Consider the following 54,232-nt stretch of genomic DNA (forward strand, 5'->3'; position numbering starts at 1 on the left):
AAGGCCAGCCGCGCGCACCGCAGCAGCCCCATCACCACGCACCGCACGAAGAGCGCCAACCGCGCCATCACGGCAACAGCCACAGCCCGACGCAGGCCAACCAGGTCGCGCACCTGCGCGCCGAAGCCGTTGCAGGCGGCGGCGCCGGCCAGCCGGACCCGTTGCGCACGAGCGTCGACCACATGGGTGGTCGCGGTCGCGGCGGCCGTCCGGGCGGCGGTGGCGGCTACGGCGGCAACCGTTCGGGTGGCGGTGGCCGCTCGGGTGGTGGCGGTGGTGGCTACGGCGGTGGCGGTGGTGGCCGCTCCGGCGGCGGCGGTGGCCGTTCGTTCGGTCGCTGACAAGACACCGCGGGTGGCACGCCACCCGGAAATTTAAGAAAGGGCACCTCGGTGCCCTTTTCTTTTGAGCTCCCGCAGGAGCAGCCGTCAGCGCGGCGGCGCCGCCTGCATCCGGGCCACGGGAACCAGCGCGCCTGCGCAGGCCACGGCCAGACCAAGGCTGTGCAGCAGCGTGCGCCGATGCGCCGCGGCTGCGCGTTCACTGTTCGACTGCAGTGATCTTCCTGATGCCTTCTGAAGGCGGCTTGGCTGCGGCCTCCCGAAGCTGCAGGGCGTAGCCGTAGTCGTTCAGATAGACGTAGGTGTCGGTCCGTTCGAGCGAATCGGGCTGCATGCGGCACTCCAGGCGCCTGGCGTCGCCACTCAGGGCAGGATGAAGCTCGGCAGCCGCGCTCACGCCGACGACCTTGCAGACCGTCGTGTAGTCGTAGGTCACTCCGCCGATCATGCTGAACAAGCTCAGTTTCTTCGTCTCATAGCGCAACTCCGAGCCCACGGCCATGCGTTGCCAGTCGCCCGTCAACGTGAGATCGGTCATGGCCTGGCTGATCGTGTCGGAGCCAGGAAGAAAGTTGACGAAGCTGCTCAAGTCGACCAGGCCCAGAAATGAAGCGGTCTGCGACCGCGTGCCGTCCGCGGGGCCTGTGCCGGTCTTCGTCCGGGTTCGGAACATGGAAGCTGTCGCGTCCGGCGCAATCTGGAGCTCATTGCGGGTCGGCGTCGTCTTCCCGTCGCGGGTCCATGTGCCTTCGAGCACGACGCGCTTCAGGCGCTTGGGCGCCGGTGGAAGCCCCAGCTGGGAAACAGCCTTCATCACCGCCGGGCTCGGCGGCGTCAGGCCTGCGGGATCAGGCAGCGCCTTGGCGCGAGAAGTGAAGGCAGGCAACGCCTGCCCTGCCGAAGCACCGCTGCAGGCCGCTTTGAAGAGCGCCTTGTAATCCGCATTCGTGTCGCCGCCGACCGTGTACGACTTCGCCCTGTCGCCTTCAACCCGGCCGTCCGTGACGCGGCCGCGCTCGTCGATGTCGAATCCGCTCACCTGGGCATAGGATTGCGATGGGCACGCGAGCCTGAAGCGCTCGCGCTTCTGCCCAAAGGGTGCCCGGTAAGGCAGGTCGAAGTCCATGCGCGGATAGTCGAACGCGCCCCAGAAGAGCAAGGCGCCCTCGGAGGTCTCGACGCTTGCGATGTCGATGAGCGTGAATGTGCCGTCTGCGCGGCGTTGCACCTCGCGCCAATCGGGCGGGGTCGCGCGGCATGCGCGTTCGACCGCCGGCTGCGCTTTCAGGGCCAATGCCTGGCGCTCGTCCAGTTCCTTGCGCACTCCATACCGCCGGCCGGTCACCGGATAGCTGCGGCCGGTGCGCAGATCGGAGTAGAGCAACCACGCCTGGGGCGCATTGCACGCGACAGTGAAGTTGCGCGTCTCGGGCCCATCTTCCAGGGCAAAGGACACATGGTCCTCGACGCGCAGCAGGCTGTGTTCGACAAGGCTGCCGCCGAAGGACATCGACGGATGGCTCCTGGACGCGCAGCCCGCAACGAGCAGCGCCGCCACAGCGCAGGTGGTGATATGGATGAGCTTCATGCATTCCGCGCTGGGCGGCTCCCCGGTTTCGTTGTTGTTTCTTGCGGCCGGCCTCGCCATCGAATGACATGGACGACATGGCGGGCGCACCTCAGCTTGAAATCCTAACCCGGGACACAATCGCGTTTCCATGCCATACATCCCGCCCAACTACGCCACGCTCTTCGTCGCCACCTGCAACCTTCTCAACCTCGCGAACCCCAACCGCGTGTACTACGAGAACCAGGACGCCTACAACGAGCGCGAATACGAACGCAAGATCGACTGGATCGGCGAGCGCATCCACGCGCTCAATGCCGACGTGCTCGCGGTGCAGGAGGTGTGGGACGAGGCCGCGCTGAAGGCCGCCATCGGCCGCAGCGGGCTGCGCTACGACTTCGTCTCGGTGCCGGGCGCCGAGAACTCGCCACCGCCCGCGAGCCCGCCGGGCACGCCCGGGCGGCCGGGCGCACAGGGCACGCCGCGCGTCGGCATCGTCACGCGGCTGCAGGTGGACAGCGTGCAGTCCTTCGTCGACTTTCCCGCGGGCTTCGGTGTCGAGGTGCCGGGCATCGGCCCGCACACACGCTTCGAGCGTCCGCCCCTGCTGGCCACCGTGCGCATGAAGCACGGCCAACAGGTGCATGTGCTGACGGTGCACCTGAAGTCCAAGCGCCCCAAGTTCCTGCAGGACGCGCAAGGCAACCACCTGGAAGACCGCGACGACCGCAAGATCGGCGCCATGGCCTCGCTGCGCTCCTTGCTGATGCGCGGCGCCGAGGCCGCGGCCCTGCGCTGCATCGTGATCGACCTGCTGCAGGGCACCAACGTGCCGCTGGTGGTGATGGGCGACTTCAACGACAACCCGCACAGCGTGACCACGCAGCTGGTGGCCGCCACCTCCGAGGTGGCCTACGACAAGGCCGCGCGCGACGTGGCGCTGTTCAACGCTTACGAGATGCAAGGCGAGTCGGCACTCAAGAAGGACGTGGCCTATTCGCACATCCACCAGGGTTTTCCGGACGTGCTCGACCAGATCCTGGTGAGCGAAGAGTTCGTTGCCAGCAGCCGCCACAGCCTGGGCGACGTGCGCCGCGTCGACTACTTCAACGACCACCTGCACGAAGGGCGCGACCGCTCGCGCTCGGACCACGGCTTCGTGCGCGCCCTGCTGCGGCTGCGCACCGACGACAACCGCTGACGAACGGCGCTACGCCGCCTTCGACACCCGCACGATCGCGTCGGCGCGCTTGTGCAGGTCGGGCAGCAGCTCCAGGCCCAGGCCAGGCTTGTCGTTGAGGCTGATCATCCCGTTCTCGACCTTCGGCAACTCGGTGACGAGCTCCTTGTACCAGCCGGTGAAGAAGGCGCGCACGCTCTCCTGGATGAGCGCATTGGGCGCATGCAGGCTCAGGTGCGTGGACGCGGCCCAGACCACCGGCCCGGTGCAGTCGTGCGGTGCCACGGGCAGTTGCCAGGCGTCGGCCATGGCGGCGATCTTGCGCGCCTCGGTGAGGCCGCCGCACCAGCTCAGGTCGAGCATCGCGACCCCGGCGACGCCGGTCTGCAGGTAGTCCTTGAAGCCCCACTTGTAGCTCAGCGTCTCGCTGGCGCAGACGAGCGCCTGGCAGTCCTTCGCGTACTGCTTGAGCAGGTCGAGGCTGTCCATGCGGATCGCGTCTTCGTGCCAGAAGGTGTCGAACTCCTGCAGCGCGCGCGCGATCTTCTGCGCCATCGGCAAGCGCCACAGGCTGTGGAACTCGACCATGATGTCCATCTTGCCGCCCACCGCCTTGCGGATCTTGCGGAAGGGCTCGAGCGCGGTGTCGAGATCGGCGTTGCTGATGTACTGCCCGTGACTCTTCTCCGCCGCCGGGTCGAAGGGCCAGATCTTCATGGCCGTGATGCCTTCGGACAGCAGCGACTCGGCCAGCTCGTCGGCGTGGTGCAGGAAGCCCTGCAGGTCTTCGTACGGCCCGTTGTTGTTGGCCAGGCCCCAGTTCGAGCTGGTCTGGTTGGTGGCGCTGCGGATGTACTGGTAGCCCGCGCAGGTGTTGTAGATGCGGATCGCATCGCGGCTCTTGCCGCCCAGCGCCGTGTGCACCGGCATGTTGGCGGCCTTGCCGAACAGGTCCCACAGCGCGATGTCGACGGCCGAGTTGCCGCGCGTTTCCACGCCCGATCCGCGCCAGCCCAGGTAGCCCGTGATGTCGCGGTTGCGCGCCTCGATCTGCAGCGGGTCGGTGCCGAGGAGCTTGAACGCTGCCCACTCGTGCAGGTAGGCCTCGACCGCTTCGGCGCCCATGAAGGTTTCGCCGAGGCCGACCAGGCCCTCGTCGGTGTGCAGGCGCACCCACAGGATGTTGGGAAATTCGCCAAGGCGGATGGTTTCGAGCTGCGTGATTTTCATGACAAGGATTCCGCAAAAAGAAAAAGCCGCGGCGGCGGGTGCCGCGCGGCTCTTGCACACATTCAGCGCATGGCCGAACGCCTCGATCAGCCCCCGCGCGCCTTCTTCAGCGCGTCGGTGACCACGCCCACGGCTTCCGTGCCGATGTTGGGCACGTTCTTGTCGTACACGGGCTTGACCTTCTCCAACATGCGCTTCTGTTCGGCCGCCGAGACTTCGTTCACCGTCATGGTCTTGCGCAGGCTGGCGAGCGACTTCTCGTTGAGCGCCCGGTTGGCTTCGCGCTGGACCTTCTGGCCTTCCTTCGCGGCCTCGCGCAGCACCGCCTGCTCCTGCGGGTTGAGCTGGTCCCAGAGCTTCTTGCTGTAGAGGATGAGGAAGGGCGTGTAGGCGTGGCGCGTCACGCTCAGGTACTTCTGGACCTCGCTGAACTTGGAGGTCTCGATGGTCACGAAGGGGTTCTCCTGGCCGTCGATGGTGCGGGTCTCCAGTGCGGTGAACACCTCGCCGAAGGCCATGGGCACGGCGTTGGCGCCCAGGGTCTTGAACGAGTCGAGGAAGATGTTGTTCTGCATCACGCGCAGCTTCACGCCTTCGAAGTCCTCGGCCTTGGCCACGGGCTTCTTGCTGTTGGTGAGGTTGCGGAAGCCGTTCTCCCAGTAGGCCAGGTTCACGAGACCGGCGGCTTCGAGCTTCTTGTTGAAGTACTCGCCCGCGGGGCCGTCGAGCACCGCGTCGGCCTCCTTCTCATTGGCGAACAGGAACGGCAGGTCGAAGGCGCCGAGTTCCTTCACGATGCCCACCAGCGGCGAGCTCGAGGTGCACACCATTTCCTGCGTGCCGGCGCGCAGCGCCTGCGTGGCCGGCAGGTCGCCGCCCGCGGCGCCGCCCCAGAAGGCCGTGATCTTCATCTTGCCGCCGGTCTTGGCCGCCAGCACTTCCTGCATCTTCTTCACGCCCACGCCCACGGGGTGGTCTTCGTTCACGCCGTTGGTGAACTTGATCGTGCGTTCGGCAAATTGCGCGAGGGCGCCGGTCGACGCCAGCAGGCCGCCGGCCACGAGGGCGGCGGTCATCAGGGTTCTGCGAAACAACATGCTTGTCTCCTTCGATTCGAGGGGTTGGTTGAACGAACTGACTGACAGGAAAAAAGAAGAACTAGCGCCCCATCCACCACTGGAGCGGCACGGTCACGAGCTGCGGGAAGAACACCAGCGTGAACAGCACCACCAGGTGGGCGATGAAGAAGGGCATCACGCCCTTGAAGGCATCGTCCATCGAGATGCGCGCCACGCCGCTCACCACGTTGAGCACCGTGCCCACGGGCGGCGTGATCAGGCCGATGGCGTTGTTCATGATGAACAGCACGCCGAAGTACACCGGGTCGATGCCGGCCTTGAGCACCACGGGCATCAGCACCGGCGTGAGGATGAGCACGGTGGGCGTGAAGTCGAGCGCGGTGCCCACGATGACGATCAGCACCATCATCACGAACATCAGCAGCGTCTTGTTGTCCAGGAAGGGCTCCAGCAGCGACACCACCTCGGTCGGGATGTTGGCCACCGTGATGAGCCAGGCGCTCACCATCGCGGCAGCCACGAGGAACATCACCACCGCGGTGGTCTTGCCGGCCGCCAGCGTGAGGCGGTACAGGTCTTTGACCTTGAGTTCGCCATAGATGAAGAGACCCACCACGAGCGAATAGACGGCCGCGACCACGGCGGCTTCGGTCGGCGTGAAGACGCCGAACTTCATGCCGCCGATGATGATGATCGGCAGCGCCAGCGCCAGGCTGCCCTGCGCCGTGACCTTCAGCCGCTCGCCCCAGGGCACGCGTGGCGAGGACTTCACGTTGTCCTTCCGGGCCACGATCCACCAGGCCACGCCCACTGCGAGCCCCATCAGGATGCCGGGCACGATGCCCGCGAGGAACAGCTTGGTGATCGACACGTTGCCTGCCACGCCGAACACGATGAGCCCGATCGACGGCGGGATCACCGGCGCGATGATGCCGCCCGCGGCAATGAGGCCGGCCGAGCGGTTCATCTGGTAGCCGGCGGCCTTCATCATCGGGATGAGGAGCGCGGCGAGCGCGGCCGTGTCGGCCACGGCCGAGCCCGACAGCGAGGCCATGATGATCGCGGCCAGCACCGCCACATAGCCCATGCCGCCGCGGTAGTGGCCGACCCAGGCCATCGCCAGGTTCACGATGCGCCGGCTGAGCCCGCCCGCGTTCATGAACTCGCCGGCCAGCAGGAAGAACGGCACCGCGAGCAGCGGGAAGTTGTCGGCACCATCGACGAAGCGCTGCGCAATGATCTGGCTGTCGAAGGCCGGCAGGCCGCCGGTGTAGGCCAGCCAGCCCATCAGCGAGACACCGCACACCAGCAGCGAGTACGAAATCGGAATGCCCAGTGCCATGGCGCCGAGCAGGGAGACGATGAAGATCGTGACAGTCATTGCGCCACCTTCCCGTGTGCGGCGGCGTCGAGCACCTGTTCTTCGGATTCCATGATCTGGATCAGCTCCTGGTCGGGCACCCGGCCCCTGAACAATCGCCAGAGCTTGTCGATGTTGAAGAGGGCCATCACCACCGACACCACGTAGCCGATGCCGTAGACCCAGATCATCGAGATGCCGACCACGGGCGAGATGTTGGTCACCTGCAGCTCGTGCATCTCGTAGGTGCCCATGAAGAAGAGCACGTTGCAGAACAGCATGAGCGACTGGCTCAGGAAGAAGCAGACCTTCTTGCCCATGAGCGGCAGGTGCTTGATGAGCGTGTCGACGCCCAGGTGCGCGCCGTCGCGCATGGCCACCATGGCGCCGATGTAGGTGAGCCAGATGAAGCAGTAGCGCGACATCTCGTCCGACACCGAAATGCCCGAATTGAAACCGTAGCGCAGCACCACGTTGCCGAACACCATGACGACCATCGCCACCATGCACACGACGACGAGGAACTCCAGCAGGCGAAAAAATCCGTCGATAGCCCTTTGCATCAGCATCTGCGTCTCCTGACTTTCCAGTGTTGTTATGGGATGTCTGCGCGGCCGCCGCGTCTAGAGCGGGAAGGCCTTCAGCTGCGTGGCCGGGCGGCTGATGCGCGGAATCTTCTTGCGCGAGGCCAGCACCGTCTCGATGTCGTGGCGCGCACCGTCGATGAGCACCAGCACGGCTTTCTCGGCCGCGGCCGGATCGCGTGCGATGACGGCGTCGAGCACCGCGCGGTGCAGCGGCAGCGAACTCGCGGGCCCGTTCTTGCGGGTGGTCGAAATCTCGAAGCTGGTGCGCAGCAACGCGCCCAGCGCACGGCTCATCTGCACCAGCATGCGGTTGTGGCTGGAGCGGATGAGGCCCTGGTGAAAGCGCAGGTCGGGCGTGATGTAGTCGCCGCCGAATTCGATGGCGCGCTTCATGCCCGCGTAGGCGTCCTCCATGTCGGCGATGTCTTCGGCGGTGGCGCGCTGGGCGGCCAGCGCCACCGCGGCGGGCTCGACCACGCGGCGCAGGTCCTGCAGGTCGCGCAGGAACTCGGCCGACAGGCCCGCCTGCGTCTGCCACACGATGACGTCGGCGTCGAACCAGTTCCACTGGTCGGGCGGCTGCACGCGCGTGCCCACCTTCGGGCCGCTGGTCACCAGGCCCTTGGCGATCAGCGACTTGATCGATTCGCGCACCACGGTCCGGCTCACGCCGAGCTCTTCGCACAAGAGCGGCTCCGGCGGAATCGACGCGCCGGGCGCATAGCGGCCCGCGACGATGTCGCTGCCGATGCGGTCGACCGTGTTGCCGTGAACGTTCTTGATCATGCCTGCCTGTGGGTGTGTGGTTCTGGTGGTGTCCGGTGCCTGTTTGCCTGCCCGTATCGGGGCCGGATTCAGGCAGCTCCTGCCTGTGCCGGCCACTCGAAAACCCTGAATGCGCGACAGCTCGTCACGCTTATCATATGATGATTGAAACGGGCGTCCCGCAGGAAAAACCCTGAGGATTTCCGCAAAGCATCAACGACGAAGAGACACATCCCATGAGCAACGCCCCGAAGAAAAAGCCCGCCAGCGAACTGCGCAGCCAGCAGTGGTTCGGACGCCATGACCGCGACGGTTTCATCTACCGCAGCTGGATGAAGGGCAAGGGCGTGCCGCACGACCAGTTCGACGGTCGCCCGGTCATCGGCATCTGCAACACCTTCAGCGAACTCACGCCCTGCAACTCGCACTTCCGCACGCTCGCCGAGCAGGTGAAGATCGGCGTGTACGAAGCGGGCGGCTTCCCGCTCGAGTTCCCCGTGATGTCGCTCGGAGAAACGCTGCTGCGCCCCACCGCCATGCTGTATCGCAATCTCGCGAGCATGGACGTCGAAGAAAGCATTCGCGGCAACCCGCTCGACGGCGTGGTGCTGCTCATGGGCTGCGACAAGACCACGCCCGCGCTGATGATGGGCGCGGCCAGCGTCGACCTGCCGACCATCGGCGTCTCGGGCGGCCCGATGCTCTCGGGCAAGTGGCGCGGCCAGGAGCTGGGCTCGGGCACCGGCGTGTGGCAGATGAGCGAGCAGGTGCGCGCCGGCACGCTCAAGCTGCAGGACTTCTTCGAGGCCGAGAGCTGCATGCACCGCAGCCACGGCCACTGCATGACGATGGGCACGGCCAGCACCATGGCCAGCATGGTCGAGTCGCTGGGCATCGGCCTGCCGGGCAACGCCGCCTACCCTGCCGTCGACGGCCGCCGCAACGTGCTGGCGCGCCAGGCGGGCCGGCGCATCGTCGACATGGTGCATGAAGACATGAACATGTCGAAGATCCTCACGCGCCAGGCGATCGAGAACGCGATCAAGGTCAACGCGGCCATCGGCGGTTCGACCAACTTCGTGATCCACCTGCTGGCCATTGCGGGCCGCATGGGTGTCGAGCTCACGCTCGACGACTTCGACCGCCTCGCCGCCGACCTGCCCTGCCTCGTGAACCTGCAACCCTCGGGCCAGTTCCTGATGGAAGACTTCTGCTACGCGGGCGGCCTGCCCGTGGTCATCAAGGAAATCGCCGACCACCTGCACAAAGACATCCTCACCGTCACCGGCCAGAGCGTGTGGGAGAACGTGAAGGACGCCGAGAACTACAACCCGCAGGTCATCCGCACCCAGGCCGAGCCCTTCAAGGACAAGGCCGGCATCTGCGTGCTGCGCGGCAACCTCGCGCCCAACGGCGCCATCATCAAGCCCAGCGCGGCCACGCCCGAGCTGCTGGTGCACAAGGGCCGCGCGGTGGTGTTCGAAAGCGCCGACGACCTGCACAAGCGCATCGACGACGAGAACCTGGACATCGACGAGCACTGCATCATGGTGCTCAAGAACTGCGGCCCCAAAGGCTACCCCGGCATGGCCGAGGCGGGCAACATGCCGCTGCCGCCGAAGGTGCTGCGCAAGGGCATCACCGACATGGTCCGCATCAGCGATGCGCGCATGAGCGGCACGGCCTACGGCACCGTCGTCCTGCACACCGCACCAGAAGCGGCTGCGGGCGGCCCGCTGGCACTGGTGCAGGACGGCGACATCGTCGAGCTCGACGTGCCGAACCGCAAACTGCACCTGCATGTGAGCGACGAGGAACTGGCGAAGCGCCGCGCGAAGTGGGTGGCGCCCAAGGCCCCGCTCGATTCGGGGTACTGGAAGCTGTACGTCGACACGGTGCTGCAGGCCGACCAGGGAGCGGACCTGGCCTTTCTGCGTGGTCGCCGTGGGGCCTTTGTGCCGCGAGACAATCACTGATTTGGAGAGATCCAGGGCGCGCTCCCGCCGACGGGGTACCTTGCTCCGCGAATGTCCCCCGCCTTCGGCTCCTCCTTGATTTCGCTGCGCAAGGCACCCCATCGACGTGAGCGTTGTTCACTGCAGTCGTTGATCGGCACGCACAACAACCGCGCCTCCAGTGCCCAGGGCACTGGGTGCTTCCCGCAGCGAAATCAAGGAGGAGCCGAAGGCGGGGGACATTCGCGGAGGGAAGTACCCGGTGGCCTGGGCACGCGCCCCGAACCGACTCTCGAAACGCAACAGACGACAGACATGAAAAGACTCATCGCCATCGACTGGGGCACAAGCTCGCTACGCGGTGCATTGCTCGACCCGAGCGGACAGGTCATCGAAGAACGCAGCGACGCCCGCGGCATCCTCACCGTGCCCGAGGGCGGCTTTCCTGCCGTGTTCGAGTCGCTGTTCGGCGACTGGATGCGCCTGGCAGACACGCGCTGCCTGATCTCTGGCATGGCCGGCAGCAAACAGGGCTGGGTCGAAGCGCCCTACTGCCCCTGCCCCGCAGGCCGCGTCGAAGTAGGCCGCAGCATCATCGCCACAGACGCCATCCCCGGCGCGCGCATCGCCATCGTTCCCGGCCTCAGCGACGAGCACGCCGGCGTGCCCGACGTGATGCGCGGCGAAGAGGTGCAGATCCTCGGCGCCATGACGATCACCGGCCTGGACGACGGCGTCTTCGTGCTGCCCGGCACCCACAACAAATGGGCCACGGTCAAGAAGGGCCGCGTCGCGGGCTTTCGCACCTACATGACGGGCGAGTTCTACGCGCTGCTGAGCCAGCACTCGATCCTGGGGCGCACGCTCGATGCCGCTGCGCCGCTCGACGAAGCCGCGTTCCTCGAAGGCGTGACGCGCTCCGAGAACGGCCATGGCCTGCTGCACAACGCCTTCGGCACGCGCACGCTCGCGCTGTTCGAGCGCATGCCCAAGGAAGAACTGTCGAGCTACCTGTCGGGCCTGCTCATCGGCGAAGAGCTGCGCACGCAATCGGTACAGGCTGTCGGCGAGGTCGTGCTGATCGGCTCTTCCACCCTCACCCAACGCTACACCCTGGCCCTGCGCGCCACCGGCGTCGCCACGCGCACGCTCGGCGCCGAAGCCACCTGGGCCGGACTGCACACGCTGTCCGGCTTCCTCGACACCGACAGGACACCCGCCCCATGACCACGCCCCTCGATAAGTTCAACGCCGCGATGCAGGCCCTGCCGCTGGTGGCCATCCTGCGCGGCCTCTCGCCCGCCGAAGCCGCCGATGTGGGCGACGCCATCGTCGAGCCCGGCTTCCGGCTGCTCGAAGTGCCGCTCAATTCGCCGCAGCCGCTGGAGAGCATCGCGCTGATGCGCCAGCGCTTTCCGAACGCGCTGGTCGGCGCGGGCACCGTGCTCGACGCGAAGCAGGTGCGCGAGGTGCATGCGGCCGGCGGCGAGCTGATCGTGTCGCCCAACTTCAACGCCGACGTCATCGCCGAGGCCGCGCGACTGGGCATGGTCTGCCTGCCCGGCGTGATGACGCCGACCGAGGCCTTCGGCGCGCTCGCGGCCGGCGCCACGGGCCTCAAGCTGTTCCCGGCCGAGCTGGCCTCGCCCGCCGTGGTCAAGGCCCTGCTCGCGGTGCTCCCCGCCGGCACGCCCGTGATGCCCGTGGGCGGCATCGCGCCCGACAACATGGGCGCGTGGCGCGCGGCCGGCGCGGCCGGCTTCGGCATCGGCTCGTCGCTCTACAAGCCCGGCAAGACCGCCGCCGCCGTGCGCGAGGACGCGCAGCGCTTCGTGGCCGCCTGGGCCGGGCTGGTCCGCGCCTGATCCGACAAGACCCACTCACCACAAGAAAGAAGGAGACCCCCGCGATGTCCGCCGATTCCGAATACGCCAGCCCCGCCGTGCGCCAGTTGCGCGAAGACCTCGCGCTCGCGCTGCGCGCCGCGGCCCACCACGGGCTGTCCGAAGGTGTGTGCAACCATTTCAGCGTGTTGCTGCCGGGCGCGCAGGACCGCTACCTCATCAACCCCCGCGGGTTGCACTGGAGCGAGATCGGTCCCGACGACATCGTGCTGATCGACGTGCACGGCGAAGTGCTGGCGGGCCGTCACCGCGTGGAGCCCACCGCCCTCTTCATCCACGGCGCGGTGCACCGGCTCACGGGCCACGCCGTGGTGCTGCATTGCCACATGCCCTACGCGACGGCGCTGACGCTCACGGTCGACCGCGCGCTCGACCCCACCGCCAGCCAGAACGCCATGCGCTACATGAACCGCATCGCCATCGACGCCGAGTACAACGGCCTGGCATTGGACGACGCCGAGGGCGAGCGCATCGCGCGCGCCATGGCCGGCAAGGACGTGGCCTTTCTCGCGAACCACGGCGTGATCGTGGCGGGCGGCACGATCGCCCACGCCTACGACGACCTGTACTACCTGGAGCGCGCCTGCCTGCACCAGGTGATCGCGCAATCGACCGGGCGCCCGCTGGTACCGGTCAACGCCAAGCTGGCCGCGCATGTGGCGGCGCAGATCCAGGGCGAACGTGAACAGTCCGACCTGTTCTTCGAAGCCCTGCGACGCATGCTGCCGGCCCCGAAACGCTGAAAAAGCGTGAGCGCAGCGGCTTACAGCTCTTCATGCGATTTCGCTTCCGGCTTACAAGAACTTCACATAATGGCGCGACGATGAGGCATCGCAATCACTCCCCAGGAGTCGCCATGAAAAAGCTGACATTCGCCTTCGGTGCTGCCGCCCTGCTGTCGCTGGCCGCCCTCACCGCGCCGGCCCATGCCCAGGCCGGCGGCCCGTTCATCCAGGCCCAGGTGTACGTGACACCAGCGCCACCGCCGCGCCATCACTACTACGCCCCGCCGCCGCCCCCGCGCCACTACCACCCGGGCTACTACGACGGTCCGCGTCGCCACGGTTACTACGACCACGGCCGCCGCGATTGGGAAGGCCGTCGCCACGGCCGCCGGGACAACGACGGCGACGGTGTGCCCAACCGTTACGACCGCCGCCCGAACAACCCCTACCGCTATTGACGCACTTCAGACCGGCGGGCTCGCATACGCGGGCCGCTCGGTCGACAGGCTCTGCTTGAGCTGGCGCGTGACCTCGTCGGCCAGCACCTCGGGCAGCCCCGCTTCCACGCCCGCCAGCGCCTGGCGCGCAGCGTCGTCGGGCGAGGTCTTGGGGCCGGGCAGGCGCGCCGCCATGTCGGTGTCCATGAGCGCCACGTGCAAGCTCGTGACCTGCGTGCCCTGTCCCGCCAGTTCGTTGCGCAATCCGTTGCTCAGCGACCAGGCCGCCGACTTGGTGGCGCTGTAGGTCGCCACGCCGGGAAACGTCGTCCAGGCCAGGGCCGACAGCACGTTGAGGACCGCACCGCCGCCGTTCGACGCGAGCACCGGCGCAAAGGCCTGCGTGAGCGCCCAGGGGCCGAAGAAGTTGGTCTCGAACTCGGCGCGCGCCGCGGCCACCGCGTCGGGCGAACCCAGGAAGCTCGATCCGCGCGAGATGCCCGCGTTGTTGACCAGCAGCGTCACGTCGCCGCAGGCGCGCACCGCGGCCTCGATCTGCGCGGGCTGCGTGACATCGAGCGCCACGGGCACGACGCCCGCGAGCGTGATGCTCTTGGGGTCGCGCGCGGCCCCGTAGACCTTGCGCGCACCGGCCGCGAGTGCCGCCTTGGCGAACGCCAGGCCGAGCCCCCGGTTGGCGCCGGTGATGAAGACGACGGAATCCTTGATCTGCATGGCGAACCTTTCGTTGATGAAAAGAAAAAGTGAGCGCTTCAGGCCTGCGCCACGCGGCGCAGCAGCCCCTGGGTCGTGCGCGGCCAGCCGACACGGCCGAACCACGCACCGCCCGCGATGGCCGAGGCAATGACGATGCCGTACACCACCAGCGCCACACCCTGCGCCGCGAACACGCCGGTGAGCCCGCCGCCCCAGCGCAGCGCCAGCCAGCCGCCCGTGCCCGCCACGGCGAGCCGCGCGATGTTGCCGAGCATCGGCCACAGCAGCCGGCCCGCACCCTGCGAGGCGAAGTACAGCACCAGCCCGACGCCGAAGAAACCGTACAGCGGCCCCACCACGCGCAGGTAGTGTGCGCCGGTCTCGAGCATCACGGGGTCGTGGCCGAACAGCATCAGCCACGGACGCGGGAACAGCGCGGCGGCCAGCCCGATGACCTCGGCCATGCCGAAGGCCAGCGCCGCGCCAGCCCAGGTGGCACGCAGCGCACGCTCGCGCAGCCCTGCGCCCATGCAGGTGCCGACCATCGCGACCAGCGGCGCGCCGAGGCCGAACACCAGCGGCACCAGCAGGTACTCGAGCCGCGACGCGGTGCCGTAGCCGGCCAGTGCGCCCGCGCCAAAGTGGCCGGTGAGCGCGGTGGCGATGCCGATCGACAGGTTGGTCGCCACCGTCGACACCGTGCCCACCAGCCCGATGCGCAGGATGTCGCGGAACAGCGGCCAGCGCATCTGGAACGCCGCCAGCGTGGGCCGCAGCAGGCTGCGCGGCGAACGCAGGTAGGCGATGAGCGCGAGCGAGCCCAGCAGGTAGTACAGCAGGAGCGCCAGCGCGCCGCCCGCAATGCCCATGCCGCCCCACGGCCCGATGCCGAAGATCAGGAGCGGCGATGCGGGAATGAGGAACACCACGCCCACCACCGTCACGTTGGCCGGCACCGCCATGTTGCCGGTGCCGCGGATGATCGCGGACAGCGAGTTGAACAGCCACACCAGCACCGCGCCCGCGAACACCCAGTTCGAGTACGTGAGCGCGGCTTCCAGCGCGGCGCCGGTGCCGCCCATCACGCCGTACAGCCAGCGCCCGCCCAGCAGCAGCGCGAGCGTGAAGCACAGGCCGAAGCCGATCGCGATGACCACCGCGTGCCACACCAGCGCGTCGGCGTCGCCGCGGCGGCGCGCGCCCAGCGCACGCGCGATCGACGACGCGATGCCGCCGCCCATCGCGCCGCTGGAGGTCATCTGCATCAGCATGACGATGGGGAACACCAGCGCCATGCCGGCGAGCGCGTCGGTGCCGAGCTTGCCGACGAAGTAGGTTTCGATGAGCCCGACGGAGGCCTGCGCCAGCATCACGAGCACATTGGGCGCGGCCAGCCGCAGCAGCGTGGGAATGATGGGCGCCTCGAGCAGGCGGCGCGTGCGCGGGTCGAGGTCGCCGTTCGCTTGTTGGGGGGTGGTCATGCGGGTCTCCGGCAGTCAGGCGCGCGCGGCGGCGTTGGTGGTGGCCGCGGCCGGTGCGGTGGCGGTCTTGGCGGGACGGCGGATCGCCATCACGATCACCGCCGCGAACAGGCAGGCCGCGCCGGCCGTGTACAGCGCGGGCGTGTAGGTCAGCAGCAGCGTGCGCGCAAAGCCCGCGCCGTAGGCCGCGGTGGCTGCGCCCAGCTGGTGGGCCGCGAAGATCCAGCCGAACACCAGCCCGACCTTCGCGGGACCGAAGGCGGCGCCCGCGAGCTTGACGGTCGGCGGCACGGTGGCGATCCAGTCCAGCCCGTAGAACATCGCGAACAGGCCCAGGCCGTAGATCGTGAATTCGGAGTGCGGCAGCCAGAACAGCGACAGCCCGCGCAGGCCGTAGTACCAGAAGAGCAGCTTGCGGTTGTCGTAGCGGTCGGACAGCCAGCCCGACAGGATGGTGCCGACGAAGTCGAAGGCGCCCATCATCGCGAGCACCGAGGCGGCGGGCACGGCGCTCATGCCGTAGTCGCCGCACAGCGAGATGAAGTGCGTCTGCACCAGGCCGTTGGTGCTCAGGCCGCAGATGAAGAAGGTGCCGGCCAGGATCAGGAAGGTGCGGTTGGTCGCCACCTCGCGCAGCACGCGAAAGGGCGTGGCGAAGTTCATCGTGAAGGCGGGTGCCGGCGCCGGCTGCGTGCCGGGCGCTTCACCATAAGGCAGCAGGCCGATGTCCGACGGCCGGTTGCGCACCAGGCACAGCGCGAGCAGCGCGATCACCACGCTGCCCACCACGATCGGCACGATGGCCGAGCGCCAGCCCCAGTGCTCGATCATCCAGGCCGCCAGCGGCAGGAAGGCCAGCTGGCCGGTGGCCGCGCTGGCCGTGAGCATGCCCACGACCAGGCCGCGCCGCGCGACGAACCAGCGGTTGGCCACCACGGCGCCCAGCACCAGCGCCGTCATGCCCGTGCCCAGGCCGAGCATCAGACTCCACAGCACGAACAGCTGCCACAGCTGCGAGGCCGTGGTGACCAGCGCCATGCCCAGCCCGACCAGCGTGAGGCCGGCGCACATCACCGCGCGCAGGCCGTAGCGTTCCATCAGCACCGCGGCGAACGGGCCCATGAGGCCAAACAGCGCAAAGCGCAGCGCAAGCGCGGACGAGATCTGCTCGGTGCTCCAGCCGAACTCCTCGCCGAGCGGCTTCATCATCGCGCCCGGCAGGCCGAGCGCGGCCGACATGGTGAGCATGGTCAGGAAGGTGACGGCGGCGACGATCCAGCCGTAGTGGATGCCGCGGCGCTGCAGCCATGCGGAGACGTGGGTGGCGAACATGGGACCTCTGGAACTGTTGGAATGGGTCGGGGGAGAAACGAAGAGACAGGAAATCCGGCCGCGCGACTGCGTAGACGCGGAAAGTGCTCGTTGTGGGGGTGGCGGGAAGCGTCAGTCCTGCACGTCGACCGGCTCGCCCGTGCCCAGCAGCGCGAGCGATTCGTCGATGAGCGTATGCAGCGCCAGCACGCGCTCCACGCCCAGCAGCGCATTGAGCTTGAGCTGTGCCGTCTTCCAGTGCTGCTGCGCTTCGCGCCACTTGGCGTCGCCGGCGTCGGTGAGCGACACCAGCCGGCTGCGCGCATCGGCGCCCGCCACTTGCGCCACCCAGCCCGCGGTGATCAGCGGCTGCAGGTTGCGGCTCAGCGTGGACGCGGTCATCTTCAGTTCGCCCGCCAGGTCGACCGGGCGCATCGGGCCCAGGCGCTTGAGGTGCGACAGCAGCGAGTACTGCGTGGTCTTGAGGCCGCTGCGCGACACCTCGGCGTCGTAGTGCTGCGTCAGGCGGCGCATCAGCTGGCGCGTCTTGAAGCTGGTGCAGCCGCGGGGTTGGGTGGGTGTGTCCATGGGGTATTATTGTATGTGCAACTATTGCATATGCAATCAACCCCTCCCCGCAAAGCCCCCAGCAGGAACACAGGCATGACGCAGCAAGCTTTCACCGACACTCCCTCCCATCTGCTCGACGCATGGATCGCCGAAGAGCGGCAGATCGCCGAGCGCCTCGAGAACGGCCCCGGCCCCGGGCTCGCGCGCCCCGAGCAGGTCGCCGGCAAGACCGGCCTGGAGGTCATGCAGGCCATGCTCAACGGCGAGATTCCCTACGCCGCCATCGCCAAGACGCTGGACTTCACCATCGTCTCGGTCAGCAAGGGCATCGCCATCTTCCAGGGCACGCCGCTGCCGCAGCACCTGAACCCGCTGGGCACCATCCACGGCGGCTGGGTCGCCACGATGCTCGACTCGGCCCTGGGCTGCTCGGTCCACACCATGATGCCGCCCGGTCGCGCCTACACGACGGCCGAGCTCAGCGTGAACTACGTCAAGGGCCTCACGCCGAAGGTGCAGCGCGTGCGCGCCGAAGGCAAGGTGATCCACTGCGGCAAGCAGCTCGCCACGGCCGAGGCCCGGCTGGTCGGGGCGGACGGCACGCTGTATGCGCATGCGACGACGACGTGCCTGGTGTTCGAGGTGCCGGCGGGGCGGTGAGGCGTTTCAAGTAGGCCCTCAAGCTGTAAGCCAAAGGAAAACCCGCCCCTCCCCGTCAGTGATAATTGTTCGCATCAGCGACAGGCTCCGCCGTCGCCGATGCCTTTCCTAGAACACCTCACCGCACCTGGAGGATCCTTCATGACCGACCGTTCCGGCCCCCAGGGCCGCGTGGCGCACGCCCTCCTCGGCGTTTCCGCCGCCTGGCTCGCCCTCACCGCCCTGCCCGCGCACGCCGCCAATGACGAGCTCACGCTCTACACGACGCGCGAGCCGGCGCTGATCCAGCCGCTGATCTCGGCGTTCAGCGCGCAGAGCAAGATCAAGGTCAACACGGTGTTCGTGAAGGACGGTCTGCTGGAGCGCGTGAAGGCCGAAGGCGCCCGCTCGCCGGCCGACGTGCTGATGACGGTGGACATCGGCAACCTCGTCGACCTCGTCGAAGGCGGCGTGACGCAGCCGGTGAAGTCGGCCGCGCTCGAATCGGCCATTCCGGCCAACCTGCGCGGCGCCGACGGCCAGTGGTTCGCGCTCTCGCTGCGCGCGCGCGTGCTGTACGCCGACAAGAACCAGCCGCTGACCAGCTTCCGCTACGAAGACCTGGCCAACCCGAAGTACAAGGGCAAGGTCTGCATCCGCGCCGGCCAGCACCCCTACAACACGGCCCTGGTGGCCGCGATGATCGCGCACGACGGCGAAGCCAAGACCGAGCAGTGGCTGCGCGGCGTCAAGGGCAACCTGGCGCGCAAGGCCACCGGCGGCGACCGCGACGTGGCGCGCGACATCCTCGGCGGCATCTGCGACATCGGCGTGGCCAACTCGTACTACGTGGGCCAGATGAAGAGCGCCAAGGAAGGCACCGACGCGCGCAAGTGGGGCGACGCGATCAAGGTGATCCGCCCGACCTTCGCCAGCGCCAAGAGCGGCGGCACGCACGTGAACATCAGCGGCGCGGCCGTGGCCAAGAACGCACCGCAGCGCGCCAACGCGGTCAAGCTGCTCGAGTTCCTGGTGTCGGAACCGGCCCAGGCGCTGTACGCCGACGCCAACTACGAGTACCCGGTGCGCAAGGGCGTGGCCCTCGACCCGATCATCGGCCAGTCCATCGGCGAGCTGAAGGTCGACCCGCTGCCGCTGACCGAGATTGCCAAGTACCGCAAGCAGGCCAGCGCCCTCGTCGACAAGGTCGGCTTCGACCAGTGACCTTGCATGGCCGGGCACACCTTGCCGGCAACTGAATGCTGATTTCGCGGCGCCAGCCGCCGGGCCTGCGCGCCGCGGGCCCGGCATGGCGCTGCGCGTCGTTCCTGATCGCGCTCGGCGTGCTCGCGCCGGTGCTCACGCTGGCATGGCTCGCATTCGGCTCGGGCGTCGGCCACTGGGGGCCGCTGTTCGCGCACGTGCTGCCGCAGGCGGCGCTCAACACGGCGCTGCTGCTCGCGGGCGTCGGCACCCTCGTCCTCGTGATCGGCACCGGCTGCGCCTGGCTGGTCACGGCGCATGACTTCCCCGGCCGCGGCGTGCTCAACTGGGCGCTGCTGCTGCCGCTGGCGATGCCGACCTACATCGTCGCCTTCGCCTACCTCGACCTGTTGCACCCCATCGGCCCCGTGCAGGGCGCGATCCGCTGGATGCTGGGCTTCGACAGCCCGCGCCAGTTCCGCCTGCCCGACCTGCGCTCGATGCCGGGTGCGATCTTCGTGCTGGGCTTCGTGCTCTATCCGTATGTCTACATGACGGCGCGCGCGATGTTCATGACCCAGCCCGCGCACCTGCTGGAAGCGGCGCGCACGCTGGGCGAGAGCCGCCGCGGCGCGTTCTTTCGCGTGGCCTTGCCGCTGGCGCGGCCGGCGCTGGCCGTGGGCCTGAGCCTGGCACTGCTCGAGACGCTCAACGACATCGGCGCCTCCGAATTCCTCGGCGTGAACACGCTCACGGTGGCGGTCTACACCACCTGGATCACGCGCTCCGACCTGGCCGGCGCCGCGCAGATCGCCTGCGCGATGCTGTTCGTGGTGGTGGCGCTGGTCTGGCTCGAACGCAACGGCCGCCAGCACCAGCGCTTCGGCTCCGCGCAGCGCATGCGCGCGGTGCAGCCCCGGCGCCTGCACGGCGGCGCGGCCTGGGCGGCGACCGCGACGGCGGCGCTGCCGGTGCTGATCGGCTTTGTCGCGCCCGCGCTGTACCTGGTCTGGGAAAGCGGCAAGCGGCTGCACCAGGGCGGCGGCATTTCGCAGGGCCTCGTGGCCAGCCTGGGCAACACGCTGGCACTGGCGGCCGGCGTGACGGTGGTGGCCGTGGCGGCGGGGCTGGTCGTGGCCTGGGCCTCGCGCAGCCAGGGCACGAGCCTCAACCGCGCCCGCTGGCAGGCGCGCGTGGCCACGCTGGGCTACGCAGTGCCGGGCACGGTGCTCGCCATCGGCCTGCTGACGCCGGCGCTGGCTTTCGACGCGGCGCTGGCCGGCGCGATGGGCTGGCAGGGCCTGCCGCTGATGGGCGCGGGCATCGTGCTGGTCATGGCCTGCGCGATCCGTTTTCTTGCGATGCCCGTGGGCGGCATCGAGGCCGGGCTGGCGCGCATTCCGCCGGCCATCGAGCAGGCCTCGCGCCTGCTCGGCGAAACCACCGGCGGCACGCTGCGCCGCGTGCACCTTCCGCTGCTGCAGCCCGCCATCGCGGCGGGTGCGCTGCTGGTCTTCGTCGACGCCATGAAAGAGCTGCCGGCCACGCTGCTGCTGCGCCCGGCCAACTTCGACACCCTCGCCACCTGGCTCTACGCCGAGGCCGCGCGCGGCACCTACGAAGAAGGCGCGATCGCCGCGCTGGCCATCGTGGTCGCCGGCCTGCTGCCGGTGGTGCTGCTGGCGCGCAACCAACTCGGCACGACACCGGCGGTGACACCTCCCGACACGGACCCCGCATGAGTTCCCCGCTTCATCTCGACTCGCTCCAGCTCGCGTACGACACGCCGCGCGGCCCGCACACGGTGGTCGACGGCTTCTCGCTGGACCTGCCCGCGGGCGAGATCGCCTGCCTGTTCGGCCCCTCGGGCTGCGGCAAGACCACGGTGCTGCGCGCCATCGCCGGCTTCGAGCCCGTGCGCGCCGGCACCATCCGCCTCGGCGACACGCTGCTGTCGTCGCCCCAGAAGCACCTGCCGCCCGAGCAGCGGCGCGTGGGCATGATGTTCCAGGAGTACGCGCTGTTCCCGCACCTGTCGGCCGCCAGGAACGTCGCCTTCGGCCTGCGCCGCCTGGGCCGCTCAGCGCAGCAGGCGCGCGTGGCCGAGATGCTCGCGCTGGTCGGCCTGGCCGAGGCCGGCGAGCGCTACCCGCACGAGCTGTCGGGCGGCCAGCAGCAGCGCATCGCGCTGGCCCGCGCGCTGGCGCCCTCGCCCGCCCTGCTGCTGCTGGACGAGCCGTTTTCCAACCTCGACGGCGGCACGCGCGAGCGCCTGACCGCCGAGGTGCGCGGCATCCTGAAGAAGGCCGGCCAGACCGCGATCCTGGTCACGCACAACGAGGCCGAGGCGCATGCGATGGCCGACCGCATCGGCGTGATGCACAACGGGCGGATCACGCACTGGCTCGAGACGGCCTCGTAACGGGAGAAGCTCCGATGCACAAGGCGACCCGACTCTTCCTCGCGTGGGCGACGTTGCTCGGGTCGGCGATGCCGGCCCTGGCAGAAGTCCGTACGGTCTACCAAGGCACCCTCGGCACCAGCGAGGTCGTGCTCGAAGTGAATGCCACTGGCGGCGGGCGGTATTTCTATCGCCGCCACGGTGTCGACATTCCGCTCTCCGGGCCGGTGACGAAGCTCGTGGAAGCCCTCCCGATCCAGGGCGAGGCGATGTACCGGGCGGCACAAGGCGGCAACGCGCCGCTGTTCGAAGATGCGCAGACCCGGCAGCCGGGCCCGACGTGGCGCGGCCAGGTGGTTGACGGCACTTTTGCCGGAAGCTGGAGCGATGGCCCTGGCAAGCAGAACGTCGCGTTCGAGCTTCGGCAGGTTCGCCAGTACGACCCGGACAAGAGTCCCGGCGCCACCGAGCCGGTGACGCACTCCATCCCGCCAGGCAACACCACCGGCGCGGCTTCGGACGCGCCGATCTCCATCGAGACGGCACCCTACGACCACCTGAAGCTGCAGACATCGCTCAAGCAAGGCGTGGAGCACGTCAGCGGAGCGGTGGCATGGCGCATGGTCATCGATCCGCGCACGCGCTTTTCCTATCCGCGGCTCACGCGACACCCGAATGCGCGCATGGTCGAGAAGGTCAACGCCATCCTCGCGCGCAGGCACGGACAGCTCAGCCTCGCCGCGCTCGAATGCAAGACCACCCTCTACACCGAGACGCATCCGGCGGCCGGCTCGCTGGGAAACTACGACGCGGAATCGGTGCGCGTCACCTTTCTCAGCCCGACGCTGATGAGCGTCGTCGAATCGGGAAGCGCCGACTGCGGCGGCGCCCATCCCCACAACCACTACGCGCCCTACACACTCGACCTGGTCCGTGGCGAGTACCTCGACTTCGAACGCCTGTTCCGCGCGTTCACCAGGACGCCGGACGGGTTCGTGCCGAGCAAGACGCTCATGGCGCTGATCGGGAAGCAGCTGAAAGCACAGGGACGTGGGCCCGAATCCGCAGCCGCCGCAGACCCGCAGCACTACACGGGTTGCGACGAGGTGTGGCCCCAGTACCTGGCATTGCATTTCGAGCGCACCCGCGGGCGCGATGCGCTGGCCGTCGCGGTCAGCGGCGTGCCGCATGCGCTCGGCGCCTGCCTCGGCACCACGGTGGCGCTGCCGTTCACCGAACTCAAGCCCCTTCTCAAGCCTGCGGCCGGCGCGTACCTTTTTCCCAAGCCGTAGCACCCGGGCGGCGCCCGAATGGGCTTTTCCAGAAAAGGTTGTTCAGGCCCGCAAGAATCGCGGCGATCCCGACCCCAACTCTTCGAAAGCGGAACGCCCCATGACCCAGGCCCTCACCCTCGTCAGCCACCTGCTGTGCCCCTACGTGCAACGCGCCGCGATCGCGCTGCACGAGAAGAACGTGCCCTTCGAGCGCGTCGTGATCGATCTCGCGAACAAGCCCCAGTGGTTTCTCGACATCTCGCCGCTGGGCAAGGTGCCGCTGCTGAAGGTGCAGCGCCCCGACGGCACCGAGGCCGTGCTGTTCGAGAGCAACGTGATCTGCGAGTACCTCGAGGAAACGCAACCCGGCGCCCGCCTGCACCCCGAAGACCCGCTCGCACGTGCACAGCACCGTGCATGGATGGAGTTCGGCTCGGCCATCCTCGCCGACCTGTGGGGCTACGAGACCACACAGGACGCCGCCGTGTTCGCGCAGAAGCGCGAGGCACTGGCCGCCAAGTTCGAACGCGTCGAGGCCGCGCTGGCGCAAGCCCCCTACTTCGCGGGCGAAGCCTTCAGCCTCGTCGACGCGGTGTTCGCACCGGTGTTCCGCTACTTCGAGGTGTTCGATGCGATCAGCGATTCGCACCTGTTCGACGCGCTGCCCAAGGTGAACGCCTGGCGCCACGCGCTGGCGGCGCGCCCCAGCGTGCGCGCGGCGGTGGTGCCCGAGTACCCACGGCATCTGATGGATTTTCTGAAGAAGTACCAGGCGCACCTGCTGACGCTGGCGGCTTGATCGCAAGAAGCAGAGGGCGACAATAGCCCCCTTCCCCCCCATAACGACACGACCCACGAGATGCGACTTCTCCACACCATGCTGCGCGTTGGCAATCTCCAGCGCTCCATCGACTTCTACACGCAGGTGCTCGGCATGACGCTGCTGCGCACATCGGAAAACCCCGAGTACAAGTACAGCCTCGCCTTCGTCGGCTACGGCAACGGCAACCCCGACCAGGCCGAGATCGAGCTCACCTACAACTGGGGCACCGAGAGCTACGAGCTCGGCACCGCCTACGGCCACATCGCGCTCGGCGTGCCCGACGCCTACGCGGCCTGCGACAAGATCAAGGCCGCCGGCGGCAACGTGACGCGCGAGGCCGGTCCGGTCAAGGGCGGCACGACGGTGATCGCCTTCGTGACGGACCCTGATGGCTACAAGATCGAACTGATCCAGCGCAACGAGAACGCCGCGGGCGGCGGCCTGCGCTGAGCCGTTTCGGGCCGCACCCCACACCATGGCAAGCCCGAAGACAAAGAAGAAAGACGCGCCGCTGACGCGCTACGTCGCCCTGCTGCGCGGCGTGAACGTCAACGGCATCACGATCAAGAGCGCCGACCTGAAGGCGCTGTTCGTCGACGAACTCGGCTTCGGCGCGGTGCGCACGGTGCTCGCCAGCGGCAACGTGCTGTTCGACACCGACGCGCCCGATGCCGCCGCACTGCGCACGCGCATCGAGAAAGCGCTGCATCAGTGCTTCGGCTACGAGGCGTGGATCGTGCTGTGCACGCAGCAGCGCGTGGCCGACATGGCCGCGAGCTACCCCTTTGAGCGCATCGACGACACGCACCATCCGTACCTCGTGTTCGGCTCCGACCCCGCGATGCTCGACGAGATCATCGAGAAGGCCGGCACGGTCGACGCCAAGGTCGAACAGCTGGTGCGCGGCGATGGCGTGCTGTACTGGCAGTGCCCGCGCGGCGAAAGCCTGGAGACGCCGGTGGCCAAGCTGCTCGCGAAGACCCGCTACAAGTCGAGCACCACCACGCGCAACCTGCGCACGGTGGAAAAGCTCATCACCGACTGACCAACAGCGCGATCAGCAGCCCAGCCGGTCGGCCAGCGCGACGATGTCGCGCACATGCAGGCTGTTGTCCGGCTGCGGCGACACGTCCTTCGGCTGCTTGCGGCCGAACTCGTGGGGCCGCTCGATGTACGCCGTCTTCAGGCCGCACACGCGCGCGGCCGCCAGGTCGTCGTGGTGCGCGGCGGCGAGCATGACCTGCCCGGGCGTCGCATCGAACACGCCCGCCACGCCGAGGTAGGTGCGCGGGTCGGGCTTGTAGGCCTTGAACACCTCGGCCGACAGCACGCAGTCCCAGGGCAGGCCGGCGCGCTTGGCCATCTCGGTGAGCAGGCCGATGTTGCCGTTGGAGAGCGTGCAGATGGTGAACTTCTTCTTCAGCCGCGTGAGCCCCTCGACCGCATCGGGCCACGCCGGCAGGCGGTGCCAGGCGCGGCTCAGGTCGCGCTTGGCGGCGCTGTCGAGGTGGTCCGCCAGGCTGAAGTCGTGCAGCACCTGTTCGAGCATGCTCAGGTGCAGCTCGTCAAGCAGCGTGAAGCCGCCCTCGCCGGCCGCGATGCGTTCCATCACGGCCTTCATGGCGGGCTGGTAGCCGGCGCGCCAGGCCAGCGCAAAGGCCGCGCCGTCCACGCCGGGCAGCACGCGCTCGACCTCGGCCGCGATGCCGCTGTGCCAGTCGACCACCGTGCCGAACACGTCGAACGCGATGACCTTCAGGTCGCCCGCGTCGAAATCGGCCGACATGCTCAGCGGGGCAGCTGGCTCGCGGCGCGCGCCAGTTGCTCGATGCGGGTCCAGTCGCCGTCGCGGATGGCGTCGGTCGGCACGATCCACGAACCGCCCACGCAGGCCACGTTCGACAGCGCGAGGAACTCGGCCGCGTTGCCCGCATGGATGCCGCCCGTGGGGCAGAAGGTGACGTCGCCGAACGGGCCCTGCCAGGCCTTGAGCATCGGCAGGCCGCCGGCCTGCAGCGCGGGGAAGAACTTCAGCTGGGTGTAGCCGTCTTCCTGCGCCGTCATGATCTCGCTGCCGGTGGCCACGCCGGGCAGCAGCGGCAGGCCGAGGTCGTGGCAGGCCTTGCCGACCGCGCGCGTGTAGCCCGGGCTCACGCCGAACTTCGCGCCCGCCAGCGCGGAGGCCTGTGCGTCGGCCGCGCTGCGGATGGTGCCGGCGCCGGCCACGGCCTCGGGCACTTCCTTGGCGATGGCCTCGATGCACTGCAGCGCCTGCGGCGTGCGCAGCGTCACTTCGAGCATGCGGATGCCGCCTGCGACCAGCGCGCGCGCCAGCGGCACGGCGTGCTTCACGTCGTTCAGCACGATGACCGGAATGACGGGTGCGTCGCGCATCACGTCGAGGGGGGTGAGTCTGTCTGTCATCTCATGGCTCCAAAAGTTTCTTGCGGCCCACGTGGGGCCCCGTCACATCCAGGTGCAGGCGCCCTCTTCGGCGGTCAGTGCGTTGCGGCGCATGCCGGCGAACAGTTCGCGGCCCAGGCCGTGCCCGTCCGCGATGCGTTGCGCGTCGGACAGCGTCGCGGTCTCGCGCGCGGCCCATTCGTCTTCGGGCAGCAACACGGCGAGCGTACCCGCTACGGCGTCGAGGCGGATCAGGTCGCCGTCGCGCACCTTGGCCAGCGGGCCGCCGGCAGCGGCTTCGGGCGACACGTGGATGGCCGCGGGGATCTTGCCCGAGGCACCGCTCATGCGGCCGTCGGTGACCAGCGCCACGCGGAAGCCCTTGCCCTGCAGCACCGACAGCGGCGGCGTGAGCTTGTGCAGCTCGGGCATGCCGTTGGCCTGCGGACCTTGCCAGCGCACGACGCAGACCACGTCACGCTCCAGCTCGCCGGCCGTGAAGGCCTTCTGCAGCGCGGCCTGCGAGTCGAACACGCGCGCGGGCGCCTCGATGACGTGGCGGTCGTCGGGCACCGACGACACCTTGATCACGCTGCGCCCCAGGTTGCCGCTGAGCAGCTTGAGGCCGCCGGTGGCGCTGAAGGGGCTGGCCACCGGGCGGGTGACGGCTTCTTTCTGCAGCGGCGCAGCGGGCGTCCAGTGCAGCGTGTTCTCGCCGGCCAGCGACGGGATGTTGGCGAATTCGCGGATGCCGCCGGCGCGCACCGTGAGCACGTCGGCGTGCATCAGGCCGGCCTCGACCAGCTCGCCGATCACGAAGCCCGGGCCGCCGCAGGCCTGGAACTCGTTCACGTCGGCGCTGCCGTTGGGGTACACGCGCGTGAGCAGCGGCACCACGTCGGACAGCTGGGAGAAGTCGTCCCAGTCGATGAGGATGCCGGCAGCGCGCGCCACGGCCACCCAGTGGATCAGGTGGTTGGTGGAGCCGCCGGTGGCCAGCAGCGCGACCATGGCGTTGACGATGCAGCGCTCGTCGACCATCTCGCCGATGGGCGGGCAGTTGAAGGCGGTGTCGCTGGCCTTGCCGAGCACCGAGCGCACCGCCTCGCGCGTGAGCGTCTCGCGCATGGCGTCGCCGGGCTGGATGAAGGCCGTGCCGGGCACGTGCAGGCCCATGGCCTCCAGCAGCATCTGGTTGCTGTTGGCGGTGCCGTAGAAGGTGCAGGTGCCGACCGTGTGATAGGCGGCCATCTCGGCCTCGAGCAGGCCCTGGCGGCCCACGAGGCCCTGCGCCGCCTGCTCGCGCACCTTCGACTTGGCGGTGTTCGACAGGCCCGAGGGCATCGGTCCGGCGGGCACGAAGACGGTGGGCAGGTGGCCGAAGTGCAGCGCGCCGATCAGCAGGCCCGGCACGATCTTGTCGCACACGCCGAGCATCAGGGCGCCGTCGAACATGTCGTGCGTGAGCGCGACGGCGGTGCTCATGGCGATCAGGTCGCGGCTGAACAGGCTCAGCTCCATGCCGGGCGTGCCCTGCGTGACGCCGTCGCACATGGCGGGCACGCCGCCGGCGACCTGCGCGGTGGCGCCGTGGCGGCGGGCCTCTTGCTTGATGATGTCCGGGTAGCCCTGGTACGGCGCGTGGGCCGAGAGCATGTCGTTGTAGGCGGTGACGATGCCCAGGTTGGGCGCGCGCTCGGCCACCACCTTGAACTTGTCGTTGGCCGGGATGCCGGCCACGGCATGCGCCACGTTGGCGCAGCCCATGCGGTCGGAACCGCGGTCGCGGGCGCGGATCTCGGCCAGGCGCGTGAGGTAGGTGCTGCGCGTGTCGCGGCTGCGCGCGCGGATGCGATCGGTGACGTCGCGGACGGTGGGGTGTGTGCTGCTCATGGGGAAGTTGGCTCTTGCTGCGTGTCGCCGGCGCGACTGTGGGCCTGGAGGCCCATCGTACCAATTCGAGCGCGACGCCCCGATGAAATCCGGCCGCAGAACGATACGAAATTACTCAGGCATGCACCCGGCCGCGTGCAGGCACAAAAAAACCCGGCCATGCCGGGTTTTTTGATGGAGATGCAAAAGGCCGGATCGCTCAGTCGACCAGCCGGACTTCGACGCGGCGCGCCTCGGCGTTGTTGCCCGATCCGGCGGTGACGGCGGGCTTCTGCAGGTCGATCTTCTCGGCCGGCACGCCCAGGCCCGCCAGCACCTCGCGCACCATCTGGGCGCGCTTCTTGGCCAGTTCCTCGTTCACGGCGGCGTCGCCGGTGGTGTCGTGGAAGCCCGAAACCACCGCCTTGCGGCCACCCTCGACGCCCTTGATGACCAGGGCCAGCGCCTCGGCGGCGCCCGGTGCGAGGTCGGCGCTGCCGGTCGCGAAGTAGAAGTTCACCACGCCGCCGACCACGCGGATGCTGGCGCCGTCGGGGATCACCACGGTGACGGTCTCGGTGACTTCGGTCACCTGCACCGCGCCGCCCGGTGCCGGCGCCGAAGCCGCGACAGCGGGCTTGGCGTGCGCGGCCGTCGCGCCCAGGCCCTTGTGCCAGAAGGCGACACCGATCACGAACATGATCACGAGCATGATCAATGCCACCAGGAAGCCGAGGGCGAAATTCTGCTGGCTGTCGTCGTTGTTCATGGAAGCGCGATCTCCGTAGGAAAGGGGTCGGTAAATAATGGTGCGGTGAACCATGATCACGAAATTGTAGGCGCCACCCCCGACACCCCCGTGTCAGCCGTCGCGCCGGACCCCGGTCCGCCGGGGCTGGACCCCATGCCCCGTCCGCTGCGCGACCCGCAGCCGATGCTGGAACGCGCGATCGCCGACTGGGGCGGACGCGACGATCTCTGGCTGTTCGGCTACGGCTCGCTGATCTGGCGGCCCGAGTTCGGCTTTGCGGAGCGGCGCGCGGCCTCGGTGCACGGCTGGCACCGCGCGCTCAAGATGTGGAGCCGCGTCAACCGCGGCAGCGTGCAGACGCCGGGCCTGGTGTTCGGCCTGCTCTCGGGCGGCAGCTGCCGGGGCGTGGTGTTCCGCGTGCCGAAGGCCGAGGGCCTGGAGACGCTGAAGCGCCTCTGGCTGCGCGAGATGCCGACCGGCGTGTACGACCCCAAGTGGCTGCAATGCGGCACCGCCGAAGGGCCGGTGCGCGCGCTGGCCTTCACGCTGTCGCGGCGCAGCCCGAACTTCACGGGCGAGCTCAGCGACGAGCGCTACCGCCACATCTTCGCGAATGCCGTGGGCCGCTACGGCAGCTCGCTCGACTACGCGCGCCAGACCCTGCTCGAGCTGCAGCGCCACGCGATCCACGACGCGGCGCTGGCCCGGCTGGTGGCGCTGGCCGCCGAGCCGCCATTTCAGACACCGGCCGATTGCGGGACAGCCCCGGCTCCGGTATACGTTGCGGGGTCTTCGGACACCGCGTCCTCTCAACCCTCCACCCCGTTCATCAACAAGGAAAACCAATGATCCATCGCCGTCTCCTCGCCACTGGCACCGCCCTCCTCGCCACTGCCGTGCTCGCCGCCTGCGGCAGCATGGGCGGCAAGCCGAGCACCACAGTCGAGCTGACGCCGACCGCCGCCGTCACGCCCAACCCCGCGCGCGGCTCGGTGACGCTCACCGCACTCGACCACGGCGTGCGCGTGTCCGGCGAGGTGCGCGGCCTGGCGCCGGGCAGCGAGCACGGTTTCCACATCCATGAAAAGGGCGACTGCGGCAACAACGGCAACGCCTCGGGCGGCCACTTCAACCCGGCCGGCGGCACGCACGGCAAGTTCTCCGCGCCCGGCAGCCACGCCGGCGAACTGCCCAGCCTGGTGGCCGACGCCAGCGGCGTGGCGCGCTTCAGCGTCGAGAACCACGCGATCTCGCTGACCGACGGCGCCGCCAACAACGTGCGCGGCCGCGCGCTCGTGGTGCACCGCGACCGCGACGACTTCACGACGCAGCCCGCCGGCAACTCCGGCCCGCGCGTGCTCTGCGCGGTCGTTGCCCAGAACTAAGCAAAAAGTGTGAGCGGTCAGGCGCCCGCGCGCGCCTGCCAGAGCGCCTCGGCCCGCGCCAGGGCCTCGGGCGTGTCGATGTCGGTCACGACGCCGGCATCGTCCACGGCCAGGTCGACGACCGAATCGATCGCACGCATCGCCCGCAGGACGGACGATGCGCCCAGGTTCCCCTCCAGCGCCGCCAGCTGCGCCCAGCAGCCCGCCGCAAAGCCCACCGGATGCCCGCGCTCGCCCCGGTACTCCGGCTGCACGGCATTCACCCGCCCGCCGAGCGCGGCGGCCACCGCCCGCAGCGTCGCGGCCTGCACCAGCGGCAGGTCGCCCGGCAGGATCAGCCAGCCCGCCGCGTGGGGCGTGGCGCGCACCGCGGCGGCAATCGAATCGCCCATGCCGGGGTGCCCCGCGTCTTCCAGGTGCCACGGCAGGCCGCTCGCGCGCACCGCGTCGAGCGTGCGCTCGAGCACCGGCCGGCCCGCGAGCAGCGCCTTCAGCTTGGAACCCGTGCCGCCGGCCGCGATGAAACGCTCGCCACGGCCCGAGGCCAGCACGATCACGGTCGGGGAGTTCGCCTCTGTCGTCGTCATGGGCCGAGTATGTGCGCAACAATCCCGGCATGACTTCTTCTCCTCTTTCCAAGGACGCGCTGGCCGCGCTGCGCAAGAGCTACGAGCGCGCCGAGCTCGACGAGACCCGCAGCGCCGCCGACCCGATCCAGCAGTTCGAGCGCTGGCTCACCGAGGCCGTCGACGCGCACATCCCCGAGCCCAACGCGATGACGCTGAGCACCGTGGGCAGCGACCTGCGGCCGTCCAGCCGCATCGTGCTGATCAAGGGCTACGACGCGCGCGGCATCGTCTGGTACACCAACTACGACAGCCGCAAGGGCCGCGAGCTGTCGGGCAACCCGTATGCCTCGCTGCAGTTCCACTGGGTCGAGCTGGAGCGCGTGGTGCGCATCGAGGGCCGCGTGGAACGCGTCAGCGCCGAGGAGAGCGACGCCTACTACGCCAGCCGCCCGCTCGATTCACGCATCGGCGCCTGGGCCAGCCCGCAGAGCGAAGTGATCAGCGGACGCGACGTGCTGGTGAAGAACGCCGCCGTGTACGCCGCCAAGCACCTGCTCTCGCCGCCGCGCCCGCCGCACTGGGGCGGCTTCCGTCTGGTGCCCGACCGCTGGGAGTTCTGGCAGGGCCGCAAGAGCCGGCTGCACGACCGGCTGCGCTACCGGCTCGAAGGTGCCGATTGGGTGCGCGAACGGCTCGCGCCCTGAGCCTGGCTCAGGCCTCGCAACCAGCAACCTTGAATTCGACGCGCCGGTCCAGCGCGTCGCTCGCATCGTCGGCGCCCGTGCCGACGATGTTCTCGCGAAAGCCCATGCCGGCTTCGCGCAGCTTCTTCGACAGCGGCGGCGCCTCGCCCACCAGCCGCGCCTTGACGCTGGTGGCGCGCTGCAGCGACAGCCGCTCGTTGACCGCCTCCGAGCCCGTGCGGCTCGTGTGGCCCGTGACCACCACGCACGACTCGATCTGCGCCGCCTGCCGCGCGATCTGGCGCAGCCACATCGGGTAGGCCGCGCTGATCTTCGGGTCGGCCAGGAAGTCGGTCGAGCCCGGCTTGAACAGGAACTTGACGCTCAGGTTGTTGCTCTCGAGCCCCAGCCGCGCCAGCGTGCCGAAGGTGCGCTCGGCGTCGGCCGTGCGGCCCAGCTGCGACTGCGTGAGGTACAGCCCGCTGTAGATGCGCAGCTGCTGGCCGTCGGCGCGCTTCGACGCGGCCTCGTAGCGGCTCAGGGCCTCGCTCATGCGGCCGGCCTCGTAGGCGGCGGTGGCCTCCTGCAGCACCGTGGCGGTCGGCAGGCGCTCCAGGTACAGCGCATCGGCGGCCTGCCCGGCCGGCGTCTCGGCGGTGCGGATGTAGCCTTCCACGCCGCGGTCCTTGCCGTTCACGGGGCTGTCGCGGAAGAAGGCGGTGGGCCGCGTGTCGAGCGAGGCATCGCTGATGCGCGCCACCGACTGCGCGATCACCATGCCGCTCTTGATCTCGGTCATGGCGAGGTTCAGCCGGTACGGCGCGCCCGAGGCGTCCTTGTCGCGCACCAGCGTGCCGTTGAGCACGTACTGCGCGTTGCCGATCTCGTTCGCGTTGAACGGCGTCACGGTGAACTGCTTGAACTGCGCCTGCATGCGCTGCACGATGCGCTGCTCGGCCACGCGCGTCACCTCGGTCTGCTGGCCGCTGGCGCCTTCGAGCAGCGGGTCGATCACGATGCGCCGCTGCGTCAGCGTGGACTCCACCTTGGCCAGGAAGGCCGGCAGCTTCTGGGTCTGCACCATGAGGTCGTCGACCGCCTGGGTGACGGCCTGGTCGAAGGGCATGGCGCTGCTGGGCGCGGGGCGGTGCGCGCAGGCGGTGGCCAGCAGCGCGGCGGTGCACAGCGCCAGCACGCGCCACAAGGCTCGGGGGATGGCGGTGTTCTTGGTCGTGGTCATCAGCACTGGCTCCTCAAAATGGTCATGTCCTGGTCCGACAGCGGCTCGCCCACGGCGGCGCGCATGTTGATCTCGCTGCAGCGTTTCGAAGGCGCGGGGCGCCGCTCGGCGGGTTCGCGATGCACCTCGGGCGCCGGGGCCGGCGCTGCGGTGGCGGTGATCTGCGGGCGTGGCTTCGGCGCCGGCCGCACGACGGCGGGCTTGGGCTCCGCTTCCCTGGCCGGCGGTGCCTCCGCCGGCACAGGAACGGCAAGGCAGGGCGTGCGGCACGGCTTGGCCTCGCCCGCCGCATGCGCGCGCGCGCCGTGCAGCGCGATCACCGTCGCGACCACCGCCGTCACTGCAAGGGCAAGGGGCGAAACACGCGCCGGGTAGATCGTCATCAGCCGGCAAATGTAGGGGCGCGAACGCCGCGCGCCAGCCCACCAAACGGCCACCCCTGCCAAACGGCATAGGGCTAGCGCTGTCGCTCAGTCGGGCAAAAGTTCGCGAAAAACGCGGGGGAAATGCGGGGCGTCAGGGCAACCACTGCACCCAGACCATCACGAGCGTGAGCGTGCCAAGCGCCAACACAGTCGACACCGCCACGCTGGCCGTGACCAGGTCTTCGGCGCTGCGGTAGCGCTGCGAGAACAGGAACACGTTGGCGCCGATGGGCAGCGCCGCCGCCACCACCATCACGGTGAGCGGAATGCCGCGCACGCCCAGCAGCCAGCCGATGAGCGCCACCAGCAGCGGGTGCACGAGGTTCTTCACCAGCGCCTGCACCAGCGCGCCGCGCCAGTGGCGCCCGATGGGCGTGAGCGCGAGCGTGATGCCCACCATCACCAGCGCGACCGGCCCGAAGGCCTGGCCCAGCAGCTGGATCGGCTTGTCGACCACCTCGGGCATCACGAGGCCCGTCTGCGCGAACAGCAGGCCCGCGATGATGGGCAGCGGCACCGGATGGATGATGGCGTTGCGCAACGCGCGCCCCACGGTGCGCGCCATGGAGCGCCGCTGTGCACCGTCCACCGCCGCATGCTCGCGCGCCACGGCCAGCTCGAGCACCACGGTGGCGCTGGTCATGAGCACGAGCGAATGCAGCGAGATCAGCGTGAGCAGCACCACCATGCCGGGCTCGCCGTAGGCCAGGCCGATCAGCGCGATGCCGATCATCACGGTGTTGCTGTAGGTGTTGGCCAGCGCGAGCACCGCGCCCGTGCGGTTGAAGCCGCGCCACGCGAGCGTGGCCGCGAACAGCAGGCCCGAGGCGATGAAGTACGCCGCCACGGGCTTCAGGCTCAACTCCTGCACGTGCACCGTGCTCATGGCGCGAAACAGCAGCGCGGGCGCGAGCAGCAGGAAGATGAGGTTCGACAGGTCTTTCACCGCATTGCCGCCGATCCACCGGCGCCGTCCGGCGAGGTAGCCCGCGGCAATGAGAAGAACGACGGGCAGCAGGGAAGAAATGACGAACGAATTCACCCGGCGAGGATAGCGCGCGCCCGTCGCCCGGAAGGCCGGCGCGTCAGAACGTGACGCGCAGGCCCACCTTCAGCGAACGCCCCGGCAGCGGCGCCTTCGGGAACACCGTGGTCGTCAGGATCGAGGTCGGCGTGTAGGCCAGCGTGTTCCCGATGTTGTCCATGCGCGCGTACCAGGTGAGGTTGGCGCGCTGCACCTTCATGCGGTAGCTGATGGACGCGTTCCACAGCGTGTACGCGTCCGTCTCGCGCGCGCCCACGCTCGGCACCCGGCGCTGCGCCGCGTTGTAGTCGAAGCCGACACGCGCGGTCCACGGCCCGTTGCCGTAGGCCAGCGTGGCGCCCAGGCGCAGCGGCGCGATGCGCGGCAGCGGCTCGCCGGTGTCGAGGTTCTTGGCGCGCACGATGTCGCCGCGCCATTCGAGGTCGAGCGTGCCCGCGTCGGCCATGCGCGCGAAGCCGTCGGCGCCCAGCAGCCGCAGGTTGCCGTTGGCCTCGATGCCGGTGAAGCGCGCGCGCATGCCGCCATAGCGGTACTCGGCCAGCGTGTCGGTCGCTTCGGGGTCGGTGACGACCTGCCCTTCCTCGTCGAGCGTGCGGCCCGACGCGGTCAGGCCGATGTAGTTGCGAAAGCGCGTGACGTACGCGTTCACGCGGGCCGTGTTCGGGCCCGACTTCCACTGCGCGCCCAGGTCGAAGCCGGTGGACTTTTCCTTGCCCAGGTTCGGGTCGCCCACTTCCCAGGCCGCGGTGGCCACGTGCGGGCCGTTGGCGAGCAGTTCGTAGTCCTTCGGTGCGCGCTCGGTGTAGGCCAGGTTCGAGGTCAGCTGCCACTGCGGCGTGAGGTTGACCAGCGCGCCGAACGCCGCGCTGTGCGGGTTGAAGGTGCGCTCGCCGATGGCGAAGCGCGTCACCGACAGGTCGTCGGGGTAGCCCAGCGAGCGCACCGTGACCTTCTCGGTGCGTGCGCCGAAGCTCAGGCGGCCCCACGAGGTGCCGAGCTCTTCGTGCAGGAACAGTGCGTTGGAGCGCGTGCGGCTGTGCGGCGCGAAGGCCTCCGAGCCGTCGGCGGCGAAGCGGTTGGTCTCGCGGCTGAAGCCGATCAGGCCTTCGAGGTTGCCGATCTTCTCGTGCCGCGCCTCGATGCGCAGGTCGTTGCTCAGGTTCGAAAAAGTGGTGCCGGCCTCGCGGCCCTCGAACTCGGTGTGGCGGTAGTCGGTGCGGCTCACCTTCGCGTGGATGCTGCGGATGAAGCCGCCCGGGCGCCATTCGCCTTCCAGCGCGTAGCGGTCGGACTTCATGCCGATGGTCACGTCGTCCTCGGCCACGGTGCCGTAGTTGCTGCGGTAGGTGCTGGCCGAGGCGCCGATCCAGCCCTGGCTGAAGAACAGCGTGCCGCCCACGGCGCCGCCGTGCGCCTCGTTCTGCGAGTTGCAGATGCGACGCGCGAGCGACAGACGCCCGGGCTTGCTGCATTCGAGGTCGACCGGCACCGCCACGTCCTTCGAGTCGCGGTTGAAGGCGTCGACGTGCAGGGCGAAGCGGTCGTTGCCGCCTTCGAGCAGCACGCCGCCGCTCTTTTCCTTGTTGCCGCTGGCGTAGCCCAGCTCGGCACGGCCGCCGAAGCCGTTGATGGGCTCGGTCGGGGTGCGGTTGTCGATCACGTTGACCACACCACCCACGGCGCTGCCGCCGTACTGCAGCGCCGAGGGGCCGCGCAGCACCTCGATGCGCTCGGTCACCAGTGCGTCGACGGGCACCGCGTGGTCGTAGCTCAGCGCCGAGGCGTCGGGCGCACCGCCGCCGTTCTGCAGGATGCGAATGCGGTCGCCGTCCTGCCCGCGGATGCTGGGGCGGCTGGCGTTGGGGCCGAAGTAGCTGCTGCTCACGCCGGGCAGGTTGTTCAGCGTCTCGCCCAGCGTCGATTCGGAGCGCAGCAGCAGCTGGTCGCCCGACAGCGAGGTGGTCGGCGCGATCAGGTCGCTCGCGCCCAGCGGGTTGCCGGTGACGGTGACCTCGCGCAGGCTGGCGGCGTCAGCGGCCGGGACGGCGGCGGTGTCGGCGGTCTGGGCCAGGCTCGCCACCGAGGCGAGCGAAAGAACGGCAGCGCCGATGGCGTTGCGACGGAATTGGGGGGTCATGAAGAAGGAACACTCGTTGAATCGGGGAACGACCGGCCGCCCTCACCCGCCCGAAGGGGTGCGGCAACCGGAACACGGGGGATTCAGCGAGTGGACGGCGGGCCGCGCGCATCGAAGAGCGCGACCCAGCGGGCGATGGCTTCGCCCTGCAGATAAGCAAACGTGGCTGCCGGCAGCAGCATCGGCAGCACCACCAGCGGCACGCCGGGCACGCCCGTGCCGTGCGCGAGCTGGTCGTACAGGCGGCAGTCGGCGTCGTCGTGCACGCCGAACAGGCTGGCCAGCGTGTGGCCGGTGTCGTGCCGGTGCGCGGCCTGTGCCTGCACCTTCGCCGCCGCAGCAGCGGCGGGCAGGCCCGGCACGTGCAGCGAGCGGTGCATGAGCCCCATCGTGCCCGCAAACCAGAGCGCGAACGCCAGCGCGACGACGAGCGCGCGGGTGGCGCGCGTCATGCGGGTCGGGGTCTGGCGCAGGGTGGCGGACACGGGGCGTGAAAGAAGAGGCTCAGGCCTTGACGCGCGAAGCGAAGGTCTTCTGGAACTTCTCGACCTTCGGGCCGACCACGAACGCGCAGTAGCCCTGGTTCGGGTGGTTCAGGAAGTAGTCCTGGTGGTAGGCCTCGGCCGTCGAGTAGTTGGCCAGCGGCGCCACTTCGGTCACCACGGGCGAGCTGTAGGTCTTGCTGGCCTCGATCTCGCGGATCACGGCGTCGGCGACCTCTTTCTGGGCGTCGCTCGTGGTGTAGATGCCGCTGCGGTACTGCGTGCCGACATCGTTGCCCTGGCGGTTGAGCGTGGTGGGGTCGTGCACCACGAAGAAGATCTCGAGCAGCTCGCGCAGGCTGATCTGCGCCGGGTCGAACTCGAGCTTCACCACCTCGGCATGGCCGGTGCGGCCGGTGCAGATCTGCTCGTAGCTCGGGTTCAGGGTCTGGCCGTTGCTGTAGCCCGATTCGACGTCCAGCACGCCCTGCACCCGGTCGAACACCGCCTCGGTGCACCAGAAGCAGCCTCCGCCGAGCACGATGGTTTCGGTGGGCGACGGTGAGGAAGACATGGCGCGGCTCCGGGTGGGTTGGAAAAAGCGGGGACCGGTATTGTCGCGGCTTGACGGGCCGGATGCCGGTCACTACATTACTAACCCGTCAGTCATTAACACCATGGCCTCCCCCCGTTCCCTCGTCGACAAGTTCTGCCCGCTGCCGTCCAAGCGCGAGCGGCGCAAGGAGGCGCGTCCGGGCGAACTGCTGGCGGCGGCGCTCGACCTGTTCGTCGAAAAGGGCTTTGCCGCCACCCGCTCGGAAGAGGTTGCGGCCCGTGCCGGCGTGTCCAAGGGCACCCTCTTTCTTTACTTTCCGAGCAAGGAAGAGCTGTTCAAGGCCGTGGTGATCGAAAACCTCGGCGGCCGTTTCACAGAGTGGAACGCCGAATTCGAGGCCTTCGAGGGCACGACGGCCGAGATGCTGCGCTACTGCATGAACGTCTGGTGGGAGCGCGTCGGCCTGACCAAGGCCTCGGGCCTGACCAAGCTGATGATGAGCGAAGGCGGCAATTTCCCCGAGCTGGCGGAGTTCTACCGCGAGCAGGTGGTGCGCCCGGGCCACGAGCTGCTGCGGCGCATCCTGAAGCGCGGCATCGACCGCGGCGAGTTCGTGCCAATGGACATCGACCACGCCATCTACTCGGTGGTCGCGCCCATGGTGTTCCTCATGCTCTGGAAGCATTCGGCCATGGTCTGCGTCGACGGCGTGAGCACGCTCGACCCCGAAAAATTCATCGCCACCCAGTGCGAAACGGTGCTTCACGGCCTGTGCGTGCGCCCCGGGAGCCCCGCATGACGGCCATCGGATGGCCGACTGGCGCGGTGGCGTCATCGACGCGACCTAAAATTGAAGGTTTGTCCCGTCCAGAGCCTTCAAGGAAAGCCACGCCATGAACCCCACGCCCACCCTCGAGCGCTTGCGCTTCAACATGATCGAACAGCAGATCCGTCCCTGGGACGTGCTGGAGTCGGACATCCTCGAGCTGCTGGCCGAGATTCACCGCGAAGACTACGTGCCCGACGCGCACCGCACGCTGTCCTTCTTCGACATGGAACTGCCCCTGCTCGACGGCTCGGTGCCCGGCGAGTTCATGCTGTCGCCCAAGGTCGAGGCCCGCACGCTGCAGGACCTGCACATCCAGAAGCACGAATCGGTGCTCGAAATCGGCACCGGCTCCGGCTTCATGGCCGCCCTGCTCGGCGCCCGCGCGGCCCAGGTGCTGTCCCTCGAAATCAACCCCGTGCTGGCCGCCCGCGCCGCCGAGACGCTGCGCAGCAACGGCGTGACGAACGTCGAAGTGCGCCACGCCGACGGCGCCGTGCCCCTGGCCAGCGGCCCGAGCTTCGACGTGATCGTGCTCAGCGGCTCGGTTGCGCGCATTCCGCAGAACCTGCTCGGTTCGCTCAAGGTCGGCGGCCGCCTGTCGGCCATCGTCGGCGACGAGCCCATGATGCGCGCCCATTTCGTGACCCGCACCAGCGAAAGCAAGTGGGAAACGATCCAGCCCTGGGACACCGTGGCGCCGCGCCTGCTGAACTTCCCCGAGCCCTCGCGCTTCGCCTTCTGATCGAGCGGCCCACCGAATGATCGATCAAGTCCGCCCCGCCGACCTGGCCGCCTGGTTCGCACAGGACGCCGACGCCGCCCCGGTGCTGCTCGACGTGCGCGAGCCCTGGGAGCTGCAGACGGCGAGCGTCGCGCCGCAGGGCTTCACGCTGGTCGCAATCCCGATGAACGAGATCCCCGGCCGGCTGGCCGAACTCGCCGCCGGCGACGGACAGCCCGCGCCCCGCATCGCCTGCCTGTGCCACCACGGCGCCCGCAGCCAGCGCGTGGCCGCTTTTCTGCACCAGAACGGCTTTGACTCGCTCGCCAACGTGGCGGGGGGCATCGACGCCTGGTCCGCGCAGCACGACCCGAGCGTGCCGCGCTACTGATTCTTTCCCTCCCAAGGACGTTCAATGCCTCCCAGGCCCCGGCTTCTGCCTCTTTCCGCAGCCCTCGCAAGCGCCATTGCGAGCCTGCTCGCACTGCCGGCCCAGGGCCAGACACTGAACGAACTCTACGATTCCGCGCGCGGCTTCGACGCCACCTACCAGGGCGCGCGGGCCCAGTACGAAGCCAACCTGGCGCGTGCCGCACAGGCCAAGGCCGGCATCCTGCCGGCCGTCGGGCTCACCGCGGGCGTGAACCGCAGCAACCTGGACATCGACACCCTGACCGGCACCGGCCGCGGCAGCAGCGCCTCGCGCGACTTCACCACGCAGAACGTCGGCATCAACGCCACGCAGCCGCTGTACCGCCCCGCCAACTGGGCCACCTACGAGCAAGGCAAGCGCCAGGCCGAAGTGGCGCAGGCGGTGCTCACCATCGCCGAGCAGGACCTGATCGTGCGCGTGAGCCAGGCCTACTTCGACGTGCTCGCCAGCCAGGACAGCCTGGCCCTGGTGCGCGCGCAGAAGGTGGCCGTGGCCGAGCAGCTGGCCTCGGCCAAGCGCAACTTCGAGGTCGGCACTTCCACCATCACCGATTCGCGCGAGGCCCAGGCCCGCTACGACCTCGTGATCGCCCAGGAGATCGCCGCCGAGAACGACCTGCAGGTCAAGAAGGTGGTGCTTGACCAGCTGGTCGGCCGCCCGGGCAGCGTGCCCGTGCCGCTGGCCGCGCCGGTCGTGCTGCCGACCGCGCAGCCCGCCGACATCAACGCCTGGGTGGCGCAGGCCGACGAGGTGCATCCGGCGATCCGCCAGGCGCGCCTGGGCCTGGACGTGGCCGGGCTCGAGGTGCAGAAGGCGCAGGCCGGCCACAAGCCCACGCTGGACGCCAACCTCGGCTACAACGTCACGCGCAATCCGACCGGCACCAGCACCAGCACCGTGGGCACGCGCGTCAACGCCGCCACGGTCGGCGTCACCTTCAACCTGCCGCTGTTCGCGGGCTTTGCCACCGAGAACCGCATCAAGGAAACGCTGGCCCTCGAAGACCAGTCGCGCAGCGTGCTCGAAGGCACGCGCCGCAGCGTGGCGCAGGCCACGCGGGCGGCCTACCTCGGGCTGGTGTCGGGTGCGGGGCAGGTGAAGGCGCTCGAAGCGGCCGAATCCTCCAGCCAGAGCGCGCTCGACGCCAACAAGCTGGGCTACCAGGTGGGCGTGCGCATCAACATCGACGTGCTCAATTCGCAGAGCCAGCTGTTCCAGACCAAGCGCGACCTCGCGCAGGCGCGCTACAACGTGCTGCTGGGCAACCTGAAGCTGCGCCAGGCCAACGGCACGCTGACGACCGACGACATGAACGCGATCAACGCGACGCTGGCACGCAACGGCAGCGCGCCTGCGGTGCCTGCCGCGACGACGGGTGCGCCTGTGGTGCCCGTGACGCCGCCGGCCATTCCGGTGGTGCCGCCGGTGCCGGTGCAGCCGTTCAACCCGCCCGCGCCGACGATGCCGTCGGCACCGCCGCCGCCGGTGATCCTGAACCCGCCGGTGCGCTGACCCGGCAACGGGCCGCTCAATCCAGCGTGGGTTCGGCCCGCGCCGCTTCGGGCGGCGCGCTGTCGTCGCCGGCCACCGGTGTCGTCACCGGCTCCGCCGCCTGCGCAATCGCCAGCACCGCCGCCGCCGTACGTTCGGCCGCGCCACGGTTCGACGACGAGAAGGCCAGCGCAGCCTGCGCCATGGCCGCGCGACGCTCCGGGTTCTCGACCAGCTTGAGCGCAGCCGTCACGGCCTGCTCCATGCCCTCGACGCGCAGCGACGCGCCTGCCGCGAGCGACAGCTGCGCCGCCTCGGCGAAGTTGAAGGTCGAAGGACCCATGACCACCGGGCAGCCGCAGGCCGCCGGCTCGATGAGGTTCTGCCCGCCCAGCGGCTCGAAGCTGCCGCCGAGCAAGGCCACGTCAGCCAGGCCGTAGTACAGCGCCATCTCGCCCAGCGAATCGCCGAGCCAGATCTCGGCCTCGGCCGGCTGGCCGGCCGCGCTGCGGCGCGCCACCGCGAAGCCCTCGGCCTCGATGAGCGCCGCCACTTCGTCGAAACGCTGCGGATGGCGCGGCACGATCATCCATTGCACGTCGTGCACGCGCTTGGCGATCGAGCGGATCGCGCCCTGCTCGGGCGGCACCGGCGAGGTGGCGCCGAAGCGCTTGAGCACCTCGAGCAGCAGCCGCTCCTCGCCGTCGCGCGAGCTGGCCAGCACGACCATCGGACGCGGCAGGTGCTCGCGCAGCGACACGGCCGTGGCCAGTTGCCGCGCGTCGGGCGTGGCGTCGAACTTGAGGTTGCCGTAGATCCCGGCCACCTTGGCGCCCAGCGACACCAGCCGGTGCGCGTCGGCCTCGGTCTGCGCCCAGACGGCGGCGAGCGCCGAGTACGCCGGCCGCGCCAGCCCGCTGAGCCGTTCGGCCGCGGCGCGCGATTTCTCGTTGAGCCGCGCATTGGCCAGCACCAGCGGAATGCGGCGCTCGGCGCAGGCGGCGGCCATCTCGGGCCAGACCTCGGTTTCCATCAGCACGCCGATGCGCGGCTGGAAGCGGTCCAGAAAGCGGGCGACGGCGCCTGGCGTGTCCCACGGCTGCCAGACCTGCGTGTCGCCGGGCTCGAGCAGCTTGGCGCCCTCCTCGCGGCCCGTGGCGGTGCCATGCGTGAGCAGGATCGGAATGCCCGGGTACTGGCGCCGCAGCTCGGCGATCAGGATGGCGGCGGCGCGCGTCTCGCCCAGCGAGACGGCGTGCACCCAGCACTGGGCAAAGCCGGTGGTGGCGTCGTCGTAGTGGCCGAAGCGCTCCTCGACGGCCACGGCATAGCCGGGCTCGGCGATGGCGCGGCGCCGCAGCTTGCGGCGGACCAGCGGTTGGACGGCGGTGGTGAAGACGCCGTAGAGGCGAAGCAGCAGGGAACGCACAGGTTCTTCAGTGGGCAGCAGCGGCCAGCGTGGCGTCGGGCTTGACCGTTCGCAGCACCGCAAGCATCTCGGTCTCGATGCGTTGGAGCGCCGCCTCGGTCTGGCCTTCGAAGCGCAGCACCAGCACGGGGGTGGTATTGGAAGCGCGGATCAGCCCGAATCCATCGGGCCAGTCCACGCGCAGGCCGTCGATGGTCGAGACCTGGGCGGGCGCGTCGAAGCGCGCGTTCTGCACGAGCTGGGCGACCAGCGCGTGCGGCTCGCCTTCGGCGCAGGCGACGTTGAGTTCGGGGGTCGAGAAGCTGGTGGGCAGCGCATTCAGCACGGCGTTCGCGTCCGGGTGCTGGCTCAGGATCTCGAGCAGGCGGCAGCCGGCGTAGGTGCCGTCGTCGAAGCCGTACCAGCGCTCCTTGAAGAAGATGTGGCCGCTCATCTCGCCGCCCAGCGGCGAATCGATTTCCTTCATCTTCGCCTTGATGAGCGAGTGGCCGGTCTTGTAGATCATCGGCGTGCCGCCCGCGGCCTCGATGGCCGGCGCCAGGCGCTGCGAGCACTTCACGTCGTAGACGATGGTGCCGCCGGGCACGCGCGAGAGCACGTCCTGCGCAAAGAGCTGCATCTGGCGGTCGGGGAAGATGTTCTGGCCGTCCTTCGTGACGATGCCCAAACGGTCGCCGTCGCCGTCGAAAGCCAGGCCCAGCTCGGCCTGGCCCTTGGCCAGTTCGGCCATCAGGTCCCTGAGGTTGTCGGGCTTGCTCGGATCGGGGTGGTGGTTGGGGAAGTTGCCGTCGACCTCGCTGAACAGCTCGACCACGTCGCAGCCGATGGCGCGGAAGATGGCCGGTGCGGTCGCGCCCGCGATGCCGTTGCCCGAATCGACCACGATCTTCATGGGGCGTGCGAGCTTGATGTCGCCCACGATGCGCTGCACGTAGGCGTCGGTCACGTCGACCTTGCGCACGCTGCCGCCGGGCGCCAGCGTGGCGCTGCCGTCTTCCATGGTCTTGCGCAGGCCCTGGATCTCGTCGCCGTAGATCGCGCGGCCGGCCAGCACCATCTTGAAGCCGTTGTAGTCCTTCGGGTTGTGGCTGCCCGTGACCTGGATGCCGCTGGTGCACAGCGTGTGGGCCGCGAAGTACAGCATCGGGGTCGTGACCGCGCCGATGTCGATCACCTCGACGCCGGTGGCGACCAGGCCGTCGATCAGCGCGTCCACCAGCGCCGGGCCCGACAGGCGGCCGTCGCGGCCCACCGCCACCGCGGTCTCGCCGGCTGCGCGGGCCGCGCTGCCGAAGGCACGGCCCAGCGCCTCGGCCACTTCGACATCGAGACTGAGGGGCACGACGCCGCGGATGTCATAGGCCTTGAAGATCGATGCGCTGAGCTGCATGAAGGGCGGGGTCACTGTTGGTTCGGAGTCGGGCATTGTAGGCAACGCGTTGTAGACATCGATGTCCGAAAACGGCCAGTTGAAACGAGTCGAAACCGTATCATTTCCCCATGTCTACCGCCCACGCCCCCTCCGAAGTGCTCGAGAGCGACGCCTGCTACCTGGCGATGAAGACGCACGACGCGCGCTTCGACGGCTCGTTCTTCACGGCCGTGACCTCCACCGGCATCTACTGCCGGCCGGTGTGTCGCGTGAAGCTGCCGCGGCGCGAGAACTGCCGTTTCTTCCGCCACGCGGCCCAGGCCGAGGCCGCAGGCTTCCGGCCCTGCCTGCGCTGCCGGCCCGAGCTGGCGCCGCGCGCGGCCAGCTGGTCGACCGAAGATGCCTCGCGCATCCTCGCGCTGCAGGCGGCGCGGCTCATCGACGAGCCCGATGCCTGGTCCGAGGAAGGCCCCGGCGCGGCCCAGATCGCGGCCCGCCTGGGCGTGAGCGACCGCCACCTGCGGCGCATCTTCGAGGCCCAGTTCGGCGTGTCGCCGCTGCAGTACCTGCAGACGCGCCGCCTGCTGGCCGCCAAGCAGCTCATTGCGGACACGCGCCTGCCGATGACGCAGGTGGCGCTGGCCAGCGGCTTCGCGAGCGTGCGGCGCTTCAACGCGGCCTTCGTGGAGCACTACGGGCTCAACCCGAGCGCACTGCGCCGCGCGGGCGGCACCGAGGGCGGCGAAGGCAAGGCCATCGAGGTGCGGCTGGGCTTTCGCCCGCCCTACGACGCGAACGCCATGCTCGGCTTCTTCGCACGGCGCGCGGTGCGCGGCGTCGAGACCGTGCACACCGCCGACGGCAAGGAGCCCGCCAAGGGCAGCACGCCGACCTATGTGCGGCTGGCGCGCACGCTGCGCGTGCAGCACGGCGGGCAGGCACATGCCGGCTGGCTGCAGCTGCGCTTCGACCTCGAACGCGAGCAGGTGCTGCTGGCCGTGAGCGATTCGCTGGCCGCGGTGCTGCCCATCGTCATCAGCCGCGCACGCGCCCTGTTCGACCTCGACGCGGAGCCGATGGCCATCAATGCCGCGCTGCATGCGGCCTTTCCGCACGGCGACGGGCTGCGCGTGCCGGGCACGGTCGACGGCTTCGAGCTCGCGGTGCGCGCGGTGCTGGGCCAGCAGATCACCGTGGCCGCGGCGCGCACGCTGGGCTCGCGGCTGGTCGAGGCTTTCGGCGACGTGATCGACACGCCCATCGACGGCCTGACCCGCCTGTTCCCCACGCCCGCCGCGCTGGCAGCGGCCAGCGGCGATGCGCTCGGGCAGCTGGGCATCGTGCGCCAGCGGCAGGCCGCGCTGCAGGCCATCGCGCGCGAAGTGGCTTCGGGCCGGCTGGCGCTGCATGCGGGCGCCGACGTGCCCTCCACCCTCGCGGCGCTGCAGGAACTGCCCGGCATCGGCGCCTGGACCGCGCAGTACATCGCGATGCGCGCCCTGCGCTGGCCCGACGCCTTTCCCGCCGGCGACGTGGCCCTGCAGAAGGCGCTGGGCGTGACCACCGCGCGCGCCGCGGGCGAGGCCTCGCAGGCCTGGCGCCCCTGGCGCAGCTACGCGGTGCTGCGCGCGTGGCACACACCGCCCGCGCCACCCGAACCGGCATCGGCTGTAACGCCGACCGCCTCTTCTTCCGACCTCGCAACGGCAGGCCCCGTGCCTGAAGGACCATGAAATTCAAGCGCACCGTCATCTACACCTCGCACACCGACACGCCGCTGGGCGGCGTCACGATGGCCGCCACCGACCAGGGCCTGGCCGGCGTCTGGTTCGACCACCAGCGCCACTGGCCCGACACCACGGGCTGGCAGACCAAGGACGACCACCCCGCGCTGGTCGAGGCCGCCGCGCAGCTGCGCGACTACTTCGCGGGCCGCCGCAGCCACTTCGACATGCAGCTCGACCTGTCGCACGGCACCGCCTTCCAGCAGAGCGTGTGGCAGGCGCTGCTGGCCATCCCGGCCGGCGAGACCACGACCTACGGCGCGCTGAGCCAGCGCGTGGGCAACCCGGCCGCGGTGCGCGCGGTGGGCGCGGCGGTCGGGCGCAACCCGATCAGCGTGATCGTGCCCTGCCACCGCGTGCTGGGTGCAGACGGCTCGCTGACCGGTTACGCTGGCGGACTCGAGCGCAAGACCGCCTTGCTCGAACTCGAGACCGGCAAGTAAGACAGAAGAAAACACCGCCCATGGCGCAGCGCCACATCCCCTCGATGTGGCGCCGCGCCAATCCCCAAAGAGACGCATGACCACAACGAACAACAACAGCACCGTCGCCCCCTCGCCTTCGCCCGCCCCCGCCGCGCTCGCGCCCAAGGCGTGGCTCATCGATCTCGTGCTGCTGGGCGCGCTGTGGGGCGCCTCTTTCCTGTTCATGCGCATCGGCGCGGCGGAGTTCGGCGCGCTGCCCACGGCCGCGGTGCGCGTGGCCATCGCGGCGCTGTTCCTGCTGCCGATCGCGCTGCTGCGCGGCCAGGGGCCGTCGATCGCGAAGCACTGGAAGGCCAGCCTCACGGTCGGCATCTTCAACTCGGGCATGCCCTTCGCGCTGTTCTGCTTTGCGCTGCTGACCATCAACACCGGCCTGGCGGCGGTGCTCAACGCCACCACGCCGATGTTCGGCGCGCTGGTGGCCTGGGCCTGGTTCCGCGAGCGGCCGAACGGCTCGCGTCTCGTCGGCCTGGTGATCGGTTTCGCGGGCGTCGCGATGCTCGCCAGCCGCAGCGCCGGCCTGCATGCCGGTGCCAGCAACCACGCCGCGCTGTGGGCCGTGCTGGCCTGCCTGGCGGCGTGCCTCTGCTACGGCATCTCGGCCAGCGCCACGCGGCGCCACCTGTCGGGCGTGCCCGCGCTGACCACGGCCACCGGCAGCCAGATCGGCGCCAGCCTGTTCCTCGCGCTGCCCGCGATCTGGCTCTGGCCCGCGCAGATGCCCAGCCTGCGCGCGTGGCTGGCGCTGCTGGCCCTGGGCATCGCCTGCACGGGCGTGGCCTACATCCTGTTCTTCCGGCTCATCGAACGCGCCGGCCCGGCCCGCGCCCTCACCGTGACCTTCCTCGTGCCGGTGTTCGCGCTGTTCTACGGCGCCGTGTTCCTCGGCGAGCAGATCACGCAGTGGATGCTGATCTGCGCCTTCGTGATCGTGTGCGGCGTGGCGCTGTCGACCGGCGTCGTCAAGCTGCCGTCGCTGCGCAAGGCCGCGGGCTGAGTTTTCTTCAGACCACGCCGGCCACCACGTTCACGGACAGGGCCAGCACCAGCATGTTGAAAGCGAAGGCAAGCACGCTGTGGACCAGCGTGATGCGCCGCATCTCGTGCGAAGTGGCCTGCACGTCCGACACCTGCGAGGTCATGCCGATCACGTAGGCGTAGTACATGAAGTCGAAGTAGTCGGGCGCCTCCTTGCCCGGAAAGTCGAGCCCGCCGTCGGAGGCGCTGTCCTTGCGGTCGATGTAGTAGCGGTGCGCGTAGTGAAAGGCGTAGATCGTGTGCATCATCAGCCACGAGCCCGCCAATGCCACCAGCCCCAGCGCCACGTGCGCGCCGCGCGCCCAGCCGCTGAGCTGGCGCACCTGCTGCAGCAGCATCGCGATGGCGACCACGCTCACGCCCACCGCCACCAGCATCGACACCAGGATCACGACGTTGGGCTGGTCCAGCTGCTGCGCGCGCTCGCGTGTGCGCTGGGCGTCGAAGGTCTCGGCCAGCCACCAGCTGAGCAACTGGTACACCGCCACGCCCGCGCACCAGCCGGCCAGCGCGCGCGCCGTGAGGCCCATCGGCCAGGGCACGAGCGCCACCGCGACGGCCGCCGCGGCCCCGTAGAGAAGACGCTGGGGACCGGTGGTGGTGGAAAGGTGTTCGCGCATGGGCGGACTGTAGCGCCGCGGCATGCATCGGCGTGCGATCGGCAATTTCCTACAGGCACATCGGCCAACGGCGCATGCGCAGCGCGGTGCCCCGTCACTAAGGTGATGCGGTTTCAGGGAGCCTCAGCCCGGAGGCATCGCGCCATGCACATGCCCGAGGCATCTTTCACCCGAAGGATTTCTTTCATGCTGTTGCTTCGTGCGTGTCCGTTCGACCGGACCGCGAGATTCGGCGCCCTGGCCGGAACCGGCGCCCTCTGCCTTCTGTGCTTCGCGCCCTTTGCTGCGGCCGAGCCCTCGCCGGCGCTGGACCGTTTCAGCTTCTCGGTGGGGGCCTTCAGTGCCGATCCCAAGTTCAGCGCCTCGGTCGAAACCCCCTACGGCGTGCTGCGCTCGAACGAGCTCAAGCCGGGCCGCGTGACCATGCCGCGCATCTCGGCCGACGTGCTGATCGGCGACAGCCAGGGCCTGTCTTTCGACTACTACCGCTACAAGCGCGACTACGAAGGGCAGGTGGCGGGCAACACCTCGTTCGGCAGCTTCGGCTCGCTGAGCGCCATCGGCAACGCGAACCTCTCGGCCCAGCTGGACTTCGCCAAGCTCGCCTACAAGTGGTGGCTCGGCTCGGGCAACACCGTCTTCGGGCTGGGCGCCGGCGCGGCCTACTACCGCGCGACGCTCGGTGCCAGCGCGCTGGTCGGCGTGAACGGACAGGTGCGTTCGGTCAGCGAGCGTTCGAGCGACAACGCCATCGCGCCCCTGCTCGAGGTCGGCGTGCGCCACGCGATCACGCCCGACCTCCGGCTGTTCGCCGACGCCTCGGGCGTGTGGAAAAGCAGCGGCCGCTTCCACGGCAACATCTACAACGCCGCAGCCGGCGTGGAGTGGTTTCCGGTGAAGAACGTGGGCCTGGTGCTGTCGTATGGCGTGACCAACATCGACCTCACGCGCGAGGGCGGCTTCGCCGATTCGCGCCTGAAGGTGCGGCTGCAGGGGCCTTCGGCCTTCCTCAAGGCCCGCTTCTGACGCGGCCCCGGCGGGCGGCCGGCGCCGCATAGCCACTCTTCGCAAGACCGGCAGGCGGTGCCGGTCTTAGTCTGCGCTCCGATCGAACACCCCCAACGACCGGAGACACGCCCCCATGCCCGCCGCCCGCACCGAGCCCACGCCCTCCTCCTTCCAACGCATCGCCCGCATCGCGCTGGGCGACGTGATCCACCGCAGCGCGCGGCGCTTCGGCGCGCGCACCGCGCTCATCGAAGGCGAGCACCGCATGAGCTACAGCGAGCTCGACGCCGCATCGAACCGCTTCGCGCACCACCTGCTGGGCCTGGGCCTGGCCAGCGGCGAGCGCGTGGCCATGCTGTGCAACAACTCGATCGAGATGGTGGTCGCGCTGCTCGGCATCCAGAAGGCCGGGCTGGTGTGGGTGCCGATCAACACGGCGCTCGCGGTCGATGCCATCGGCTACATCCTCGAACACGCCGAAGCGCGGCACCTCGTGATCGACACCGCGCTGCACGCCAAGCCCGAGCTGCGCCAGCTGCTGGACACGGCGGCCGTCTCGCCGCTGCTGTGCGTGCTCGACGGCGACACGCCGCCGCCCGGCGTGCCCACCGTGGCGCAGGCCATCGCCCAGGGCCCCGCCACGCTGCCCGATGTGGCCATCGACACCAACCAGCTCGCGCTCATCATGTACACCAGCGGCACCACCGGACGGCAGAAGGGCGTGATGCATTCGCACGCCTCGGTGCACTCGGTGCTCCAGAGCAACATGCTCGAATGGGGTGGAGGCCCGGCACACCACGACGTGTGGAGCAACGTGCTGCCGCTCTTTCACTGCGGGCAGCACACGGTGCTGATGTCGGCACTGGCGGTGGGCGGCACGAACGTCATCCTGCGCGGCTTCGACCCCGGCGCGATGCTCGCCGCCATCGAGCGCCACAGGATCACCGTGACGGTCGGGCTGCCCATGATGTACGGCGCGCTGCTGGCGCACCCGCAGCGCGAGTCGCGCGACCTGTCGAGCCTGCGGCTGTGCGTGTATGCGATGGCGCCGATGTCGCGCACGCTGCTGCTGCGCCTGCTCGATGCGCTGTGCCCGAACTTCGCGCTGGCCTCGGGGCAGACCGAGATGTACCCCGGCGCCACCATCTTCGAGACGCACCAGCAGCGCGAGCGCTTCGGCTCGTACTGGGGCGTGGGCACGCTGGTGAACGAGGTCGCGGTGATGGGCGACGAGGGCGAGCTGCTGGCGCCGAACCAGGTCGGCGAGATCGTCTTTCGCGGGCCGAACGTGATGCTCGGCTACTACAAGGACCCGCAGGCCACGGCGCACGCGCAGCGCTTCGGCTGGCACCACTCGGGCGACCTGGGCAAGCTGGACGACGACGGGCAACTGATCTTTCTCGACCGCCTCAAGGACATGGTCAAGTCGGGCGGCGAGAACGTGCCTTCGCTCAAGGTCGAGGAGGTGCTGCTGCGCCACCCGGCCGTGCTCAACGCGGCGGTGGTCGGCCTGCCGCACGAGCGCTGGGGCGAGGCCATCACGGCCTTCGTCACACGCCGGCCCGATGCGCCGGCAGAGTTCTCGGGGGCCACGCTCACGGCGCACTGCAAGGAACACCTCGGGGGCTTCGAGGTGCCCAAGGACATCGTCTTCGTGCCCGCGCTGCCGATGACCTCGACGGGCAAGATCCAGAAGTTCGAGCTGCGCCAGGCGCACCAGGGGCACTACCAGCGCGACTGAATCAGGATGACGACAGTTTCTGCAGCAGCGACGCCCGCACTTCCTTCTTGAGCACCTTGCCGACCTTGGAGCGCGGCAGGTCGGCCCACACCTCGACCTGCTTGGGCGCCTTCACGCTGCCGATGCGCGACTTGACGAAGGTCTTGATCGCCTCGGCATCGACGCTGCGGCCCGCATGCAGCTGCAGCACGGCCACCACGCGCTCACCCCACTTCTCGTCGGGCAGGCCGACGACCGCGCTGTCCTGCACGTCGGGGTGCTGCATCAGCACCTGCTCCACCTCGGCGGAGTAGACGTTGAAGCCGCCCGAGATGATCATGTCCTTCGCGCGGTCGACGATGTACAGGAAGCCGTCGCCGTCGAGGTAGCCGATGTCGCCCGTGTGGTGCCAGCCGTGGCGCGAGGCCTCCTGCGTGGCCTTCGGGTCCTTGTAGTAGCCGCGCATCACGAGCGAGCCGCGCACCACGATCTCGCCGCTCTCGCCCGTGGGCAGCAAGGCGCCTTCGCCGTTCATGATGCCGACCTGCACCAGCGGCCCGGGACGCCCCGCCGAGGCCAGGCGCTGGCGCGCCACCGAGCCGTCGGCATTGAAGTGGTCGCGCGGCGGCATCATCGAGACCATCATCGGCGCCTCGGTCTGGCCGAAGAGCTGGGCCATGACCGGGCCGATCTTGTCGAGCGCTTCTTCGAGCCGCGCGGCCGACATGGGCGCGGCGCCGTACCAGAAGCACTGCAGCGAATCGCGCTTCGTCTGCGCCAGGTCCGGGTGCTGCAGCAGCATGTAGATCAGCGTCGGCGGCAGGAAGGTGTGGGTGACGCGCCGGCGCTCGATGAGCGAAAGGAACTCGCTCAGGTCGGGCTTGGGCATGATGACCACGCGCCCGCCCAGCGCCATCACCGGCAGGCACAGCACGCCGGCCGCATGCGTGAGCGGCGCGAGCGCCAGGTACACAGGCCGGCCTTCGAAGGGATATCCCATGAGCGTCAGCGCCGACATGGCCTCCAGGTTGCCGCCCGAGAGCATCACGCCCTTGGGCTGGCCGGTGGTGCCGCCGGTGCCGGCGATCATGGCCACGTCGTCGGGCGGCGCGATGTCGATCGGCGCATCGTCCAGCCCGTCGAGCCATTCGTCCATGGCGGGCGCGAAAGCCTGCCGCTGGTCGAGGCACACCAGCGCCTTCAGCTTCGGCAGCTGCGCGCGCATCTGCTCGACCATGGGCGCGTAGTTGCTGTGGAACACGAGGCACGCGCAATCGAAGGCGTCGAGCACGAAGGCGTTTTCGCTGGCCTCGTTGCGCGGGTTGATCGGGCACCACACGCCACCGGCGCGCGAGATGCCGAACACCGTGGCGAAGGCCAGGGCGTCGTTGCTCGAGAGCACCGCCACCTTGTCTCCGGGCTGGATGCCCGCGCGCTGCAGGCCGCGCGCCACGCGCCAACTGATGCGTTGCACCTGGCCGTAGCTCAGGTCGGCGTCGCCCATGGTGAGGCACGGCGAATCGGCGCCCTGCTGGGCGCCTTTGTCGAGGTAGTCGACGAGGCGCATGCGCGTCAGCCCATCCGCGTGAGCACGGGTTCCTGCACCAGCCCGAAGCTGCGCAGCGCCCCCAGCAGCTCGCGGTGCCCGAAGGCCTGGCAACCCGAGGCGAAACCGGCACGGCGCGGGGCCTGCTGCAGCAGCGAAGCCGCGGCATAGGCCTGCAGCAGGCCGGTCTGCTTGTAGTTGCAGTTGCCGAAGATCACGCAATGCGCGCGCCCCAGCGGACCGGAGGCATGCACCGAATCGACCGACTTGTTGATGCGCGGGTTCTCGCGCGGCGGCATGGTGTTCATCACGCCCGCGGCCGTCTGGGCCAGCGCGGCATAGCGGTCTTCGTCGTTCATGCCTTCGGTGGCCTTGAGCGCGGCGGCCACGATCTGCGGCACGCCCAGCATCAGCGGCTTGTTGAAGACGCCGCCGAGCACCTTCACGTTGGCCACGCGCGGATCGCGCTTGAACCACACCGGGTGCGAGGTGCCGCCCCAGGGCAATGCCAGCGCGGCTTCGTGCTGGCCGGGAATCGACAGGTGGTACAGGCCCGCGTCGGGTTGCCATTCGACGTACTGGTTCTGCTCCAGGTAGAAGGCCTTCGACGTGGCTGCGTTCACCAGGATGGTCTGCGTCGACGCGATGGTCGGGCTGCCGCCCCAGAACACCGCGATGTCGAGCGTGTCCAGGCCGGGCGTTTCCAGGCACAGCTGCGCCGCGATTTCGCCGGTGGTGTACATCTGCGCCAGGCCGGGCGACAGCAGCAGGCCGGCCGCCGCGAACTTGGCACCGTACTTCTGGTCGAGCGTGATGAGCCAGTCTTGTTCGCCGGTGGTGTCGGTGTAGTGGCAGCCGGCGGCCAGGCAGGCATCAACCACCTCGGGACCGAACTTGGCGAACGGCCCCACCGTGTTGAGCACCACCGAGGCGCCGCTGAAGAGCTCGGTGAGCGCTTCAACCGTGTGCGCGACCTCGACCACTTCGTAGTCGGCGGTCTCGATGCCGGGCACGTTCGACTTCATCGCCGCTTCGAGCTTCTCCGCGCTGCGGCCTGCCGCGATGAAGGGGATGTGGTACTCGCGCAGGTACTCGCAGACCAGGCGCCCGGTGTAGCCGGAGGCGCCGTAGACGATGACGGGTTTCTTCTTGCTGCTCATTGTTTCTCTCCTGGTTGATCGCTCACATGCCCATGCCGCCGTCCACCGCGAGGCCCGCGCCGGTGATGAACCGGGCGGCGTCGGAGCAGAGGAAGACCACCACGTCGGCCATGTCGCCGATCTCGCCGAGGCGGCCCAGCGGCGTCTGGCCGATGACGTCGCCCACGGCGGCCTCGACGCTGGGCGCGAGCCCCGCGGTCACGATGTCGTTGGCGAGCTTCATGCCCATGTCGGTGGGCACGAGGCCGGGGTAGATGCAGTTGACGCGCACGCCGTAGCCCAGCTTGCCGGACTCCATGGCCGCCACGCGCGTGGCGCGGTCGACCGCCGACTTGGTCGCCGAGTAGCCAGCGATGGCGGGAAAGGCGATGGTGGCCGCGACCGAGGCGATGTTGACCACCGCCCCGCCGCCGCCCGCGCTGCCGCCGGGGCGCATGGCGCGAAAGGCGTGCTTCATGCCCAGCAGCGTGCCGGCCACGTTCACGTCGAGCATGCGGCGCAGGTCGTCGCCGTCGACGTCGACCACCAGCGAGGTGATCTCGATGCCGGCGTTGTTGACCAGGATGTCGAAGCCGCCGAGTGCCTTCACCGTGGCTTCGGTGGCAGCCGCCCAATCGCCGTCCTTCGTGACGTCGAGCGGGACGAAGCCCACCTTCGCTCCCTCTGCGGAGAGCCGCTGCGCGGTCTCCTTGCCCAGGTCGGCGAGCACGTCGCCGATCATCACCGACGCACCCGCCTGCGCCAGTGCCTGTGCGATGCCCGCGCCGATGCCGCGCGCACCCCCTGTCACCAGGGCCTTGCGCCCCGTCAAGTCGAACTTGGCCATCACTTGTCTCCTGTGGATATGTGTATGAGATGGAGCGGCCATGCTAGGAATCGACTTGACGAGTGTCAAGAATTTTTTTGACGACTGCCCAAATTTCGTAAAATGCCCCTGGAATGCACGTACGAGGGATTTCCCACGCCGCGTGCTATGGTTTGCAATCACCAGGAAACACAGCGGCCGGCACTCTGCGGCCTGGCTAGAAATGACCACTCATTCACGGGTAAAGAAGCACGCCGGACGGGTGCAGAAGGCACCGGCCGACAAGTTCGAGCAGCGCCGCGCCGAGCTCGGCGAAGCCGCCCTCACCACGCTGGCCACGCTCGGCTACGCGCGCACCAGCCTGCGCGAGATCGCGCAGAACTCCGAGTTCTCGCATGGCGTGCTGCACTACTACTTCAGCGACAAGGTCGACCTCATCGTCTGTAGCGTCAAGCAGTACAAGGCGCGCTGCGTCACGCGCTACGACCACGCAGTCGACACCGCCACGACGTACGACGAGCTCATGGAAGGCTTCCTGCAGAGCCTGGGCGACACGCTGCTGGGCGAAGGCCACGTGCACCGGCTCTGGTACGACCTGCGTTCGCAGGCGCTGTTCGAAGCGGCCTTCCACGACGACGTGGTACAGATCGACAAGAGCCTCGAAGACATGATCTGGCGCATCATGAGCCGCTTC

General features: G+C 69.2%; 55 protein-coding genes (2 of these 55 only partly in view). 28 read left to right on the forward strand and 27 right to left on the reverse strand.

Annotated features, from left to right (window positions below):
- A protein-coding gene (locus AC1RAD_RS19175) for a DEAD/DEAH box helicase (RefSeq protein WP_062476001.1) crosses the window boundary here: on the forward strand, positions 1–341 show its final stretch. Its footprint begins 1,462 nt before the window's first position; 341 of the gene's 1,803 nt are visible here — the last part of the coding sequence; its start codon lies off the left edge, out of view; the stop codon is at positions 339–341.
- A gap of 199 nt (positions 342–540) precedes the next feature.
- Here the strand turns inward: AC1RAD_RS19175 and AC1RAD_RS19180 are convergent, their stop codons facing one another.
- On the reverse strand, positions 541–1,929 hold the full coding sequence (locus AC1RAD_RS19180) for a hypothetical protein (protein ID WP_492736639.1): 1,389 nt from the start codon (positions 1,927–1,929) through the stop codon (positions 541–543).
- A gap of 130 nt (positions 1,930–2,059) precedes the next feature.
- Here AC1RAD_RS19180 and AC1RAD_RS19185 point away from each other — a divergent pair, with 130 nt between their 5' ends.
- Entirely contained in the window at positions 2,060–3,109 is a 1,050-nt protein-coding gene (locus AC1RAD_RS19185; RefSeq protein WP_492736640.1) for an endonuclease/exonuclease/phosphatase family protein, read from the forward strand.
- A gap of 9 nt (positions 3,110–3,118) precedes the next feature.
- Here the strand turns inward: AC1RAD_RS19185 and AC1RAD_RS19190 are convergent, their stop codons facing one another.
- From AC1RAD_RS19190 to AC1RAD_RS19210, 5 genes are all read right to left on the reverse strand, one after another.
- Positions 3,119–4,318, reverse strand: a complete 1,200-nt coding sequence (locus tag AC1RAD_RS19190) for a mandelate racemase/muconate lactonizing enzyme family protein (protein WP_492736641.1) — start codon at positions 4,316–4,318, stop codon at positions 3,119–3,121.
- Positions 4,319–4,404: 86 nt separating this feature from the next.
- Entirely contained in the window at positions 4,405–5,415 is a 1,011-nt protein-coding gene (locus AC1RAD_RS19195) for a TRAP transporter substrate-binding protein (RefSeq protein ID WP_062476013.1), read from the reverse strand.
- A 61-nt stretch (positions 5,416–5,476) separates the two neighbouring features.
- Positions 5,477–6,778, reverse strand: a complete 1,302-nt coding sequence (locus AC1RAD_RS19200) for a TRAP transporter large permease (protein ID WP_070062487.1) — start codon at positions 6,776–6,778, stop codon at positions 5,477–5,479.
- Positions 6,775–7,326, reverse strand: coding sequence for a TRAP transporter small permease (locus AC1RAD_RS19205; RefSeq protein ID WP_223301408.1), 552 nt, complete (start codon positions 7,324–7,326; stop codon positions 6,775–6,777). The genes AC1RAD_RS19200 and AC1RAD_RS19205 overlap by 4 nt, the downstream gene beginning before the upstream one ends.
- A 54-nt stretch (positions 7,327–7,380) precedes the next feature.
- Positions 7,381–8,130 carry a FadR/GntR family transcriptional regulator gene (locus AC1RAD_RS19210; RefSeq protein ID WP_062476018.1) on the reverse strand — a complete coding sequence of 250 codons (750 nt, stop codon included), beginning with the start codon at positions 8,128–8,130 and terminating at the stop codon, positions 7,381–7,383.
- A gap of 215 nt (positions 8,131–8,345) precedes the next feature.
- Here AC1RAD_RS19210 and AC1RAD_RS19215 point away from each other — a divergent pair, with 215 nt between their 5' ends.
- The 5 genes from AC1RAD_RS19215 (at position 8,346) to AC1RAD_RS19235 (ending at position 13,151) form a co-directional block, all read left to right on the forward strand.
- Positions 8,346–10,085: an IlvD/Edd family dehydratase gene (locus tag AC1RAD_RS19215; protein ID WP_056579196.1), complete on the forward strand. Its 1,740-nt coding sequence runs from the start codon at positions 8,346–8,348 to the stop codon at positions 10,083–10,085.
- A 294-nt stretch (positions 10,086–10,379) separates the two neighbouring features.
- Positions 10,380–11,291 (forward strand): 2-dehydro-3-deoxygalactonokinase, encoded by a 912-nt coding sequence (locus AC1RAD_RS19220; protein ID WP_492736642.1) that lies wholly within the window; start codon positions 10,380–10,382, stop codon positions 11,289–11,291.
- The gene (locus AC1RAD_RS19225) at positions 11,288–11,929 is read left to right on the forward strand and encodes a 2-dehydro-3-deoxy-6-phosphogalactonate aldolase (protein WP_492736643.1); all 642 of its coding nucleotides are present in this window, start codon (positions 11,288–11,290) and stop codon (positions 11,927–11,929) included. Before AC1RAD_RS19220 ends, AC1RAD_RS19225 begins: the two co-directional genes overlap by 4 nt.
- Positions 11,930–11,973: 44 nt before the next feature.
- Entirely contained in the window at positions 11,974–12,711 is a 738-nt protein-coding gene (locus AC1RAD_RS19230; protein WP_492736644.1) for an aldolase, read from the forward strand.
- Between the two features lie 113 nt (positions 12,712–12,824).
- The gene (locus tag AC1RAD_RS19235) at positions 12,825–13,151 is read left to right on the forward strand and encodes a hypothetical protein (protein ID WP_095746254.1); all 327 of its coding nucleotides are present in this window, start codon (positions 12,825–12,827) and stop codon (positions 13,149–13,151) included.
- A 6-nt stretch (positions 13,152–13,157) separates the two neighbouring features.
- On the opposite strand, the gene AC1RAD_RS19240 is transcribed toward AC1RAD_RS19235, so the two are convergent.
- The 4 genes from AC1RAD_RS19240 to AC1RAD_RS19255 form a co-directional block, all read right to left on the reverse strand.
- Entirely contained in the window at positions 13,158–13,865 is a 708-nt protein-coding gene (locus AC1RAD_RS19240) for an SDR family oxidoreductase (RefSeq protein ID WP_095746255.1), read from the reverse strand.
- A 38-nt stretch (positions 13,866–13,903) separates the two neighbouring features.
- Positions 13,904–15,328 (reverse strand): MATE family efflux transporter, encoded by a 1,425-nt coding sequence (locus tag AC1RAD_RS19245; protein WP_492736645.1) that lies wholly within the window; start codon positions 15,326–15,328, stop codon positions 13,904–13,906.
- Positions 15,329–15,343: 15 nt separating this feature from the next.
- Positions 15,344–16,660, reverse strand: a complete 1,317-nt coding sequence (locus AC1RAD_RS19250; RefSeq protein WP_492736646.1) for an MFS transporter — start codon at positions 16,658–16,660, stop codon at positions 15,344–15,346.
- 111 nt (positions 16,661–16,771) lie between these two features.
- Positions 16,772–17,227, reverse strand: a complete 456-nt coding sequence (locus AC1RAD_RS19255; RefSeq protein ID WP_307696068.1) for a MarR family winged helix-turn-helix transcriptional regulator — start codon at positions 17,225–17,227, stop codon at positions 16,772–16,774.
- Between the two features lie 75 nt (positions 17,228–17,302).
- Between AC1RAD_RS19255 and AC1RAD_RS19260 the strand changes: the two genes are divergently transcribed.
- The 8 genes from AC1RAD_RS19260 to AC1RAD_RS19295 all read left to right on the forward strand — a co-directional run bounded on the left by AC1RAD_RS19260 (position 17,303) and on the right by AC1RAD_RS19295 (position 24,594).
- Positions 17,303–17,869, forward strand: coding sequence for a PaaI family thioesterase (locus AC1RAD_RS19260; protein ID WP_070062479.1), 567 nt, complete (start codon positions 17,303–17,305; stop codon positions 17,867–17,869).
- 141 nt (positions 17,870–18,010) lie between these two features.
- A complete protein-coding gene (locus AC1RAD_RS19265) occupies positions 18,011–19,072 on the forward strand; it encodes a Fe(3+) ABC transporter substrate-binding protein (protein ID WP_062480133.1) in 1,062 nt (353 codons plus the stop codon).
- 35 nt (positions 19,073–19,107) lie between these two features.
- Positions 19,108–20,793, forward strand: a complete 1,686-nt coding sequence (locus AC1RAD_RS19270; protein WP_492736647.1) for an ABC transporter permease — start codon at positions 19,108–19,110, stop codon at positions 20,791–20,793.
- A complete protein-coding gene (locus tag AC1RAD_RS19275) occupies positions 20,790–21,473 on the forward strand; it encodes an ABC transporter ATP-binding protein (RefSeq protein WP_492736648.1) in 684 nt (227 codons plus the stop codon). Before AC1RAD_RS19270 ends, AC1RAD_RS19275 begins: the two co-directional genes overlap by 4 nt.
- A 14-nt stretch (positions 21,474–21,487) precedes the next feature.
- Positions 21,488–22,744, forward strand: coding sequence for a hypothetical protein (locus tag AC1RAD_RS19280; RefSeq protein ID WP_492736649.1), 1,257 nt, complete (start codon positions 21,488–21,490; stop codon positions 22,742–22,744).
- A gap of 100 nt (positions 22,745–22,844) precedes the next feature.
- Positions 22,845–23,525 (forward strand): glutathione S-transferase family protein, encoded by a 681-nt coding sequence (locus AC1RAD_RS19285; protein WP_492736651.1) that lies wholly within the window; start codon positions 22,845–22,847, stop codon positions 23,523–23,525.
- A gap of 60 nt (positions 23,526–23,585) precedes the next feature.
- Positions 23,586–23,999 carry a lactoylglutathione lyase gene (gloA, locus tag AC1RAD_RS19290; RefSeq protein ID WP_070062472.1) on the forward strand — a complete coding sequence of 138 codons (414 nt, stop codon included), beginning with the start codon at positions 23,586–23,588 and terminating at the stop codon, positions 23,997–23,999.
- Positions 24,000–24,024: 25 nt separating this feature from the next.
- Positions 24,025–24,594 (forward strand): DUF1697 domain-containing protein, encoded by a 570-nt coding sequence (locus AC1RAD_RS19295; RefSeq protein ID WP_492736653.1) that lies wholly within the window; start codon positions 24,025–24,027, stop codon positions 24,592–24,594.
- 12 nt (positions 24,595–24,606) lie between these two features.
- On the opposite strand, the gene AC1RAD_RS19300 is transcribed toward AC1RAD_RS19295, so the two are convergent.
- The 4 genes from AC1RAD_RS19300 to AC1RAD_RS19315 form a co-directional block, all read right to left on the reverse strand.
- On the reverse strand, positions 24,607–25,335 hold the full coding sequence (locus AC1RAD_RS19300; protein ID WP_139702880.1) for a haloacid dehalogenase type II: 729 nt from the start codon (positions 25,333–25,335) through the stop codon (positions 24,607–24,609).
- Positions 25,336–25,337: 2 nt separating this feature from the next.
- Positions 25,338–25,973, reverse strand: coding sequence for a bifunctional 4-hydroxy-2-oxoglutarate aldolase/2-dehydro-3-deoxy-phosphogluconate aldolase (eda, locus tag AC1RAD_RS19305; protein WP_095949017.1), 636 nt, complete (start codon positions 25,971–25,973; stop codon positions 25,338–25,340).
- Between the two features lie 42 nt (positions 25,974–26,015).
- Positions 26,016–27,845 (reverse strand): phosphogluconate dehydratase, encoded by a 1,830-nt coding sequence (edd, locus tag AC1RAD_RS19310; protein WP_492736656.1) that lies wholly within the window; start codon positions 27,843–27,845, stop codon positions 26,016–26,018.
- Between the two features lie 199 nt (positions 27,846–28,044).
- Positions 28,045–28,593, reverse strand: a complete 549-nt coding sequence (locus AC1RAD_RS19315) for an OmpA family protein (RefSeq protein ID WP_492736658.1) — start codon at positions 28,591–28,593, stop codon at positions 28,045–28,047.
- A gap of 135 nt (positions 28,594–28,728) precedes the next feature.
- Here AC1RAD_RS19315 and AC1RAD_RS19320 point away from each other — a divergent pair, with 135 nt between their 5' ends.
- Both AC1RAD_RS19320 and AC1RAD_RS19325 read left to right on the forward strand, forming a co-directional pair.
- Positions 28,729–29,424: a gamma-glutamylcyclotransferase gene (locus AC1RAD_RS19320; RefSeq protein ID WP_062480152.1), complete on the forward strand. Its 696-nt coding sequence runs from the start codon at positions 28,729–28,731 to the stop codon at positions 29,422–29,424.
- A complete protein-coding gene (locus tag AC1RAD_RS19325; protein ID WP_095949020.1) occupies positions 29,421–29,960 on the forward strand; it encodes a superoxide dismutase family protein in 540 nt (179 codons plus the stop codon). Before AC1RAD_RS19320 ends, AC1RAD_RS19325 begins: the two co-directional genes overlap by 4 nt.
- 17 nt (positions 29,961–29,977) lie before the next feature.
- On the opposite strand, the gene AC1RAD_RS19330 is transcribed toward AC1RAD_RS19325, so the two are convergent.
- Entirely contained in the window at positions 29,978–30,547 is a 570-nt protein-coding gene (locus AC1RAD_RS19330) for a nucleotidyltransferase family protein (protein ID WP_492699294.1), read from the reverse strand.
- Between the two features lie 29 nt (positions 30,548–30,576).
- Here AC1RAD_RS19330 and pdxH point away from each other — a divergent pair, with 29 nt between their 5' ends.
- The gene (pdxH, locus tag AC1RAD_RS19335; RefSeq protein ID WP_062480157.1) at positions 30,577–31,233 is read left to right on the forward strand and encodes a pyridoxamine 5'-phosphate oxidase; all 657 of its coding nucleotides are present in this window, start codon (positions 30,577–30,579) and stop codon (positions 31,231–31,233) included.
- A gap of 7 nt (positions 31,234–31,240) precedes the next feature.
- On the opposite strand, the gene AC1RAD_RS19340 is transcribed toward pdxH, so the two are convergent.
- The 6 genes from AC1RAD_RS19340 to msrA form a co-directional block, all read right to left on the reverse strand.
- Positions 31,241–32,452: an OmpA family protein gene (locus tag AC1RAD_RS19340; protein WP_492736660.1), complete on the reverse strand. Its 1,212-nt coding sequence runs from the start codon at positions 32,450–32,452 to the stop codon at positions 31,241–31,243.
- Entirely contained in the window at positions 32,452–32,835 is a 384-nt protein-coding gene (locus tag AC1RAD_RS19345) for a hypothetical protein (RefSeq protein WP_307587367.1), read from the reverse strand. The genes AC1RAD_RS19340 and AC1RAD_RS19345 overlap by 1 nt, the downstream gene beginning before the upstream one ends.
- 133 nt (positions 32,836–32,968) lie before the next feature.
- The gene (locus AC1RAD_RS19350; protein ID WP_492736662.1) at positions 32,969–33,919 is read right to left on the reverse strand and encodes an AEC family transporter; all 951 of its coding nucleotides are present in this window, start codon (positions 33,917–33,919) and stop codon (positions 32,969–32,971) included.
- Between the two features lie 43 nt (positions 33,920–33,962).
- Positions 33,963–36,059 carry a TonB-dependent receptor gene (locus AC1RAD_RS19355; RefSeq protein ID WP_492736664.1) on the reverse strand — a complete coding sequence of 699 codons (2,097 nt, stop codon included), beginning with the start codon at positions 36,057–36,059 and terminating at the stop codon, positions 33,963–33,965.
- 83 nt (positions 36,060–36,142) lie between these two features.
- Positions 36,143–36,544: a hypothetical protein gene (locus AC1RAD_RS19360; RefSeq protein ID WP_492736666.1), complete on the reverse strand. Its 402-nt coding sequence runs from the start codon at positions 36,542–36,544 to the stop codon at positions 36,143–36,145.
- A gap of 19 nt (positions 36,545–36,563) precedes the next feature.
- Positions 36,564–37,115, reverse strand: coding sequence for a peptide-methionine (S)-S-oxide reductase MsrA (msrA, locus tag AC1RAD_RS19365; protein ID WP_139702890.1), 552 nt, complete (start codon positions 37,113–37,115; stop codon positions 36,564–36,566).
- A gap of 103 nt (positions 37,116–37,218) precedes the next feature.
- Here msrA and AC1RAD_RS19370 point away from each other — a divergent pair, with 103 nt between their 5' ends.
- The 4 genes from AC1RAD_RS19370 to AC1RAD_RS19385 all read left to right on the forward strand — a co-directional run bounded on the left by AC1RAD_RS19370 (position 37,219) and on the right by AC1RAD_RS19385 (position 40,592).
- On the forward strand, positions 37,219–37,896 hold the full coding sequence (locus AC1RAD_RS19370; RefSeq protein WP_492736668.1) for a TetR/AcrR family transcriptional regulator: 678 nt from the start codon (positions 37,219–37,221) through the stop codon (positions 37,894–37,896).
- A gap of 94 nt (positions 37,897–37,990) precedes the next feature.
- A complete protein-coding gene (locus AC1RAD_RS19375; protein ID WP_062469799.1) occupies positions 37,991–38,668 on the forward strand; it encodes a protein-L-isoaspartate O-methyltransferase family protein in 678 nt (225 codons plus the stop codon).
- Between the two features lie 16 nt (positions 38,669–38,684).
- Positions 38,685–39,038 (forward strand): rhodanese-like domain-containing protein, encoded by a 354-nt coding sequence (locus tag AC1RAD_RS19380; protein WP_070062458.1) that lies wholly within the window; start codon positions 38,685–38,687, stop codon positions 39,036–39,038.
- A gap of 24 nt (positions 39,039–39,062) precedes the next feature.
- Positions 39,063–40,592 (forward strand): TolC family outer membrane protein, encoded by a 1,530-nt coding sequence (locus tag AC1RAD_RS19385; protein ID WP_159275895.1) that lies wholly within the window; start codon positions 39,063–39,065, stop codon positions 40,590–40,592.
- A 16-nt stretch (positions 40,593–40,608) separates the two neighbouring features.
- On the opposite strand, the gene AC1RAD_RS19390 is transcribed toward AC1RAD_RS19385, so the two are convergent.
- On the reverse strand, positions 40,609–42,000 hold the full coding sequence (locus tag AC1RAD_RS19390; RefSeq protein ID WP_492736670.1) for a 3-deoxy-D-manno-octulosonic acid transferase: 1,392 nt from the start codon (positions 41,998–42,000) through the stop codon (positions 40,609–40,611).
- Between the two features lie 7 nt (positions 42,001–42,007).
- The gene (locus AC1RAD_RS19395; RefSeq protein WP_307587355.1) at positions 42,008–43,390 is read right to left on the reverse strand and encodes a phosphomannomutase/phosphoglucomutase; all 1,383 of its coding nucleotides are present in this window, start codon (positions 43,388–43,390) and stop codon (positions 42,008–42,010) included.
- Between the two features lie 110 nt (positions 43,391–43,500).
- On the opposite strand from AC1RAD_RS19395, the gene AC1RAD_RS19400 reads away from it, so the two are divergent.
- From AC1RAD_RS19400 to AC1RAD_RS19410, 3 genes are all read left to right on the forward strand, one after another.
- Positions 43,501–45,105: a DNA-3-methyladenine glycosylase 2 family protein gene (locus AC1RAD_RS19400; protein ID WP_492736672.1), complete on the forward strand. Its 1,605-nt coding sequence runs from the start codon at positions 43,501–43,503 to the stop codon at positions 45,103–45,105.
- Positions 45,102–45,599, forward strand: a complete 498-nt coding sequence (locus AC1RAD_RS19405) for a methylated-DNA--[protein]-cysteine S-methyltransferase (RefSeq protein ID WP_492680665.1) — start codon at positions 45,102–45,104, stop codon at positions 45,597–45,599. The genes AC1RAD_RS19400 and AC1RAD_RS19405 overlap by 4 nt, the downstream gene beginning before the upstream one ends.
- Before the next feature lie 76 nt (positions 45,600–45,675).
- On the forward strand, positions 45,676–46,638 hold the full coding sequence (locus AC1RAD_RS19410) for a DMT family transporter (protein WP_492736674.1): 963 nt from the start codon (positions 45,676–45,678) through the stop codon (positions 46,636–46,638).
- 7 nt (positions 46,639–46,645) lie between these two features.
- Here AC1RAD_RS19410 and AC1RAD_RS19415 read toward each other — a convergent pair whose 3' ends face one another.
- Positions 46,646–47,299, reverse strand: a complete 654-nt coding sequence (locus AC1RAD_RS19415) for a DUF1345 domain-containing protein (protein ID WP_492736676.1) — start codon at positions 47,297–47,299, stop codon at positions 46,646–46,648.
- Between the two features lie 186 nt (positions 47,300–47,485).
- Between AC1RAD_RS19415 and AC1RAD_RS19420 the strand changes: the two genes are divergently transcribed.
- Complete coding sequence (locus tag AC1RAD_RS19420; protein ID WP_492736678.1) at positions 47,486–48,325, forward strand: hypothetical protein; 840 nt, start codon at positions 47,486–47,488, stop codon at positions 48,323–48,325.
- Positions 48,326–48,440: 115 nt separating this feature from the next.
- Positions 48,441–50,048 carry a class I adenylate-forming enzyme family protein gene (locus tag AC1RAD_RS19425; protein ID WP_492736679.1) on the forward strand — a complete coding sequence of 536 codons (1,608 nt, stop codon included), beginning with the start codon at positions 48,441–48,443 and terminating at the stop codon, positions 50,046–50,048.
- Position 50,049: 1 nt separating this feature from the next.
- Here the strand turns inward: AC1RAD_RS19425 and AC1RAD_RS19430 are convergent, their stop codons facing one another.
- Genes AC1RAD_RS19430 through AC1RAD_RS19440 form a run of 3 tightly spaced genes read right to left on the reverse strand, consistent with a single transcriptional unit; the run spans position 50,050 to position 53,559 of the window.
- Positions 50,050–51,594, reverse strand: a complete 1,545-nt coding sequence (locus AC1RAD_RS19430) for an acyl-CoA synthetase (protein ID WP_492736681.1) — start codon at positions 51,592–51,594, stop codon at positions 50,050–50,052.
- Positions 51,595–51,599: 5 nt separating this feature from the next.
- A complete protein-coding gene (locus AC1RAD_RS19435; protein ID WP_492680677.1) occupies positions 51,600–52,733 on the reverse strand; it encodes a DUF5938 domain-containing protein in 1,134 nt (377 codons plus the stop codon).
- Positions 52,734–52,755: 22 nt separating this feature from the next.
- Positions 52,756–53,559: an SDR family NAD(P)-dependent oxidoreductase gene (locus AC1RAD_RS19440; protein WP_492736683.1), complete on the reverse strand. Its 804-nt coding sequence runs from the start codon at positions 53,557–53,559 to the stop codon at positions 52,756–52,758.
- A gap of 202 nt (positions 53,560–53,761) precedes the next feature.
- Between AC1RAD_RS19440 and AC1RAD_RS19445 the strand changes: the two genes are divergently transcribed.
- Positions 53,762–54,232 carry the 5' portion of a TetR/AcrR family transcriptional regulator gene (locus tag AC1RAD_RS19445; RefSeq protein ID WP_159270826.1) on the forward strand. Its footprint extends 201 nt past the window's final position, so only the first 471 of its 672 coding nucleotides appear in the window; it begins with the start codon at positions 53,762–53,764; its stop codon lies beyond the right edge, outside the window.

The organism is Variovorax sp. GW823-FHT04B03, from assembly GCF_058796495.1.

Excerpts from the sequence above, each read along its gene's own strand:
- AC1RAD_RS19180 (WP_492736639.1), bottom strand. The coding sequence starts at position 1,929 with ATGAAGCTCATCCATATCACCACCTGCGCTGTGGCGGCGCTGCTCGTT.
- AC1RAD_RS19185 (WP_492736640.1), top strand. The coding sequence starts at position 2,060 with ATGCCATACATCCCGCCCAACTACGCCACGCTCTTCGTCGCCACCTGC.
- AC1RAD_RS19190 (WP_492736641.1), bottom strand. The coding sequence starts at position 4,318 with ATGAAAATCACGCAGCTCGAAACCATCCGCCTTGGCGAATTTCCCAAC.
- AC1RAD_RS19195 (WP_062476013.1), bottom strand. The coding sequence starts at position 5,415 with ATGTTGTTTCGCAGAACCCTGATGACCGCCGCCCTCGTGGCCGGCGGC.
- AC1RAD_RS19200 (WP_070062487.1), bottom strand. The coding sequence starts at position 6,778 with ATGACTGTCACGATCTTCATCGTCTCCCTGCTCGGCGCCATGGCACTG.
- AC1RAD_RS19205 (WP_223301408.1), bottom strand. The coding sequence starts at position 7,326 with ATGCTGATGCAAAGGGCTATCGACGGATTTTTTCGCCTGCTGGAGTTC.
- AC1RAD_RS19210 (WP_062476018.1), bottom strand. The coding sequence starts at position 8,130 with ATGATCAAGAACGTTCACGGCAACACGGTCGACCGCATCGGCAGCGAC.
- AC1RAD_RS19215 (WP_056579196.1), top strand. The coding sequence starts at position 8,346 with ATGAGCAACGCCCCGAAGAAAAAGCCCGCCAGCGAACTGCGCAGCCAG.
- AC1RAD_RS19220 (WP_492736642.1), top strand. The coding sequence starts at position 10,380 with ATGAAAAGACTCATCGCCATCGACTGGGGCACAAGCTCGCTACGCGGT.
- AC1RAD_RS19225 (WP_492736643.1), top strand. The coding sequence starts at position 11,288 with ATGACCACGCCCCTCGATAAGTTCAACGCCGCGATGCAGGCCCTGCCG.
- AC1RAD_RS19230 (WP_492736644.1), top strand. The coding sequence starts at position 11,974 with ATGTCCGCCGATTCCGAATACGCCAGCCCCGCCGTGCGCCAGTTGCGC.
- AC1RAD_RS19235 (WP_095746254.1), top strand. The coding sequence starts at position 12,825 with ATGAAAAAGCTGACATTCGCCTTCGGTGCTGCCGCCCTGCTGTCGCTG.
- AC1RAD_RS19240 (WP_095746255.1), bottom strand. The coding sequence starts at position 13,865 with ATGCAGATCAAGGATTCCGTCGTCTTCATCACCGGCGCCAACCGGGGG.
- AC1RAD_RS19245 (WP_492736645.1), bottom strand. The coding sequence starts at position 15,328 with ATGACCACCCCCCAACAAGCGAACGGCGACCTCGACCCGCGCACGCGC.
- AC1RAD_RS19250 (WP_492736646.1), bottom strand. The coding sequence starts at position 16,660 with ATGTTCGCCACCCACGTCTCCGCATGGCTGCAGCGCCGCGGCATCCAC.
- AC1RAD_RS19255 (WP_307696068.1), bottom strand. The coding sequence starts at position 17,227 with ATGGACACACCCACCCAACCCCGCGGCTGCACCAGCTTCAAGACGCGC.
- AC1RAD_RS19260 (WP_070062479.1), top strand. The coding sequence starts at position 17,303 with ATGACGCAGCAAGCTTTCACCGACACTCCCTCCCATCTGCTCGACGCA.
- AC1RAD_RS19265 (WP_062480133.1), top strand. The coding sequence starts at position 18,011 with ATGACCGACCGTTCCGGCCCCCAGGGCCGCGTGGCGCACGCCCTCCTC.
- AC1RAD_RS19270 (WP_492736647.1), top strand. The coding sequence starts at position 19,108 with ATGCTGATTTCGCGGCGCCAGCCGCCGGGCCTGCGCGCCGCGGGCCCG.
- AC1RAD_RS19275 (WP_492736648.1), top strand. The coding sequence starts at position 20,790 with ATGAGTTCCCCGCTTCATCTCGACTCGCTCCAGCTCGCGTACGACACG.
- AC1RAD_RS19280 (WP_492736649.1), top strand. The coding sequence starts at position 21,488 with ATGCACAAGGCGACCCGACTCTTCCTCGCGTGGGCGACGTTGCTCGGG.
- AC1RAD_RS19285 (WP_492736651.1), top strand. The coding sequence starts at position 22,845 with ATGACCCAGGCCCTCACCCTCGTCAGCCACCTGCTGTGCCCCTACGTG.
- gloA (WP_070062472.1), top strand. The coding sequence starts at position 23,586 with ATGCGACTTCTCCACACCATGCTGCGCGTTGGCAATCTCCAGCGCTCC.
- AC1RAD_RS19295 (WP_492736653.1), top strand. The coding sequence starts at position 24,025 with ATGGCAAGCCCGAAGACAAAGAAGAAAGACGCGCCGCTGACGCGCTAC.
- AC1RAD_RS19300 (WP_139702880.1), bottom strand. The coding sequence starts at position 25,335 with ATGTCGGCCGATTTCGACGCGGGCGACCTGAAGGTCATCGCGTTCGAC.
- eda (WP_095949017.1), bottom strand. The coding sequence starts at position 25,973 with ATGACAGACAGACTCACCCCCCTCGACGTGATGCGCGACGCACCCGTC.
- edd (WP_492736656.1), bottom strand. The coding sequence starts at position 27,845 with ATGAGCAGCACACACCCCACCGTCCGCGACGTCACCGATCGCATCCGC.
- AC1RAD_RS19315 (WP_492736658.1), bottom strand. The coding sequence starts at position 28,593 with ATGAACAACGACGACAGCCAGCAGAATTTCGCCCTCGGCTTCCTGGTG.
- AC1RAD_RS19320 (WP_062480152.1), top strand. The coding sequence starts at position 28,729 with ATGCCCCGTCCGCTGCGCGACCCGCAGCCGATGCTGGAACGCGCGATC.
- AC1RAD_RS19325 (WP_095949020.1), top strand. The coding sequence starts at position 29,421 with ATGATCCATCGCCGTCTCCTCGCCACTGGCACCGCCCTCCTCGCCACT.
- AC1RAD_RS19330 (WP_492699294.1), bottom strand. The coding sequence starts at position 30,547 with ATGACGACGACAGAGGCGAACTCCCCGACCGTGATCGTGCTGGCCTCG.
- pdxH (WP_062480157.1), top strand. The coding sequence starts at position 30,577 with ATGACTTCTTCTCCTCTTTCCAAGGACGCGCTGGCCGCGCTGCGCAAG.
- AC1RAD_RS19340 (WP_492736660.1), bottom strand. The coding sequence starts at position 32,452 with ATGACCACGACCAAGAACACCGCCATCCCCCGAGCCTTGTGGCGCGTG.
- AC1RAD_RS19345 (WP_307587367.1), bottom strand. The coding sequence starts at position 32,835 with ATGACGATCTACCCGGCGCGTGTTTCGCCCCTTGCCCTTGCAGTGACG.
- AC1RAD_RS19355 (WP_492736664.1), bottom strand. The coding sequence starts at position 36,059 with ATGACCCCCCAATTCCGTCGCAACGCCATCGGCGCTGCCGTTCTTTCG.
- msrA (WP_139702890.1), bottom strand. The coding sequence starts at position 37,115 with ATGTCTTCCTCACCGTCGCCCACCGAAACCATCGTGCTCGGCGGAGGC.
- AC1RAD_RS19370 (WP_492736668.1), top strand. The coding sequence starts at position 37,219 with ATGGCCTCCCCCCGTTCCCTCGTCGACAAGTTCTGCCCGCTGCCGTCC.
- AC1RAD_RS19375 (WP_062469799.1), top strand. The coding sequence starts at position 37,991 with ATGAACCCCACGCCCACCCTCGAGCGCTTGCGCTTCAACATGATCGAA.
- AC1RAD_RS19380 (WP_070062458.1), top strand. The coding sequence starts at position 38,685 with ATGATCGATCAAGTCCGCCCCGCCGACCTGGCCGCCTGGTTCGCACAG.
- AC1RAD_RS19385 (WP_159275895.1), top strand. The coding sequence starts at position 39,063 with ATGCCTCCCAGGCCCCGGCTTCTGCCTCTTTCCGCAGCCCTCGCAAGC.
- AC1RAD_RS19395 (WP_307587355.1), bottom strand. The coding sequence starts at position 43,390 with ATGCAGCTCAGCGCATCGATCTTCAAGGCCTATGACATCCGCGGCGTC.
- AC1RAD_RS19400 (WP_492736672.1), top strand. The coding sequence starts at position 43,501 with ATGTCTACCGCCCACGCCCCCTCCGAAGTGCTCGAGAGCGACGCCTGC.
- AC1RAD_RS19405 (WP_492680665.1), top strand. The coding sequence starts at position 45,102 with ATGAAATTCAAGCGCACCGTCATCTACACCTCGCACACCGACACGCCG.
- AC1RAD_RS19410 (WP_492736674.1), top strand. The coding sequence starts at position 45,676 with ATGACCACAACGAACAACAACAGCACCGTCGCCCCCTCGCCTTCGCCC.
- AC1RAD_RS19415 (WP_492736676.1), bottom strand. The coding sequence starts at position 47,299 with ATGCGCGAACACCTTTCCACCACCACCGGTCCCCAGCGTCTTCTCTAC.
- AC1RAD_RS19420 (WP_492736678.1), top strand. The coding sequence starts at position 47,486 with ATGCTGTTGCTTCGTGCGTGTCCGTTCGACCGGACCGCGAGATTCGGC.
- AC1RAD_RS19425 (WP_492736679.1), top strand. The coding sequence starts at position 48,441 with ATGCCCGCCGCCCGCACCGAGCCCACGCCCTCCTCCTTCCAACGCATC.
- AC1RAD_RS19430 (WP_492736681.1), bottom strand. The coding sequence starts at position 51,594 with ATGCGCCTCGTCGACTACCTCGACAAAGGCGCCCAGCAGGGCGCCGAT.
- AC1RAD_RS19435 (WP_492680677.1), bottom strand. The coding sequence starts at position 52,733 with ATGAGCAGCAAGAAGAAACCCGTCATCGTCTACGGCGCCTCCGGCTAC.
- AC1RAD_RS19440 (WP_492736683.1), bottom strand. The coding sequence starts at position 53,559 with ATGGCCAAGTTCGACTTGACGGGGCGCAAGGCCCTGGTGACAGGGGGT.